At 64.8% G+C, this 57,457-nt stretch carries 56 protein-coding genes (2 of these 56 cut by a window edge); 45 read left to right on the top strand and 11 right to left on the bottom strand.

Annotated elements, in window-relative coordinates; genetic code table 11:
* The 6 genes from R4P57_RS11890 to R4P57_RS11865 form a co-directional block, all read left to right on the top strand.
* Positions 1–536: the 3' portion of a GntR family transcriptional regulator gene (locus R4P57_RS11890; RefSeq protein WP_230596347.1), read on the top strand. 178 nt of this gene lie to the left of the window's left edge; 536 of the gene's 714 nt are visible here — the last part of the coding sequence; its start codon lies beyond the left edge, outside the window; its stop codon occupies positions 534–536.
* Positions 537–759: 223 nt separating this feature from the next.
* The gene (locus tag R4P57_RS11885; protein WP_317803245.1) at positions 760–1,938 is read left to right on the top strand and encodes a Xaa-Pro peptidase family protein; all 1,179 of its coding nucleotides are present in this window, start codon (positions 760–762) and stop codon (positions 1,936–1,938) included.
* A 2-nt stretch (positions 1,939–1,940) separates the two neighbouring features.
* The gene (locus R4P57_RS11880; protein WP_317803049.1) at positions 1,941–3,233 is read left to right on the top strand and encodes a PLP-dependent aminotransferase family protein; all 1,293 of its coding nucleotides are present in this window, start codon (positions 1,941–1,943) and stop codon (positions 3,231–3,233) included.
* Positions 3,230–4,459 carry a M20 family metallopeptidase gene (locus R4P57_RS11875; RefSeq protein WP_317803048.1) on the top strand — a complete coding sequence of 410 codons (1,230 nt, stop codon included), beginning with the start codon at positions 3,230–3,232 and terminating at the stop codon, positions 4,457–4,459. The genes R4P57_RS11880 and R4P57_RS11875 overlap by 4 nt, the downstream gene beginning before the upstream one ends.
* A 114-nt stretch (positions 4,460–4,573) precedes the next feature.
* Positions 4,574–6,001: an MFS transporter gene (locus tag R4P57_RS11870; RefSeq protein WP_317803047.1), complete on the top strand. Its 1,428-nt coding sequence runs from the start codon at positions 4,574–4,576 to the stop codon at positions 5,999–6,001.
* A gap of 2 nt (positions 6,002–6,003) precedes the next feature.
* On the top strand, positions 6,004–6,963 hold the full coding sequence (locus R4P57_RS11865; RefSeq protein ID WP_317803046.1) for a D-2-hydroxyacid dehydrogenase: 960 nt from the start codon (positions 6,004–6,006) through the stop codon (positions 6,961–6,963).
* Between the two features lie 9 nt (positions 6,964–6,972).
* On the opposite strand, the gene R4P57_RS11860 is transcribed toward R4P57_RS11865, so the two are convergent.
* Positions 6,973–8,100: an NADH:flavin oxidoreductase/NADH oxidase gene (locus R4P57_RS11860; RefSeq protein WP_317803045.1), complete on the bottom strand. Its 1,128-nt coding sequence runs from the start codon at positions 8,098–8,100 to the stop codon at positions 6,973–6,975.
* A 113-nt stretch (positions 8,101–8,213) separates the two neighbouring features.
* On the opposite strand from R4P57_RS11860, the gene R4P57_RS11855 reads away from it, so the two are divergent.
* From R4P57_RS11855 to holA, 11 genes are all read left to right on the top strand, one after another.
* Positions 8,214–9,491, top strand: a complete 1,278-nt coding sequence (locus R4P57_RS11855) for a glutamate-5-semialdehyde dehydrogenase (protein ID WP_317803044.1) — start codon at positions 8,214–8,216, stop codon at positions 9,489–9,491.
* 45 nt (positions 9,492–9,536) lie between these two features.
* Positions 9,537–10,418 carry an AAA family ATPase gene (locus tag R4P57_RS11850; RefSeq protein ID WP_037193103.1) on the top strand — a complete coding sequence of 294 codons (882 nt, stop codon included), beginning with the start codon at positions 9,537–9,539 and terminating at the stop codon, positions 10,416–10,418.
* Position 10,419: 1 nt separating this feature from the next.
* Complete coding sequence (locus tag R4P57_RS11845) at positions 10,420–11,835, top strand: vWA domain-containing protein (RefSeq protein WP_317803043.1); 1,416 nt, start codon at positions 10,420–10,422, stop codon at positions 11,833–11,835.
* A gap of 107 nt (positions 11,836–11,942) precedes the next feature.
* Positions 11,943–12,656 (top strand): nicotinate-nucleotide adenylyltransferase, encoded by a 714-nt coding sequence (gene nadD, locus R4P57_RS11840; RefSeq protein WP_411742356.1) that lies wholly within the window; start codon positions 11,943–11,945, stop codon positions 12,654–12,656.
* Positions 12,653–13,042 (top strand): ribosome silencing factor, encoded by a 390-nt coding sequence (gene rsfS / locus R4P57_RS11835; RefSeq protein ID WP_317803042.1) that lies wholly within the window; start codon positions 12,653–12,655, stop codon positions 13,040–13,042. Before nadD ends, rsfS begins: the two co-directional genes overlap by 4 nt.
* Entirely contained in the window at positions 13,039–13,692 is a 654-nt protein-coding gene (locus R4P57_RS11830) for a histidine phosphatase family protein (RefSeq protein ID WP_317803041.1), read from the top strand. Before rsfS ends, R4P57_RS11830 begins: the two co-directional genes overlap by 4 nt.
* Positions 13,679–14,428 carry a diglucosylglycerate octanoyltransferase gene (gene octT, locus R4P57_RS11825; RefSeq protein ID WP_317803040.1) on the top strand — a complete coding sequence of 250 codons (750 nt, stop codon included), beginning with the start codon at positions 13,679–13,681 and terminating at the stop codon, positions 14,426–14,428. The genes R4P57_RS11830 and octT overlap by 14 nt, the downstream gene beginning before the upstream one ends.
* Positions 14,425–15,273 (top strand): DegV family protein, encoded by an 849-nt coding sequence (locus R4P57_RS11820; RefSeq protein WP_317803039.1) that lies wholly within the window; start codon positions 14,425–14,427, stop codon positions 15,271–15,273. Before octT ends, R4P57_RS11820 begins: the two co-directional genes overlap by 4 nt.
* Before the next feature lie 109 nt (positions 15,274–15,382).
* Complete coding sequence (locus R4P57_RS11815) at positions 15,383–16,267, top strand: ComEA family DNA-binding protein (RefSeq protein WP_317803038.1); 885 nt, start codon at positions 15,383–15,385, stop codon at positions 16,265–16,267.
* Complete coding sequence (locus R4P57_RS11810) at positions 16,264–17,856, top strand: ComEC/Rec2 family competence protein (RefSeq protein WP_317803037.1); 1,593 nt, start codon at positions 16,264–16,266, stop codon at positions 17,854–17,856. The genes R4P57_RS11815 and R4P57_RS11810 overlap by 4 nt, the downstream gene beginning before the upstream one ends.
* Positions 17,857–17,914: 58 nt before the next feature.
* A complete protein-coding gene (gene holA / locus R4P57_RS11805) occupies positions 17,915–18,883 on the top strand; it encodes a DNA polymerase III subunit delta (RefSeq protein ID WP_411742350.1) in 969 nt (322 codons plus the stop codon).
* Between the two features lie 82 nt (positions 18,884–18,965).
* Here the strand turns inward: holA and rpsT are convergent, their stop codons facing one another.
* On the bottom strand, positions 18,966–19,226 hold the full coding sequence (gene rpsT / locus R4P57_RS11800) for a 30S ribosomal protein S20 (RefSeq protein ID WP_027497522.1): 261 nt from the start codon (positions 19,224–19,226) through the stop codon (positions 18,966–18,968).
* A 215-nt stretch (positions 19,227–19,441) separates the two neighbouring features.
* Here rpsT and R4P57_RS11795 point away from each other — a divergent pair, with 215 nt between their 5' ends.
* Genes R4P57_RS11795 through R4P57_RS11785 form a run of 3 tightly spaced genes read left to right on the top strand, consistent with a single transcriptional unit; the run spans position 19,442 to position 22,959 of the window.
* Positions 19,442–21,145 carry a circularly permuted type 2 ATP-grasp protein gene (locus R4P57_RS11795; RefSeq protein WP_411742349.1) on the top strand — a complete coding sequence of 568 codons (1,704 nt, stop codon included), beginning with the start codon at positions 19,442–19,444 and terminating at the stop codon, positions 21,143–21,145.
* Positions 21,146–22,120, top strand: a complete 975-nt coding sequence (locus R4P57_RS11790) for an alpha-E domain-containing protein (RefSeq protein ID WP_032394562.1) — start codon at positions 21,146–21,148, stop codon at positions 22,118–22,120.
* 8 nt (positions 22,121–22,128) lie between these two features.
* Positions 22,129–22,959 carry a transglutaminase family protein gene (locus R4P57_RS11785; protein WP_317803242.1) on the top strand — a complete coding sequence of 277 codons (831 nt, stop codon included), beginning with the start codon at positions 22,129–22,131 and terminating at the stop codon, positions 22,957–22,959.
* A 49-nt stretch (positions 22,960–23,008) separates the two neighbouring features.
* On the opposite strand, the gene R4P57_RS11780 is transcribed toward R4P57_RS11785, so the two are convergent.
* Entirely contained in the window at positions 23,009–23,578 is a 570-nt protein-coding gene (locus R4P57_RS11780) for a type II toxin-antitoxin system PemK/MazF family toxin (RefSeq protein WP_317803036.1), read from the bottom strand.
* Between the two features lie 150 nt (positions 23,579–23,728).
* Between R4P57_RS11780 and lepA the strand changes: the two genes are divergently transcribed.
* Complete coding sequence (gene lepA / locus R4P57_RS11775; protein ID WP_411742355.1) at positions 23,729–25,576, top strand: translation elongation factor 4; 1,848 nt, start codon at positions 23,729–23,731, stop codon at positions 25,574–25,576.
* Between the two features lie 87 nt (positions 25,577–25,663).
* On the opposite strand, the gene R4P57_RS11770 is transcribed toward lepA, so the two are convergent.
* On the bottom strand, positions 25,664–26,983 hold the full coding sequence (locus R4P57_RS11770) for an HNH endonuclease signature motif containing protein (RefSeq protein WP_317803034.1): 1,320 nt from the start codon (positions 26,981–26,983) through the stop codon (positions 25,664–25,666).
* 165 nt (positions 26,984–27,148) lie between these two features.
* Between R4P57_RS11770 and R4P57_RS11765 the strand changes: the two genes are divergently transcribed.
* Positions 27,149–28,156, top strand: coding sequence for a nitronate monooxygenase (locus tag R4P57_RS11765; RefSeq protein WP_317803033.1), 1,008 nt, complete (start codon positions 27,149–27,151; stop codon positions 28,154–28,156).
* A gap of 10 nt (positions 28,157–28,166) precedes the next feature.
* Here the strand turns inward: R4P57_RS11765 and R4P57_RS11760 are convergent, their stop codons facing one another.
* On the bottom strand, positions 28,167–30,212 hold the full coding sequence (locus tag R4P57_RS11760; protein WP_317803032.1) for a glycoside hydrolase family 15 protein: 2,046 nt from the start codon (positions 30,210–30,212) through the stop codon (positions 28,167–28,169).
* Between the two features lie 93 nt (positions 30,213–30,305).
* Here R4P57_RS11760 and R4P57_RS11755 point away from each other — a divergent pair, with 93 nt between their 5' ends.
* The 6 genes from R4P57_RS11755 (at position 30,306) to R4P57_RS11735 (ending at position 34,744) form a co-directional block, all read left to right on the top strand.
* Positions 30,306–30,539, top strand: a complete 234-nt coding sequence (locus tag R4P57_RS11755) for a hypothetical protein (RefSeq protein WP_094612791.1) — start codon at positions 30,306–30,308, stop codon at positions 30,537–30,539.
* Positions 30,540–30,679: 140 nt separating this feature from the next.
* A complete protein-coding gene (locus R4P57_RS26815; RefSeq protein ID WP_310180897.1) occupies positions 30,680–30,769 on the top strand; it encodes an Ms4533A family Cys-rich leader peptide in 90 nt (29 codons plus the stop codon).
* Between the two features lie 200 nt (positions 30,770–30,969).
* Positions 30,970–31,992: a sulfate ABC transporter substrate-binding protein gene (locus R4P57_RS11750; protein ID WP_317803031.1), complete on the top strand. Its 1,023-nt coding sequence runs from the start codon at positions 30,970–30,972 to the stop codon at positions 31,990–31,992.
* 6 nt (positions 31,993–31,998) lie between these two features.
* On the top strand, positions 31,999–32,892 hold the full coding sequence (gene cysT / locus R4P57_RS11745; protein ID WP_317803030.1) for a sulfate ABC transporter permease subunit CysT: 894 nt from the start codon (positions 31,999–32,001) through the stop codon (positions 32,890–32,892).
* A complete protein-coding gene (cysW, locus tag R4P57_RS11740) occupies positions 32,889–33,692 on the top strand; it encodes a sulfate ABC transporter permease subunit CysW (protein WP_317803029.1) in 804 nt (267 codons plus the stop codon). The genes cysT and cysW overlap by 4 nt, the downstream gene beginning before the upstream one ends.
* The gene (locus R4P57_RS11735; RefSeq protein WP_317803028.1) at positions 33,689–34,744 is read left to right on the top strand and encodes a sulfate/molybdate ABC transporter ATP-binding protein; all 1,056 of its coding nucleotides are present in this window, start codon (positions 33,689–33,691) and stop codon (positions 34,742–34,744) included. Before cysW ends, R4P57_RS11735 begins: the two co-directional genes overlap by 4 nt.
* Here R4P57_RS11735 and R4P57_RS11730 read toward each other — a convergent pair.
* From R4P57_RS11730 to R4P57_RS11710, 5 genes are read right to left on the bottom strand one after another with little or no spacing between them, the layout of a single operon-like run.
* Positions 34,704–35,489, bottom strand: a complete 786-nt coding sequence (locus R4P57_RS11730; protein ID WP_317803027.1) for a sirohydrochlorin chelatase — start codon at positions 35,487–35,489, stop codon at positions 34,704–34,706. The two genes, R4P57_RS11735 and R4P57_RS11730, sit on opposite strands and share 41 nt — an antisense overlap.
* Positions 35,486–36,790 (bottom strand): sulfate adenylyltransferase subunit 1, encoded by a 1,305-nt coding sequence (locus tag R4P57_RS11725; RefSeq protein WP_094612786.1) that lies wholly within the window; start codon positions 36,788–36,790, stop codon positions 35,486–35,488. The genes R4P57_RS11730 and R4P57_RS11725 overlap by 4 nt, the downstream gene beginning before the upstream one ends.
* Positions 36,790–37,734 carry a sulfate adenylyltransferase subunit CysD gene (gene cysD, locus R4P57_RS11720; protein ID WP_037193075.1) on the bottom strand — a complete coding sequence of 315 codons (945 nt, stop codon included), beginning with the start codon at positions 37,732–37,734 and terminating at the stop codon, positions 36,790–36,792. Before cysD ends, R4P57_RS11725 begins: the two co-directional genes overlap by 1 nt.
* Positions 37,731–38,441, bottom strand: a complete 711-nt coding sequence (locus tag R4P57_RS11715) for a phosphoadenylyl-sulfate reductase (protein ID WP_317803026.1) — start codon at positions 38,439–38,441, stop codon at positions 37,731–37,733. The genes cysD and R4P57_RS11715 overlap by 4 nt, the downstream gene beginning before the upstream one ends.
* On the bottom strand, positions 38,438–40,156 hold the full coding sequence (locus R4P57_RS11710) for a nitrite/sulfite reductase (protein ID WP_317803025.1): 1,719 nt from the start codon (positions 40,154–40,156) through the stop codon (positions 38,438–38,440). The genes R4P57_RS11715 and R4P57_RS11710 overlap by 4 nt, the downstream gene beginning before the upstream one ends.
* Positions 40,157–40,513: 357 nt before the next feature.
* Between R4P57_RS11710 and hemW the strand changes: the two genes are divergently transcribed.
* Positions 40,514–41,725, top strand: a complete 1,212-nt coding sequence (gene hemW / locus R4P57_RS11705; protein ID WP_317803024.1) for a radical SAM family heme chaperone HemW — start codon at positions 40,514–40,516, stop codon at positions 41,723–41,725.
* A gap of 25 nt (positions 41,726–41,750) precedes the next feature.
* On the opposite strand, the gene R4P57_RS11700 is transcribed toward hemW, so the two are convergent.
* Entirely contained in the window at positions 41,751–42,056 is a 306-nt protein-coding gene (locus tag R4P57_RS11700) for a type II toxin-antitoxin system VapB family antitoxin (protein WP_032379172.1), read from the bottom strand.
* Between the two features lie 133 nt (positions 42,057–42,189).
* On the opposite strand from R4P57_RS11700, the gene hrcA reads away from it, so the two are divergent.
* From hrcA to R4P57_RS11620, 16 genes are all read left to right on the top strand, one after another.
* The gene (hrcA, locus tag R4P57_RS11695) at positions 42,190–43,233 is read left to right on the top strand and encodes a heat-inducible transcriptional repressor HrcA (protein WP_317803023.1); all 1,044 of its coding nucleotides are present in this window, start codon (positions 42,190–42,192) and stop codon (positions 43,231–43,233) included.
* Positions 43,234–43,331: 98 nt separating this feature from the next.
* Positions 43,332–44,489, top strand: coding sequence for a molecular chaperone DnaJ (gene dnaJ, locus R4P57_RS11690; protein WP_094612783.1), 1,158 nt, complete (start codon positions 43,332–43,334; stop codon positions 44,487–44,489).
* Positions 44,490–44,492: 3 nt separating this feature from the next.
* Positions 44,493–45,266, top strand: a complete 774-nt coding sequence (locus R4P57_RS11685) for a 16S rRNA (uracil(1498)-N(3))-methyltransferase (RefSeq protein ID WP_317803021.1) — start codon at positions 44,493–44,495, stop codon at positions 45,264–45,266.
* Positions 45,263–46,018 carry an alpha/beta hydrolase family protein gene (locus R4P57_RS11680; protein WP_317803020.1) on the top strand — a complete coding sequence of 252 codons (756 nt, stop codon included), beginning with the start codon at positions 45,263–45,265 and terminating at the stop codon, positions 46,016–46,018. The genes R4P57_RS11685 and R4P57_RS11680 overlap by 4 nt, the downstream gene beginning before the upstream one ends.
* Positions 46,019–46,111: 93 nt before the next feature.
* Positions 46,112–47,155: a PhoH family protein gene (locus R4P57_RS11675; protein WP_317803019.1), complete on the top strand. Its 1,044-nt coding sequence runs from the start codon at positions 46,112–46,114 to the stop codon at positions 47,153–47,155.
* Positions 47,156–47,198: 43 nt separating this feature from the next.
* Positions 47,199–47,741, top strand: a complete 543-nt coding sequence (ybeY, locus tag R4P57_RS11670) for an rRNA maturation RNase YbeY (protein WP_317803018.1) — start codon at positions 47,199–47,201, stop codon at positions 47,739–47,741.
* A gap of 40 nt (positions 47,742–47,781) precedes the next feature.
* A complete protein-coding gene (locus R4P57_RS11665; protein WP_317803017.1) occupies positions 47,782–49,104 on the top strand; it encodes a hemolysin family protein in 1,323 nt (440 codons plus the stop codon).
* Positions 49,105–49,121: 17 nt separating this feature from the next.
* Positions 49,122–50,036: a GTPase Era gene (gene era / locus R4P57_RS11660; protein WP_317803016.1), complete on the top strand. Its 915-nt coding sequence runs from the start codon at positions 49,122–49,124 to the stop codon at positions 50,034–50,036.
* Positions 50,037–50,168: 132 nt separating this feature from the next.
* Positions 50,169–50,894, top strand: coding sequence for a response regulator transcription factor (locus R4P57_RS11655; RefSeq protein WP_317803015.1), 726 nt, complete (start codon positions 50,169–50,171; stop codon positions 50,892–50,894).
* A gap of 351 nt (positions 50,895–51,245) precedes the next feature.
* A complete protein-coding gene (locus tag R4P57_RS11650) occupies positions 51,246–52,859 on the top strand; it encodes an ABC transporter substrate-binding protein (protein ID WP_317803014.1) in 1,614 nt (537 codons plus the stop codon).
* Complete coding sequence (locus tag R4P57_RS11645; RefSeq protein WP_317803013.1) at positions 52,856–53,815, top strand: ABC transporter permease; 960 nt, start codon at positions 52,856–52,858, stop codon at positions 53,813–53,815. Before R4P57_RS11650 ends, R4P57_RS11645 begins: the two co-directional genes overlap by 4 nt.
* Positions 53,812–54,753: an ABC transporter permease gene (locus tag R4P57_RS11640; protein WP_317803012.1), complete on the top strand. Its 942-nt coding sequence runs from the start codon at positions 53,812–53,814 to the stop codon at positions 54,751–54,753. The genes R4P57_RS11645 and R4P57_RS11640 overlap by 4 nt, the downstream gene beginning before the upstream one ends.
* Entirely contained in the window at positions 54,753–55,643 is an 891-nt protein-coding gene (locus R4P57_RS11635) for an ABC transporter ATP-binding protein (RefSeq protein WP_317803011.1), read from the top strand. Before R4P57_RS11640 ends, R4P57_RS11635 begins: the two co-directional genes overlap by 1 nt.
* A complete protein-coding gene (locus tag R4P57_RS11630; RefSeq protein ID WP_317803010.1) occupies positions 55,630–56,475 on the top strand; it encodes an ATP-binding cassette domain-containing protein in 846 nt (281 codons plus the stop codon). The genes R4P57_RS11635 and R4P57_RS11630 overlap by 14 nt, the downstream gene beginning before the upstream one ends.
* On the top strand, positions 56,472–56,663 hold the full coding sequence (locus tag R4P57_RS11625; RefSeq protein WP_317803009.1) for a hypothetical protein: 192 nt from the start codon (positions 56,472–56,474) through the stop codon (positions 56,661–56,663). The genes R4P57_RS11630 and R4P57_RS11625 overlap by 4 nt, the downstream gene beginning before the upstream one ends.
* Positions 56,653–57,457, top strand: partial view of an amidase gene (locus R4P57_RS11620; protein ID WP_317803008.1) — the 5' portion only. Its footprint extends 635 nt past the window's final position; only the first 805 of its 1,440 coding nucleotides appear in the window; it begins with the start codon at positions 56,653–56,655; its stop codon lies beyond the right edge, outside the window. Before R4P57_RS11625 ends, R4P57_RS11620 begins: the two co-directional genes overlap by 11 nt.

The following is a 57,457-nucleotide window of genomic DNA, read 5'->3' as shown; positions in this document are numbered from 1 at the left end:
GCCTCAATCAGGAGGGGCTGCTCGTCAGCTACCGGAATCGAGGCGTGTTCGTCGTCGAGCTGAGCAGTGAGGATGTCACCGAGATCTACGAATCCCGCGCGGCGATCGAGGTCGGTGCCGCGTGGACGCTGGTGCACGGTGATCGTGCGCGCTTGGTGTCGGCCGCCGATGAGCTCTCGGCCATCGTGATGCAGATGCAGCCGTTCATCGATCGGGCGGATTGGCGAGGTCTTGCCGAACGGGATCTGGCGTTTCACACCGCACTGGTCGCGGCGACGCGCAACAGCCGAATGTCGCGGATGTACGCCACGCTCGCGGCAGAGGCGCGAATCTGCATGGCCAACCTCGAAACGGCGTACTACCGGCCCGAGGCGTTGGTGGAGGAACATCAGCTGATCGTCGACCTGTTGCTCGGTTCGGATTGGGACGCACTGGAAAAGGGCGTACACGAGCACATGGACACCGCCATCCACGACCTGACCCGCGCCATGGACGAGGAGCAGGCCGAACACTCGGCATTGGCCACTCCGGGATAGTCGCGGGTCTGGCAACACAGCATTTACATCCGAAGTCTTGCGAACCTCTCACGACAGCGCCTAGCCTGATTGTCAACAATCTACTAAATCGACCACATTGAAGGGGGTGCCCGTGAACGACTCACCCGACGCCGCATACGTCACCGCACTCGGACCCGAAGAGACCGCAGGACGGGCCGCTCCCGGCCTGGCTCGGTACCCCGATGTTCCGAACAGCACGCCGATCACGTTCACCGACGAGGAATACGCCGCCCGGCTCGCTGCCGTCCGAGAGCGGATGGCAGCGCAGAACCTCACCGCGCTCATCGTCACCGATCCCGCGAACCTCTACTACCTGCTCGGGTACAACGCGCTCTCGTTCTACACCCCGCAGATGCTGTACGTGCCCCTCGACGGCGAGATGTACTTCTTCGCCCGCGAGATGGACGCCAACGGCGCGTTTCGCACGTCGTGGCTGCCGCAGGATCGGACGTTCGGCTACCCCGAGACGTTCGTGCAGCGCAAGGACACCCACCCATTCGTCTGGGTCGCCGCGAAGCTGCGTGAACTGGGACTGGTGAACAACTTCGAGCACGGCCAGGTCGGTCTGGAGATGGACTCGTACTACTTCAGTCCCAAGGCGTTCGAGGCTCTGGTCAAGTCGCTGCCCGAATACCGGTTCACCGACTCCTACGAGCTCATCAACTGGGTGCGAGTGGTCAAGTCGCCCGCGGAGATCGCGCTGATGCGCGGTGCCGCGACGGTCTGCGAGTCCGCGATGTCAGCTGCCTACCAATCGATCTCGGTCGGTGAGCGGCAGTGCGACGCGGCCGCAGCCATCATGAACGCGCAGGTACGCGGCACCGCGGAGTTCGGCGGCGACCATCCGGCCATCGTCCCGATGCTGCCCACCGGTGCCGGAGCCGACACCCCCCATCTGACCTGGTCGCACCAACCCTTCGTGCGGGGCGAAACCACCGTCGTCGAACTGGCCGGAGTGTTTCGGCGCTACCACATCCCGATGGCCCGCACGATCGTGCTCGGAAAGCCCAGCCCGCGTTTGGATTACCTCGCCAAGTCCACCGGGGAAGCATTGAACGACGTGCTCGCAACCGTGCGGGCAGGCGTCACCGCCACCGACCTGGCCCAGGTATGGAACACGAGCTTGGCCAAGCACGGACTGCACAAGCCGTCGCGCATCGGCTACTCGATCGGCATCGCCTACGCACCCGACTGGGGTGAGCGCACCGTGAGCCTGCGCACCGACGACGAAACAGTGCTCGCCGAGAACATGACCTTCCACATCATCGGCGGAATGTGGATGGATGACTACGGATACGAGGTATCCGAGGCCGTTCGCGTCACCGAGAACGGCCTCGAAACCTTCACCGCATACCCCCGAGAACTACTGACGAAGGAGTGAGCATGACCGCATCCACGAAGGGTCGTCCCGCAGGCTCCACTCCTGCCACACAGGGTCGTTCCGCAGGCTCCACTCCTGCCATCCCCTGGGCGCTGCGGACCGACAAACTGGTGGGATCGGTGATCGATTCGTCGACATCGCTCCTCGCTGCACAGAAACACGACATCGTTCGATTCGCAATGGGATCTCCTGCCGCCGAGACGGTTCCGGCCGCTGCGTTCACCGAGATCGCCGGCAGCGTGCTCACCGCGGACGCGTTCGATTACGGTGCCACCGAGGGCGATCCGGGCTTGATCGACGCGTTGCTCTCCTATCTCGATTCGGTGGGCGAACCCACGACCGAGGAGCGTGTGGTGATCACCTCCGGCGGAATGCAGGGTCTCGACATCGCATGCAAGCTGTTCATCGATCCGGGCGACCTGGTGATCGTCGAAAGTCCCACGTACACCAATGGAACCGCCACCGTGCTCAGCTACGGAGGCGACATTCTCGAGGCCCCGATGGACAGTGACGGCCTCATCGTCGAGGCGTTGCCCGAGCTCGTCGAGCGAGCGGGTCGAGTGCCGAAGATGATCTACGTGATTCCCAACTTCCAGAACCCGTCCGGGGTCACCCTGTCGCTCGAGCGGCGTCAGCTGCTCATCGAGCTGGCACACCGGTGGGGCTCGGTGATTCTCGACGACGATCCGTATGGCCTGCTCCGCTTCTCGGGTGATCCGATTCCCAGTTTCGGCACGCTCAGTCCGAACGACCCGTTGATCTTCTCGGTACGGACCTTTTCCAAGATGATCGCCCCCGGCCTGCGAGTGGGGTGGGTGGACGCCGCCCCCGAGGCGCGGCAGTTGATCGTCAACGCCAAACAGGCCATGGACACGTGCACCAACCTGCCCGGTCAGCGGATGGTGGCCGAGTACATCCGGCGCGGCCTGCTCGAGGAGCATCTTCGATCGTTGGCCTCGGTGTACCTGCCCCGCAAGGTCGCGATGCAGAACAGCATCGACAAGTACTTCGGCGAGTCGATGTCGACGACGGATCCCGAGGGAGGGTTCTTTCTCTGGGCGACGTTGCGCGGCAACGATGTCGATTTCTCGACGCAGGACCTGTTCGAGACGGCGCTGGCCGAGGGCGTTGCCTACATACCCGGGCCGGCGTTGTCGGTGGGTGGGAAGTTCCACGATTCGTTGCGGCTGTGCTTCGCCTCGTCGACGCCCGAACGTATCGACGAGGGAATCAGACGGCTGGCGGCAGCGGTGGAGAAGTCCAAGCACCTGCTCGCCTCCGATCCCACCCGATGACCGTCTCGACTTCCGAACGCGCTCTTCTCGGTTCGATCGACGAGCACGAGATCGTCTCTCTCACGGCGGCATTGATCGAGGCCGGCGGCGAGAACCCCGGCGACACGGAGGAGAAGACTGCGAAGGTGCTCGCCGAGCACTGTCGCGCACTGGGATTCGACGTTCGGACCGTCGAGGTGGCTCCGGGTCGGCCCAACGTCATCGTGTCCATCGGATCCGACGAGCGGCCGGGAGTTCTGTTCGTCGGCCACTCCGACGTGGTTCCGGCGGGGTCGGGCTGGACAACCGATCCCTTCTCCGCCGTGGTTCGAGACGGGCGGATCATCGGCCGTGGGGCGTGTGACATGAAAGGCGGCCTGGCCGCAGTGGTTGCCGCGATGACCGCAGTGCACCGTGCCGGTCTCGCGGACGAGTATCCGATGACGTTGGCGTGTCTGGTCGACGAGGAGGACACCGGTCTCGGTATCCGAGCGTTCGTCGCCGCGTCGTCGCAACGGAATTACAGCTGTTGCGTGGTAGCAGAGCCGACGGACCTGGTCACTATCGTCGGATGCCGAGGCGCGGCGAATCTCGAGATCGAGGTGCGTGGCCGATCCGCGCATGCGGGGCAGCCGCGCAACGGAGCGAACGCCATCTCTGCTGCAGCACGCATCATCGGAATCATCGAGGGCTCCCAGGCCGAGCTGGACGCGAACCCCGACCCCGAACTGGGCCCGGCCACCTGGAATGTGGGGACGATAACGGGAGGAACGGGCACCTCGATGGTCGCCGATCGGTGTGTCGTCACCGTCGACCGCCGTCTGTTACCCGGCGAAAGTGCCGCCGGAGTCGTCGGCGATCTGCGATCACGTATCGAATCTGCGGAACTCACCGGGTCCGGTATCGATGTCGACATCGGTATCGCGATGGAAATGCCGGGCTTTCTGACCAGCGTGAACAACGGATTGATCACTACCGCAGTGCAATCGGTTATCGACAACGGGTGTATGCCGAATGGCCGTTCCGCCGGCTCCACTTTTGCCGAATTCACTGACATCTGGACGGCATCGTGCGATGGTGGTTTTGTGGCACAGCAGATGGGAATACCCACCGTCGTGCTCGGTCCGGGGGAGATCGAAAAACAAGCACATCGGCCGGACGAGTCCGTCGCCGTGCGGCAATTGACAGACAGCGCAAGGGCGTACGCGTTGATCGCCACCAGAATTGCTGCACTACCAGGACTTTAGCGCTGCATGAGGGGGTTGGCCGAAACGTATGTTCTGCATCGCCGTAATGTCGAACGCTGCGAAGTACCACACCGACGCTCCACTTTGTCCACAAAAGCGAGAGGTATTTCGACCGTGACCGAAAAATCAGGGTCGGCAGCATCGCCGACCGGATATCCCCCGAGCACCGACACTCTGAGCCCGGACGAGACCAAGGTTCTGCATCGCGCCATCGGCGGATCCGCACTCGGTAACGCCGTGGAGTGGTTCGACTACGCGGTGTACGGCTATCTGGCCGTGTACATCGCCGCCAACTTCTTCCCGTCCGAGGACGGGGGAGCGAGCTTGCTGTCCACGTTCGCCGTGCTGGCCGCGTCGTTCATCATTCGTCCCATCGGCGGTATCGTGCTCGGCCCACTCGGCGACCGCATCGGTCGTCAGAAGGTCCTGGTACTGACCGTCTCGATGATGACGTTGGCCACGGCGACGATCGGTGTGCTGCCGACATTCGACACGATCGGCATCGCCGCACCGTTGCTGCTGCTCGTCTGCCGATTGGTCCAGGGCTTCTCCACCGGTGGTGAGTACGGCGGCGCAGCAGTGTTCATGGCCGAATACGCGCCCGACAAGCGCCGCGGATTCTTCGGATCGTTCCTCGAATTCGGCACTCTCGCAGGCACCGTGGGCGGTGCCACCCTGTGCACCCTGCTCAACGTCGGGCTCGGCGACGAGACGATGGAGGCCTGGGGCTGGCGAATCCCGTTCCTGGTGACGCTCCCGTTGGGCATCGTTGCGCTGTGGTTGCGGACCCGGCTCGAGGATTCTCCGGTGTTCGCCGAAGCGAAGGAAGACGGCGGCACGGTCGAAGAGGGCGCAGGTGGGGCAATCACCTCACTCAAGGCCACCATGACGTACTGGCAGCGGATCCTGATCCTGATGGGATTCGTGCTGTTGCTCAACATCGCGTACTACACGGTGCTGACGTTCTTGCCCTCGTATCTGAGCGACACGTTGGGGCACAGCACGACTCAGTCCAACTTCACCCTCGTGGCCATCATGATCATCATGATGGCGATCATCAACCCCATCGGGGCTCTGTCCGACCGGGTGGGCCGAAAGCCGTTACTGCTGGCGGCCTGCGTCGGGTACTTCGTGTTCAGCGTTCCGCTGTTCCTGCTGATCATCAACACCGGACTGATCGGCCAGAGCATCGGCCTGCTCGGTCTCGGAGTGTTGCTGGTCATCATGTGCTCGTGTGTGTCGTCGACCCTGCCCGCGCTGTTCCCCACTCAGGTGCGCTACGGAGCGTTCGCCATCGGATACAACGTCTCGACGGCGCTCTTCGGTGGTACGGCACCGTTGATTCTGACGTTCCTGATCGACCGAACGGGTTCCAACTTGATCCCGGGGTGGTACATGATGATCGCAGCTGCCATCGCGTTCGTTCCGATCCTGTTGATGCCCGAGACGGCAGGGCGATCACTGCGCGGAACCCAATGCCCCGGTGACAACGACGACGAGGTCGCTGCGTCCGGCGTCGAACTCGTCGGCTACAAGAAGTAGAAGTGGCACCGGTTCTCGTCGTTCTGCACGCCGGCGACCTTCCCGACGGACTCGAGTCCATCGCGGAGGTCGCCGACGTCCGGTACGCCACGGCCGACACCCTGGCCGATGCAGTCGACGGTGCCGACGCGTTGCTGCTGTGGGATTTCTTTTCTCCTGCAGTCGAATCCGCGTGGCCACGCTGCGGATCGCTGAAATGGATCCACATCGCCGCCGCAGGCGTCGACTCGTTGATGTTCGACGAGTTGGTGGAATCCGATGTGGTCGTGACCAATTCGCGGGGCGTGTTCGATCGACCGATCGCGGAGTTCGTGCTGGCCCAGATTCTGGCGTTCGCCAAGGACTCCGAACGCTCGCGCGCACTGCAGCATTCGAAGGTCTGGCAGCACCGCGAGACCGAGCGCATCGACGGTGCCCACGCGATGATCGTGGGTACCGGTGCGATCGGCCGCGCCATCGCGAGCTTGCTGACAGCGGTGGGAATGTCGATCTCGGGTGTGGGCCGGACGGCACGAGAGGGCGACCGCGATTTCGGCACCGTTCATTCCAGTGCTGATCTGGCGTCCGAGGTAGCTCAGGCCGACTACCTGGTGCTGGTCGCCCCGCTGACCGATCGGACGAGGGGAATGGTCGACGATTCGGTGCTGGCCGCGATGAAGCCCGGCTCACGCGTCGTGAACGTGGGCCGCGGGGAGTTGCTCGACACCGAAGCTCTGCTGGCACACCTGGCCACCGGGCACATCGCAGGTGCCGCGCTCGACGTGTTCGAGACCGAACCGCTCTCGGCCGACCATCCATTGTGGACGGCCGAGAACGTGATCGTCACACCGCACATGAGCGGCGATGCCTCCGGGTGGAAGCAACGGCTCGCAGAGTTGTTCGTGGACAACGCACTTCGGCATTTCCGAGGCGAACCGCTGCGCAATGTCGTGGACAAGAAACTCGGCTTCGTGCCGACCTGAGCGCAGGTGTCAGTAGGCCCGCTCGTACTGCGATGCCACGGCCGGGAGCATCTCGACGCCGAGTTCGCGGGCGGCGCGCCGTGGCCAGTACGGGTCACGCAGGAGTTCACGCGCCAGCAGCACGGCCGTTGCCTCGCCCTGTGAGACGATCTCCTCCGCCTGCTTGGGTTCGGTGATCATGCCGACCGCGGCGGCGGGCATCGCGGTCTCGTTCTGGATGCGCCGCGCGAACGGAACCTGGTAGCCCGGACCGACCGGAATGTGGGCCCTGGCGTTGCCTCCGGTCGAGGTGTCGACCAGATCCACTCCATGCTCGGTGAGGATCTGCGACAACGCGACAGTCTGATCCGACGTCCAGCTCGGGGCCTCCAATTCGGCTGTGTGCCCAGCGTTCTCGCTGTTCTCGGGTTCGTCGAGCCAATCCGTCGCCGACAGTCGTACGAAGACCGGCAGCTCTGCCGGCCACACCTCACGCACCGCGTCGACGACCTCGATCAGCAGACGCGTGCGACCCGCGAAGTCGCCGCCGTACGAGTCGGTACGGGTGTTGCTGGCAGGGGACAGGAACTGGTGCAGCAGGTAGCCGTGGGCACCGTGAATCTCGGCCACCTGGAACCCTGCCTTCAGTGCGCGCTGGGCAGCCGTACGGAAGTCGGCGACGATCTTCGCGATGTCCTCGGTCGTCGCCTCCCGCGGGGTGGCATAGTCACCGAACGCAACTGCGCTGGGGCCGACGGTCTCCCAGCTTCGGGGGTCCTCGGCAGGCAAGGACTTGCCACCCAGCCAGGGAGCAGCGGTCGATGCCTTGCGCCCCGCGTGAGCAAGCTGGATGCCCGGGACGGTTCCGAAGGACGAGATCTCGGCGACGATTTTCGCCAGTGCGTCGGCCTGGGTGTCGTTCCAGATGCCCAGGTCCGACGGGCTGATACGACCCTCGGGGCTCACTGCGGTGGCTTCGGTGATGATCAAACCGGCGCCGCCGATCGCCCGGCTCACCAGGTGGGTGCGATGCCAGTCGCCCGCGACGCCGACATTGTCACCCGCCTCGTCGGCCGAGTACTGGCACATCGGTGCCATCCACACCCGGTTCGGGAAGGTGACAGTGCGCAGGGTCAGAGGCTCGAACAGCACACTCACAAGTGGTTCCTCCGGTCTTCGGGCAGCGTCGACGGTCGGTCGACGATCTTTACGCTGTGCTGCAACGACGCGGCGATGCCGCTTCATTCCCGGCCCCTATTAGTGTGTAGTTCATGACAGCTTCCGTCTCGGCCGAACCGGTGACCACGACTGCCGACGAGCGAGAGAACGTGCACGCCGCAGCGCGCCGAGCGCGGACCGCATCACGCGCGCTCGCGCTGCTGACGACTGCAGAGAAGGACGCTGTGCTGCATGCCGCGGCCGACGCCGTCGTCGCTGCGGCGGAGTCGGTACTCGCCGCAAATGCCGCCGACATCGAGAACGCGCGAGCGGCCGGTACCGACGAGGGGCTGCTGGACCGTCTGCGGCTGACCGCGTCGCGCATCGACGGCATCGCGGCTGGGCTGCGGCAGGTGGCCGGACTACCCGATCCGATCGGCGAGATCATCCGCGGTTCGACGCTGCCCAACGGGCTGGAGATTCGGCAACTGAGAGTTCCGCTCGGCGTGGTGGGCATGGTCTACGAGGCTCGGCCCAACGTCACCGTCGACGCGTTCGGCCTCGCGTTCAAGTCCGGCAACGCGGTGCTGCTTCGCGGTTCGTCGTCGGCTGCACAGTCCAATGCGGCACTGGTCGAGGCACTGCAGGGAGCGTTGCGCGGTCACGGTCTGCCCGAGGCGGCGGTGCAACTTCTGGGGAGTGCCGACCGTGCCACGGTCACCCACCTCATTCAGGCGCGCGGGTTGGTGGACGTGGTGATCCCGCGCGGTGGAGCCGGTCTGATCGCTGCGGTCGTGCGCGACTCCACGGTCCCGACCATCGAGACCGGCGTCGGAAACTGCCACGTGTACATCCATGCCTCTGCCGATCCGGAGACGGCCGAGAAGATCGTGCTCAACGCCAAGACCCGTCGAGTCAGCGTCTGCAACGCCGCCGAGACCGTGTTGGTGGACTCTGCGATCGCCGAGACCATGGTTCCGCGGTTGCTCCAGGCTTTCCAGATGCACAACGTCACGGTGCACGGTGATCTGCCCGGGCTCGTGCCTGCGCACGACGAGGACTGGTCTCAGGAGTACCTCTCACTCGACATCGCGCTGAAGGTGGTGGGCGGCATCGACGAGGCGATCGAGCACATCGACCGATACGGCACCGGCCACACCGAGGCGATCGTCGCCGCCGACATCCGTGCCGCGCGCGAGTTCACCCAGCGGGTCGACGCGTCCGCGGTGATGGTCAACGCCTCCACTGCGTTCACCGACGGGGAGCAGTTCGGCTTCGGAGCCGAGATCGGCATCTCGACACAGAAGCTGCACGCGCGTGGACCCATGGGATTGCCCGAATTGACCTCGACCAAGTGGACCGTCTGGGGCGACGGACACGTCCGAGACTGACACCCCTCGCAGTACCGGCAAGACCCGATCATCAGGAGCTGTGACATGGATCGTGCCCTACCGACGACACCCCCGCTGTTCGCCAGCGTGGACGACGTCCAGAGGCGCCTGGCCGAGACGGGCTATCTGGCCGACAAGGCCACCGCCACCTCGGTATTTCTCGCCGATCGCCTCGGCAAGCCGCTGCTGATCGAAGGTCCGGCGGGAGTCGGCAAGACCGAGTTGGCCCGTGCCGTCGCGCAGACGACCGGGGCCGAACTGGTGCGGCTGCAGTGCTACGAGGGTGTCGACGAGGCCCGCGCGCTGTACGAGTGGAACCACGCCAAGCAGATCCTGCGCATCCAGTCCGGTACCGCTGCCGATTGGGATTCGACCAAACTGGATGTCTTCTCCGAGGAGTTCCTGCTGGCGCGGCCGCTGCTGCAGGCGATTCGCCGTACCGATCCCACGGTTCTACTCATCGACGAGACCGACAAGGCCGACGTCGAGATCGAAGGACTGCTGCTCGAGGTACTCAGCGACTTCGCGATCACCATTCCCGAACTCGGCACGATCGTGGCCGAGCGCACGCCGTTCGTGGTGCTCACCTCCAACGCCACCCGTGAACTGTCCGAGGCCCTGAAGCGTCGCTGCCTGTTCCTGCACCTGGACTTCCCCGACGCCGACCTCGAGCGCCGGATTCTCGCCAGCAGGGTTCCCGAACTGCCCGAGGCCATCGCCGAGCAGATGATCAAGACCGTGCGGGTACTGCGCGCGATGCAGCTCAAGAAGTTGCCCTCGGTGGCCGAGACCATCGACTGGGGACGCACTCTGTTGGCGCTCGGTATGGACACCCTCGACGACGATGCGGTGCGCTCCACACTCGGTGTGGTGCTCAAGCATCAGTCGGACCAGGTCCGCGCGGCAGCCGAACTCAGGCTCAACTGACGTGCAGGCCCCACACGGAATTCCCGGTCACCTCGTCGGTTTCGTCGACGCGCTGCGTCGGCGTGGAATTTCGGTTGGGCCGTCGGAGACGGTCGATGCCGGACGCGTCTTGTCGGTTCTCGACCTGCTCGATCGGGAGGCCGTGCGCGAGGGTCTTGCCTGTGCACTGCTGCGCCGTCCGACGCATCGCGGAGTGTTCGACGCCCTGTTCGACCTGTGGTTTCCGGTGGCATCGGGCACCAGGGACTCGGGGCAGATCGATACCGCGCTGCCCCGCACCGACGCCGGCGACGTCGACATCGATGCCCTCCGCGAGCTGTTGGTGGATCTGCTCTCGGACGATTCGGCCGAGGCCGCGGAGTTGACCCAGATGCTGGCGGCGCAGATGGTCGAGGAACTCGGACAGTACAAGTCCTCCAACGGGCCGTCGTTCTCTGCATATCAGGCCCTGCGCGACGTTGCGCCCGAAACGTTGCTGCGCAAGATTCTCGACGGATTGCTCGGGCGCAGCGACGAGGCACCCGATCGACCCACCGACGACTACGAGTCCGAGGTTGCCAAACGCACAGCCGCGCAACGTATCGCAGACCTTCGCAAGATGGTCGAGAGCGAGACGAGGCGTCGATCGGCAGAAAAGCTGGGCCGTGAGCGGGTAGCGAGCTACGGGGTGCCCAAGCTCGCGGAGGAAGTGGATTTCCTGCGGGCCTCGGATACGGAGATGGCGGCGCTGCGTCGCAACGTCACCCCTATCGCCCGGCTGTTGGCATCGCGACTTGCGCTGCGTCGCAGCCGAAGCAGGCACGGCTCCATCGATCTGCGTCGTACGTTGCGCAAGTCGATGTCCACCGGCGGTATCCCGATCGATCTGGTCGAGCGCAAGCCTCGGCGAGCACGCCCCGAACTGGTTGTGCTGTGCGATGTCTCGGGCTCGGTGGCAGGATTCAGTAATTTCACTCTGCTGTTGGTGCATGCACTGCGAGAGCAGTTCTCGCGCGTACGCATATTCGCGTTCATCGACTCCACCGACGAGGTGACACGATTCTTCGATTCCGGTTCCGATCTCGGAGCCGCGATGAGTCGCATCATCCGCGAGTCCGATCTCGTGACGTACGACGGGCACTCGGACTACGGCCATGCACTGACGACGTTCGACGAGAAGTACGCGCACGCGGTCACCAGTCGCAGTTCGGTGCTGATTCTCGGTGACGCCCGCACCAACTACCGCGAACCGAAGCTGCCGGCGTTGGCGCACATAGTGTCGGTGGCCAAGCATGCCTACTGGCTCAATCCCGAACCGAAATCGCAGTGGGGTTCCGGCGATTCGGCTGCCAAGGTGTACTCCGACGTGATCGCCATGCACGAGTGCCGATCAGCTCAGCAGCTCGCCACCGTGGTCTCGCGTTTGCTGCCGGTGTGAGGCGTGTGACGGCTAGCGGCACCCCGGACGTAGAATCGTCGGTTGTGCAGCGCGAATCCGACCCCGGCGACAACACCGGTAGACAGTCCGTCCGCCGTTTGGGCGTGATGGGCGGCACCTTCGACCCGATTCATCACGGGCACCTCGTCGCAGCCAGCGAAGTGGCGAACAAATTCGGTCTGGACGAGGTCATCTTCGTCCCCACCGGAAACCCGTGGCAGAAGGAAGGAAAGTCGGTCAGCCCGGCAGAGGATCGCTACCTGATGACCGTCATCGCGACGGCGTCCAATCCGCGTTTCTCTGTCAGCCGGGTGGACGTCGATCGGGAGAAGTCGACCTACACCGTCGACACCCTGCGCGATCTGCGATCGCAGCATCCCAATGCCGAGCTGTACTTCATCACCGGGGCGGACGCGCTCGAGTCGATCCTCACGTGGCAGAACTGGGAGGAGCTGTTCGAGCTCGCCAAGTTCGTCGGTGTCTCGCGTCCCGGGTTCGAGCTCGGCGTCGAACATCTCGCCAACCACCTTCGATCGTTGCCCGCGGACACTCTCACATTGATGGAAATCCCTGCACTCGCGATATCGTCGACGGACTGTCGACTTCGAGCCGGTGAGAATCGGCCGGTCTGGTACCTCGTACCGGATGGCGTCGTGCAATACATCTCGAAGAGGAATCTCTACAGACCACGAGGCGCTCAGCGTCTCGACGGATCCGTCACCATGTCGGAACCAGCGCCCCAGAAGAAGCAACCGGCAGGGTCGGTCACCAGCGCAGTGACCGCGAACCCGAGCCATACGAGTGGGAGTACACCGAAGTGACTGCAACAGCCGAAGCCGCCGAGATGGCGCGGATCGCCGCGCTCGCAGCCGACGACAAACTGGCCGTCGACGTGGTGATTCTCGACGTCTCCGATCAGCTCTACATCACCGATTGCTTCGTCATCGCCTCCGCGCCCAACGAGCGTCAGGTCAACGCGATCGTCGAAAACATCGAGGATCAGCTCCGTGAGGCCGGACACAAGCCGGTCCGCCGCGAGGGCACCAGAGAAGGCCGTTGGGCGCTGCTGGACTACTCCGACATCGTCGTGCACGTCCAGCACAACGAGGAGCGCAACTTCTATGCACTCGAGCGGTTGTGGAAGGACTGCCCGACTATCGAGGTTCCCGGTCTCGGACAGCATCCGGCTCCGGAATCGGAGCAATGATCAGACGGCTCATCCTGCTTCGGCACGGTCAGACGGAATACAACGCCACCGACCGCATGCAGGGTCAGCTCGACACCGATCTGTCCGAGCTCGGCCGCGGCCAGGCGAAGACGGCCGCCGCCGAGCTGGCGACGCGTGAGCCGATCAGGATCGTCTCCTCGGATCTGCGGCGAGCGCTGGACACCGCGAACGCGCTCGGAGATGCAGCCGGTGTGGCGGTGTCGGTGGACGAACGTCTGCGCGAGACTCACCTCGGTCAGTGGCAGGGACTCACCCACACCGAGGTCGACGACATCGCCCCCGGTGCACGACCGGCTTGGCGCGCCGACGCCACGATCGCCCCACCCGGTGGAGAGAGCCGCATCGACGTCGCCCGACGCAGCGTGCCGCTGGTTCGTGAACTCGCGGCAGGCGTCCCCGAGTGGGGTGCCGACGGCAACGAGCGACCGCTCGTCCTCGTCGCACACGGAGGTCTGATCGCGGCACTGACTGCCGCGCTGCTCGATCTGCCGACCGATCGCTGGCCCGTGCTCGGAGGCCTCGCGAACACCAGCTGGGTTCAGCTCGGTGCGCACGGACCCGGCGAGAACCCGTCCTGGCGCCTGGACGTGTGGAACGCCTCGGCGCGGGTGGCCAGTGACGTCCTCTGAGACGGCGGCGCAGCCAGCGCTGCTCGTGCTCGCGGACTCGTTGAGCTACTACGGACCCGAGGGCGGACTGCCCGTCGACGACCCGCGACTCTGGCCCAATCTGGTTGCAGCGGAACTGGGTTGGACAGTGGAGTTGGTTGCGCGCATCGGCTGGACGAGTCGTGACGCGTGGTGGGCACTGACCCAGGATCCGCGAGTGTGGGCAGCCATTCCCCGTGCCGGTGCCGTCGTGCTCGGAATCGGCGGCATGGATTCACTCCCGTCACCGTTGCCGACTGCGCTCCGGGAGCAGATCAGATACGTCCGACCGCCTGCCCTTCGGCGGGTGGTTCGCGCGGGATACCAAGCGGTACAACCTGTTCTGTCGCATCTCGGTTGGCCCGTGGCGCTACCGCCGCGGCTCAGCGTCGAGTATCTGGAACAGACCCGCGCGGCATTGGCGTACGTGCGTCCGGAACTTCCCGTCATCGGTACCTATCCGTCGGTGCACCGCTGCGATGCCTACGGCAAAGTGCACTCGGGTCGCGAACCCGCCGTACGCGCACTGCGCGCATGGAGCGCGGACAGGAACGTCCCCATGGTCGACCTCGCCGACGCCGTACGACCGAACATCGAGTCCGAGAACGCGAACCCCGACGGCATCCACTGGGGATGGGACGCCCACATCGCGGTCGCCGAGGCGATGCTGAAGGTGCTGCGACCCGTCGCCGCCGGATCGGTGACCGAATCGCCATGACCGTCGCCGTCGTCACCGACTCCTCGTCCTGCCTGCCGGCCACACTCGCCGCCGAGCGAGGGATCGCGCTGGTGCCACTGCACGTGCTGGTCGACGGAATCGACCATCGCGAAGGCGTGGACGAGATTCCCGAGCAGTCCACCTCGGGCACGCCGGTGACCACCGCGGGGGCCTCTCCGGGTGAGCTGACCGAGGTCTATGCCGCGGCCCTCGAACGCAGTCGGGGTGCCGGTGTGGTGGCACTGCATATCTCTCGGGGACTGTCGAGCACGTGGGAAGCTGCGCGCCAGGCCGCAGATCACGTGGGCTCGGCCGTCCGAGTCGTCGACTCCGCCTCGGCCGGAATGGGGCTGGGCTTCGCGGTGCTGGCTGCGGCCGCCACGGCCGCCGGGGGAGCAGAACTGGACGAGGTGTACCACGACGCCGTCGCCGCGTCGACGACCTCGAGATGCTTCATCGTCGTCGATCGACTCGACCACCTCAGACGTGGAGGCCGCATCGGCGCCGCCGCGGCCTTGCTCGGCACTGCGCTGGCCATGAAGCCGGTACTGCACATCAGCGACGGCAAACTCGTGCTGCGGGAGAAGACGCGGACCTCGTCCAAGGCGTTGCACAAGCTGGTCGATGCCGCCGTCGCCGCCGCGACCGAGGTCGGTGACGAATCGGGGGTTGCGCTCGCGGTGCACCACATGCAGTGCCCGGAGCGGGCCGAGGACGTAGCCGCGATGCTGACCTCCCGAATTCCGCACTCGACCAGCATCGATGTGTACCCCTTCGGTGCCGTTCTCGGCACTCATGTCGGCCCAGGCGCGGTCGGTGTCGTCGTGGCTCCTGGACGCCGATAGCCGGGTCGAGCCCCCGGTTCATCCACAGCCTCCGGGTTCGTACACAGGGCAATCGGCGACCTGCGTTCGCCGATGAGCGAACCGATCGCGCGAACTAGCGTCCTCGTGTATGGGCGGCAACGACGATCGGGCGCACACGGTGGCGCGATTGAACTCCGTGCGCAGACAACACGATTCCGCCCGCGATCGCGTCGTGCCCGAGGACCCGCGACCTGACGCCGGGTCAACCGAACCGGATTGGTTGCTGCCGGAAGCGCAACGAGCAGGCACCCCGTGGTCGGCCCTGCTGCCATCGCGGTGGCGATCTGCCCGCGTGGACCCGGGGAAGCAGGGGGCAGTGGCGATGGTGGCGGCCGGGGTCTTCGTCGTCCTGGTCGCGGGATTCGCGGTGCTTCGAGACGCACCGACTCCGGCTCCTGCACCACCGCTCGCCGTGGTCGCGACCGACACGGTGGATACCGATGGCACGGTGGATACCGGTGACGCGGTCGATCCTGTGCCGAGTGCCGAGGCCGAACTCGTGGTGAGCGTCGTCGGGCTCGTGACGCGCCCCGGATTGGTTCGGCTGCAACCGGGTTCGCGAGTCGCCGACGCGCTGGCCGCAGCAGGCGGCGCAGTCGAGGGTGCCGATCTGCTGGCGCTCAACATGGCCGCGCGAGTCGCCGACGGTGATCAGATCGTCGTCGGAGTCGTGCCGCCGGAGGCAGCTCCACCGGTCAGCAGTACGACATCCGGGATCGGCACACCGACAGACGGTAGCGGCGGCGCACCGGCCGGTGTCGGAGGTTCCACGCCCGGCGGGACGGTGGACCTCAACGCCGCGACCGTCGCAGAACTGGACGCGTTACCCGGGGTCGGGCCGGTCACCGCGACCTCGATCGTGAGTTGGCGGGAGACCAACGGCCGCTTCGCAACCGTGGATCAGCTGTCCGAGGTGGACGGCATCGGGCCCGGCAGACTGGAAAAGATCCGCGACCTGGTGCACGTCGGATGAGCACCGATGCCGCGTCGACCGGTGCGCCGCAGACCGAGGATCCTCTGCCGTTCGATGTGCGCCTGGTTCCGGCCGCTGCGGTGTGCTGGTCGATCACCGCGATCGGAATTCTCGGAGGCCCCGGTGCTGCCGTGGCTGCTACCGCGTCGGCGGTTGTGGTGGTGCTGCTCGTCGCAGTAGCACTGCACAGGTTCTCGATTCGGCGCGCCTTGCCGGGTTCGAGTCGGTTCGGTGCGGCCGCGGTGATCGTGCTGGCGCTGTGCTTCGGTGGAGCGATCTGGCTTCAGATGCGCTCGATAGCAGAGCATCCCGTGGCTGCGGCGGCCGAGAACCGGGCGTGGATCACCGCGTCGGTGCAGCTGGAGGAGGACCCGCGACGTCTGATGGCTCCCGGCCCCGCGATGGTGATGCTGAAGGCAGCGTTGACTCGAGTCGACGTGGGCGGCGAGGCGCTGTATCTCGGTGGACGGGTGTCGATCATCGCACCGGAGTCGAGCTGGGCGGGTCTGTTGCCGGACCAGCAGATCACCGTTCGGGGCAGGCTCGGTGAGCCGATCAGACCGGACATGACCGTGGCCGTGATCCGCACTTCGGGTCCGCCCGTCACCGTGAACGAGCCCGGGACGATTTCTGCTGCGGCCGGCACCTTCCGGTCGAATTTGGCTGCGGTAGCGCAGAATTCGATGCCACCGGATCGTGCAGGTCTGCTACCCGGTCTCGTGGTCGGAGATGTGTCACGATTGGACGAGACGGTCACCGAGAACTTCCGGGCAGCCGGCCTCACACATTTGACCGCAGTCTCCGGCGCGAACTTTTCGATCGTGATCGGAGCGGTTCTGTTGGTGTTGCGGGGTATCGGAATCGGCCCCCGCGCAACGGTCGCCGTGGCGTTCGTCGTACTCGTGGCCTTCGTGATCGTGGCCCGGCCATCACCGAGTGTGGTGCGGGCTGCAGTGATGGGGTCGATCGGTTTGGTGGCGTTGGTCACCGGCAGGCGTAGGCAGGCGGTGCCTGCGCTGTGCGGCGCGGTGTTGGGTCTGCTCGCGTGGTGGCCGAGGCTGGCGGTGGATGTCGGATTCGTACTGTCGGTGTTCGCCACCGCCGGGCTCGTGCTCATCGCTCCGATCTGGGCCGACTGGCTTCGGGCCCGCGGCTGGCCCGGGGCGGCAGCGGAGGTGGTGGCGGTCGCCGCGGCAGCACACGCGGTGACGGCACCGGTGGTCGCGGCCATGGCCGGAACGTTCAGCGTGGTGGGCGTCGCAGCGAATGTGTTGGTGGCACCTGTCGTCGCGCCGATCACGGTGGTGGGCATCGTGACGGCCGTGATCGCCACCGTCAGCACGTCACTCGCCGAGCTGACGGCGCAGCTGGCGTCGGCTCCGCTGTGGTGGTTGATCGCGGTGGCAGAGGAGGCTGCGTCGGTGCCGGTAGCGGGCATCGTGGTCCCCGACGGCGTCGGGGGTGCAGCACTGGCAGCGTTCTCGACGGCCGCGCTGGTGGCGGCGTTGCGTTTCACTGTGTTTCGGTGGCTGGCCGCGGCTGTGGCGATAGCGGCACTCGCGATGTGGACGGCGCAAATTCTGTGGTGACCGCTCGGACTTCGAGCGGATGCTCGCAGTGTCGGTCGCACATGGCACGATCATGGTCGTGACTTCGAGTGTGGCTCCTCTGCATCTGGTTCTCGGTGACGAGGAACTTCTGATGGATCGCGCGGTAGCCGCGATCGTGGCTCAGGTGCGTGCGAATGCTGCGATTCCGGGGGAGGACCTGCCGGTCACGCGGTTGCGCACCGGTGATGTCAGCGCCCCGGAGCTCGCCGAGCTGCTGAGCCCGTCACTGTTCGCCGAGGACCGTGTTCTCGTGCTCGAGGCCGCGGCCGAGGCCGGTAAGGACGCTGCTGCGCTGGTACTGGACGCCGCTACCGATCCGCCCGAGGGTGCTGTGGTGGTGGTCATGCACTCCGGCGGCGGCAGGGCCAAGGCGATGGTCGGTGCCCTACAGAAATGCGGGGCGCAGGTGCACGAGTGCGCCAAGCTCACCAAGCCCGCCGAACGCATCGACTTCGTGCGCGGAGAGTTCCGTACCGCCGACGTCCGGGTGAGCGGCGAAGTGATCGAGGCGGTCGTCGAGTCCGTGGGCAACGAACTTCGCGAATTGGCTTCGGCCTGTTCGCAGTTGGTCTCCGATACCGGGGGCAAGGTCGACCTCGCCGCGGTGCGTCGGTACTACTCCGGCAAGGCCGAGGTCTCGGGATTCGACGTCGCAGACAAGGCGGTGATCGGTGACCGGGCCGGCGCTCTCGAGGCTCTGCGCTGGGCGATGCACCGGGGCGTGGCGCACGTGTTGCTCGCCGACGCGTTGGCAGATGCCGTCCGAACCATCGCGCTGGTGGGTTCGGCAGGACGCGGGGACCCGTTCCGCATGGCAGGGGAGTTGGGTATGCCGCCGTGGAAGATCAAGAAGGCGCAGGGCCAGGCGCGCGGGTGGAACGGCCGATCCATAGCCCAGGCGCTGCGCGTGGTGGCGCAACTGAACGCCGACGTCAAAGGTCAAGCAGCGGATGCGGACTACGCGGTGGAGAGAGCGGTCGCGGAGGTCGCATCACTGGGTAGGTAGCAATCGACAGATTGCAGAGCGCACGAAAAAACCCGCTGCATCCTCGTCGGATGCGGCGGGCTCGATCGAGCTCAGTGATGTATCAGAGCTTGTTGACTGCGAGAGCCAGTGCCGACTTCTTGTTGGCTGCCTGGTTCTTGTGGATGACGCCCTTGCTGGCTGCCTTGTCGAGCTTGCGGCCTGCATCGAGAAGAATCTCGGAAGCCTTGTCCTTGTCGCCCGCAGCCTGTGCCTCGCGGAACGAGCGGATGACGGTGCGAAGGGAGGACTTCACCGACTGGTTGCGCAGGCGTGCACGCTCGTTGGTGAGAATCCGCTTCTTCTGGGACTTGATATTGGCCACGCGTAAAATCCTTGTCGTCTTCGTCGGTATTCCGGTCAGGGCGATCCATGCTGGAATGCCCGAAGTCTGCTGCTGAGCGTTGGAGCCCTGCGCCGAAGATCGAGAATACCAGTACTGCTGGGCAGAACCCAATTCGGTGTCTCACCCGAACACCGTTTCAAGAAATTAACGCTTCCACCGCGCCTAACTCCTGTCTCTGTAGCAACATGGCCAGAATGAGTCCGCGATCGGCAACGCCTGCCACCACCAAGGCCAAAGCGACCAAAACCAAGTCAGCGGATCGTGTCGAACCCGAAGCCGACGGAGTGTTCGGAGGGTATTCCGACGTCGGAAAGTACAGTCTCGCCTTCGACGAGATGTTCGACGCGGACGGGCGCACCCGAACTCCGTACAAGGGGATCCACACCGCACTCGCCCCGGCGAACGCGGTGGACCTGGACGCGAGATCCGACGCCCTGGGACGAGCCTTCATCGACCAGGGCATCACGTTCTCCCTGTCCGGTCAGGAGCGCCCCTTCCCTCTCGACCAGGTTCCCCGCGTCATCGCAGCAGGGGAATGGTCACGACTCGAGCGCGGCATCAAACAGCGTGTCAAAGCCCTCGAGATGTTCCTCGCCGACATCTACGGCGATCAGGAAATCTTGCGCGACGGCGTGGTACCCAAGCGGCTGGTGACCTCCTGCGAGCATTTCCACCGCGAAGCGGTCGGCATCACGCCGCCCAACGGTGTGCGCATCCACGTCGCCGGCATCGACCTCGTCCGTGACGCCCAAGGCACCTTCCGAGTGCTCGAGGACAACCTGCGGTCGCCGTCGGGCGTGTCCTACGTGATGGAGAACCGGCGCACCATGGCCCGGGTGTTCCCCGACCTGTTCGCCAGCCACCGCGTCCGCGCCGTCGGCGATTACGCCTCGCACCTGCTGCGAGCACTGCGCGCATCGGCCGCCCTCAACGAGGCCGACCCCACCGTGGTGGTTCTCACTCCTGGCGTCGCCAACTCGGCGTACTTCGAGCACTCGCTGCTCGCTCGGCTGATGGGCGTCGAGCTCGTCGAAGGACGCGACCTGTTCTGCCGAGACAACATCGTCTACATGCGCACCACCGAGGGCGAGCGTCAGGTCGACGTCATCTACCGACGTATCGACGACGACTATCTCGACCCCATGCAGTTCCGTCCCGACTCGGTGCTGGGAGTGGCAGGTCTGGTCAACGCCGCCCGCGCAGGCAACGTCGTCATCTCGAGTGCCGTCGGAAACGGCGTCGGCGACGACAAGCTCGTCTACACCTACGTTCCGACGATCATCGATTACTACATGGGCGAGAAGCCCCTGTTGGCCAACGTCGACACGTTCCGGTGCTGGCTCGACGACGAGTGCGAGGAAGTCCTCGACCGCATCGACGAACTGGTCATCAAGCCGGTGGAAGGCTCGGGCGGCTACGGCATCGTTTTCGGACCCGACGCCTCGCCGAAGGAACTCGCCACCATCAGCAAGAAGGTCCGCGCAGATCCGCGTGGCTGGATCGCCCAACCCGTCGTGCAGCTCTCGACGGTGCCGACCAAGATCGGCGATCGATTGGTACCCCGCCACGTCGACTTGCGGCCGTTCGCTGTCAACGACGGTGACGACGTCTGGGTGCTGCCCGGCGGCCTGACCCGGGTCGCGTTGCCGGAGGGATCCCTGGTGGTCAACTCGAGCCAGGGCGGTGGCAGCAAGGACACCTGGGTGTTGGCCACCCGAACCTCTCAGGAGGAGCAAGAACTTGCGGGCGAGGAGATCGTCAGCGTTCCGCCGGAGTCACCGATGGCCGAACAAGGCCCGGAGCTGACGATGGACCAGCAGATGAATCAGCAGCAGCAGCAGCAGCAGCAACAACAACAGCAGGCAACGAACTCGGACTCGAACGGCGGTGGACAGTAAATGCTCGCGCGCAACGCAGAGTCGCTCTACTGGATCGGACGGTACGTCGAGAGAGCGGACGACACGGCCCGCATTCTCGACGTCACCGTCCACCAGCTTCTCGAAGACGCCACGGTCGATCCCGATCACACTTCGCGAGTGTTGTTGCGAGTGCTCGGGTTCAAGCACGAGCCCGACGTCTCGCTCGACGTGTGGTCGCTCACCGAGGTCGTCGCCTTCAGCCGAGACGGATTGGGTTCGATCGTGGACTCACTGTCGAGCGCCCGTGAGAACGCCCGTGGTGCGCGCGAAGTCACGTCCAGTGAGATGTGGGAGTGCTTGAACACCACGTACAACGGGCTGAACGAGCGCATCAGGGCGTCCAAGCGCACCGGCCCGGCCGAGTTCTTCAGCTACATCGAGGAGCGCGCCGCGATGTTCGCCGGTCTCGCGGACTCCACCCTCAGCCACGACGACGGCTATCGCTTCCTCCTGCTCGGTCGCTCGGTCGAGCGCATCGACATGATCGTTCGGTTGTTGCTCTCGCGAGCCGGTGACCGGCCGTCGTCGCCGGCTTGGGTCACTGTGCTTCGCTCCGCCGGTGCCCACGACACCTACCTGCGCACCTATCGCGGCGCGCTCGACGCCCAGCGAGTTCTCGAATTCATGTTGTTGGACAGGCTCTTTCCGCGATCGGTGTTCTACGCACTCAACGAGGCGGAACGTTCGCTCGATCAGCTCGACCATCAGCCCAACAGTCGAGTCGGTGCGCGCGCCGAAGCGCAGCGCCTACTGGGTCGCGCTCGTAGCGAACTCGAATTCCTCCGTCCCGGTGAAATTCTCGACGACCTGCAGGAGCGCCTGCTCTCTCTGCAGGAAACTTGCCGTGAACTCGGTGATGCGATCTCCAAGCAGTATTTCCACGCTGCTCCGTGGGTTGCGTGGACGGACGCCGGCTCCGGAACATTCGAAGATCAATTGGAAGGTGAACTGTGAGCTGGCGTATGCGTGTCGTGCACACCACGGGCTATCAGTACGACGCACCGGTGACGTCGTCGTACAACGAGGCTCGGTTGACGCCGCGAAGTGACAATCGGCAGAACGTGATTCTGAACCGAGTCGAGACCAACCCGGTGACGCGTTCCTATCGCTACACCGACTACTGGGGCACCGCGGTGACGGCGTTCGACCTGCACGCACCGCACACCGAGCTCGAGGTCACCGGATCATCGGTGGTCGAGACCGATCCCTTCGTCTACCCGGACGAGAACGCCTCCTGGGAGGAACTCGCGAGCGAGCCGGTCATCGACCGCTTCAACGAGGTCCTCGACAACACCGAGTACGTGCCGAAGAACAGGCAACTCGCGTCGGTGGCGAAGAAGCTGTCGAAGGGCCTACCGCCGCAGGAATCGGTGGTGGAGATCTCCAACTGGGTCAACCAGGAGATGTCCTACGTGCCGGGAACCACAGGCGTGCACACCTCGGCCGTGGAAGCCTGGTCGGAGAAGAAGGGCGTCTGTCAGGACTACGCCCACCTGACGCTGCTGATGCTGCGCAGCGTCGGCATCCCCAGCCGGTACGTCTCGGGCTACCTGCACCCGAAGAAGCAGGCTGCGATCGGTGCGACGGTGGAGGGCCAGAGCCACGCGTGGATCGAGGCCTGGACCGGTGCGTGGTGGGGCTACGACCCGACCAACGCCATCGCCGTCAACGAGCAGCACGTCTCGGTCGGACTCGGCCGCGACTACGCCGACGTGCCACCGCTCAAGGGCATCTTCTCCGGCGGCGGTTCGACGGCTCTCGACGTGGTCGTGGAAATCACCCGATTGGCTTGAGCCTGGTGCGCGTTGTGCGCCCTTCCACGGGGCGCACAACGCGCGCACATCAGTTCCAGCCGAAGTCGCGGCGCAATCTGTTTGCTACGGAATCGAATTGGGGCTTGCTCAAAATCGCGCCCTCGCGGCGGATGCCGTCCTCGGGCACGTCGAGAACTCGATCCAGGCGAATCCAGCTCGGTCGGCCCTCGGCGTCCCATGAACCGGACCCGATCGACTGCCAGTCACGGTCTCCGTCGCGGCTGCTCTGGCTCGACAACATCAGGCCGAGCAGATCGTTGCCCTCGCGTCCGATGACCAGAACCGGCCGGTCCTTGCCCTGGCTGGCATCTTCCTCGTAGGTGACCCAGGTCCAGACGATTTCGCCGGGGTCGGCCTTGCCGTCCAGGTCGGGGGAGTACTCGATGGTGCGGGCTCGTTGCGCCGTAGGCCTGGTCTGCGATGCCACGGGTCGGCCCGGACGAGGAGTCGGGGCGGACGTGCGCGTGGCAGTCCCGCTGATCGCGTCCTTGCCCTTCTGCAGGGCACCGGATTTCTGCAATTGACGCAGTAGCCGAGGGCCCTCGCGCATCGCGATCTTGCCCAGTTCCTTGCCGAATCTGCTCCAGTTGCCAGCCATGCGGCGAGTGTAGCGATGCAGACGCTGCTGCTCATCGCCCGAACCGCGGCGACGTCAACACCCGAGTCGGACAGCCGGGGACGGCGCACCGTTCTCGGCGTGGGACGATAGGGAAACCCGTTCGCTCATTTCGAACACGCCAGCCGAAGGATACGAGTGCCCAGCTTCGCCGACACGACGTTCACCGATCCGTCCAGGATCAGGAACTTCTGCATCATCGCCCACATCGACCACGGCAAGTCGACGCTGGCCGACCGGATGTTGCAGCTCACGGGCGTCGTCGACGATCGGTCGATGCGCGCTCAGTACCTGGACCGGATGGATATCGAGCGCGAGCGCGGCATCACCATCAAGGCGCAGAACGTCCGGCTCCCGTGGGTCGTCGACGGCGACGAATTCGTCCTGCACCTCATAGACACGCCCGGCCACGTCGACTTCACCTACGAGGTGTCGCGTGCACTCGAGGCCTGCGAAGGTGCGGTGCTGCTCGTCGACGCCGCACAGGGCATCGAGGCGCAGACACTCGCGAACCTGTACCTCGCTCTCGACAAAGAGCTCACCATCATCCCGGTCCTCAACAAGATCGACCTGCCCGCTGCCGACCCGGACCGCTACGCCGCCGAGATCGCCCACATCATCGGGTGCGAGGCCGACGACGTTCTGCGCGTGTCCGGCAAGACGGGTGTGGGCGTCGAGGAATTGCTCAACGAGGTCGTCAAGTTGGTTCCGGCCCCGGTCGGCAATCCGGACGGGCCTGCCCGCGCGATGATCTTCGACTCGGTGTACGACACCTACCGCGGCGTAGTCACCTACGTCCGCGTCGTCGACGGTGCACTGAATCCGCGCGAGAAGGTCACGATGATGTCGACCGGCTCGACGCACGAGCTGCTCGAGGTCGGCATCGTCTCACCCGATCCGAAGGCGACCAAGGGCCTCGGCGTCGGCGAAGTGGGATACCTCATCACCGGTGTGAAGGACGTCCGCCAGTCCAAGGTCGGCGATACCGTCACCACCTTCCGCAAGGGCGCAACCGAGCCGCTGACCGGCTACCGCGAACCCCGTCCGATGGTGTACTCGGGCCTCTACCCGCTCGACGGTTCGGATTACCCCGACCTGCGTGACGCCCTGGAGAAGCTGCAGCTCAACGATGCTGCACTGACGTACGAGCCGGAAACGTCGGTGGCGCTCGGCTTCGGCTTCCGCTGCGGCTTCCTCGGGCTGCTGCACATGGAGATCACCCGCGAGCGGCTCGAGCGAGAGTTCAACCTGGACCTGATCTCGACCTCGCCGAACGTCGTCTACCGCGTCGAGATGGAAGACGGTGCCGAGCACATCGTCACCAACCCGTCGTACTGGCCCGACGGCAAAGCGCGCGAAGTGTTCGAGCCGATGGTCAAATGCACCATCATCTCGCCCAGCGAGTTCATCGGTTCGATCATGGAACTGTGCCAGGGACGACGCGGAGAACTCGGCGGCATGGACTACCTGTCGGAAACCCGAGTGGAGCTGCGCTACACCATTCCGATGGCCGAGATCATCTTCGACTTCTTCGACATCCTGAAGTCCCGTACCCGCGGATACGCCAGCCTCGACTACGAGGAGATCGGCGAGCAGGCCGGTGCGCTGGTCAAGGTCGACATCCTGCTGCAGGGGGAGGCCGTCGACGCGTTCTCGGCGATCGTGCACAAGGACGCTGCCGCGGCCTACGGCAACAAGATGACGACCAAGCTCAAGGAACTCATTCCGCGGCAGCAGTTCGAGGTGCCGATCCAGGCCGCCATCGGATCGCGCATCATCGCCCGCGAGAACATCCGCGCGATCCGCAAGGACGTTCTGGCCAAGTGCTACGGCGGCGACATCAGCCGTAAGCGCAAGCTGCTCGAGAAGCAGAAAGAGGGCAAGAAGCGGATGAAGACGATCGGTCGCGTCGAGGTGCCACAGGAAGCCTTCGTCGCCGCGTTGTCCTCGGAATCCTCCTCGGACAAGCCGAAGAAGTAGTACGGAACTTCACCGACGCTCTGCCGCTCCAACCTCGTCCAGCCCCGCACCGGTGTTTCGGTGCGGGGCTGGAGTTTTTGTTGGGGCTCAGGCGATGTGGGGGCCTGCTCGGGCGTGGGATGGCCTGGGTTGTCGATAGGGGTTGACGGTTGCCGGTGGGATGAACCAGGGGTGGCCATCGGTGCCGATGAACACTTCCCAGTCCGAGTGGTGCATGAGGCGGTGGTGGAATCCGCAGAGCAGGACGAGGTTGTTCATGTCGGTGGGGCCGCCGTCGCCCCAGTGCCAGATGTGGTGTCCTTCGGTCCAGGCGGCGGGTTTTCCGCAGCCGGGGAATGCGCATGCGTGATCGCGGGCGGTGAGGGCTTTGCGTTGTTTGGCGGTGACGGTGCGGGCGGTGCGAGCGAGGTTCAACGGGTTGCCGTTCTCGTCCATGACGATGGCAGTGAGGACACAGTCGCAGGCCAACTGGCGGGAGGTGTTGCGGGAGAGCGGTCCCATCCAGGGGAGCCATCCGACGGTGGTGCCGTCGCCGAGCAGGTCCCTGTATGCGCCGCGATCCGTGGAGGGGTGGTTGTCATCATCGGATTCGTCTGCAGTGCGAGTGTTCTCGTCGTCGGTGATGTCGTCGGCGTCGGCACTGTCGCGGAGGTCGGTGAGATCGCGGAGGCTGATGTGCAGGTTCAGGTGGGGTCGTTCACCGCCTTCGGTGGGGCGGTTACTGGAGGCGAGGTATTGGTCGAGGATGTGTCCGAAGGCGTCGGCTCGGCGCCTGGCGGGGCTGCGGTCGTCTTGGGTGCCGTCGGCGGCGGGGCGGGGTTCGGTCAGGGGTGAGAGTGCGGTGAGGAGTTTTTCTCCGGTGATCGCATCGAAGTCTCCTTTGAGTACCAACCGGCCGTTCAAGGTCTTGGAGGCGAAGAATTCGTTGCGGTCGGTGTCCTCTGGAGGTGGTTTGTTGCCGCCGAATCTGTCGTTGAGTTTGGTGATCGCTTCGCGGATGCGGCCGGTGCGTGCTTGGGGTCCGGTCGCGGCGGTGATCATGGCTTTACGGGCGATGTCCTGCCCGGCTTGCGGCAGGTTCTTCGGGGGTGTTTCGGCGAAAGTGAGGATCAGGGCTGCGTGGTCGATGGTCATCACGCCGGTGTTGACGGCGTCGGCGATGTCGGGGAAGTTCTTCATGCCGCGGCCGAGGGTGACGATCTTGTTCGCCCTGCTGGGAGAGAGCAGGGTGGTGGAGGTCAGCCAGCCGGCGGGACCGGGGAAGCCCAGCTTCTCCCGGGAGACGCGGGTGTCGATCTCGCCGACGAGGGCGATCCGCCGGGCTTCCAACAGCTGGATTTTGTGGGAGACCGCAGCAGCGTCGGCGAGGAGTTCATTCTCGCTCAGTTGCCAGATCGCTGCGGTCATGGGACCAAGTGTATCGAACGTGCGTTCGATTGGCAACGTTAGTGCAATCGAAAACTATTGCCCTGCTTAACTATTCGCGAAAAAGAACTCGTCGGTGGCGTGTGGTAGCGGCCGCAGGTCGGGTACGACGGACGAGGCCGCGGCGGGCGAGTACATTTCGAACCTGTGACGACGCCGATTCTGAAGCAGTTGCGTGTTCCCGTTGTCGGTGCGCCGATGGCAGGCGGCCCGAGTACTCCCGAACTCGCCCGCGCGGTGTCGGAGGCGGGTGGGCTCGGCATGATCGCCGGTGCGCTGTTGACGCCCGAAGCCTTTGCGGCGCAGATCGACTCGGTGCGCGGTCTGCTGTTCGGCGTCAATCTCTTCCTGCCGGAGGAGCCATCGGGTGCGGATGTGGAGTCCTATGCCGAGCACCTGGCGTCCTGGTTCGAGCGTTTCGACGCAGAGCCGGGAGAGCTGGTGCGACGTGACGACTTCTACGCCGAGAAGTTCGCCTGGCTGCTCGCGCACCCGGTACCGCTGGTGTCGAGTACGTTCGCGACGTTCGACGCAGACGAGGTTGCCCAGTTGCACGCCGTGGGAACCGAGGTGTGGGCCACCGTCGCCACCGCGTCGGACGCATCGGTGGCCACCGCAAACGGTGTGGACGCGCTCGTGGTGCAGGGACCCGAAGCGGGCGGTCATCGAGGCACCTTCGACGGCTCGGCCCCCGACGAGCCGCTGACCGAACTGCTGATCGCAGTGCGCGAGATATCGGATCTACCGCGAATCGCCGCGGGCGGCCTGATGGATGGCAACGACATTGCGCCACTGCTGGATTCGGGCGCCGCGCACGCCGCGCAGCTCGGTACGGCGTTTCTGAACACACCCGAGGCCGGCACCAAGCCGGTGCACCGAGAGCAACTGACGGTCGCTCCTGACACTGCGGTGACCAAGGCGTTCTCCGGCCGCCCTGCGCGAGGGCTGGTGAACGAGTTCATGCGTGAGAACTCCGAAGCGGCACCGCTGGCGTATCCCGATCTGCACTACCTGACCGCGCCGATGCGGGCGAAGGCCGCGGCGGCAGGCGATCCGTCGGGACTGTCGATGTGGGCCGGTACCGGCTATCGCCGCGTGCAGGCGAAGCCCGCGGCCGAGCTGATCACCGAATGGGCGAGGCAGCTCGGCCGCTGAACCTTTCCGTTCAGGGGTTGGCGTGCGCCGGCTGGAAGTGCCCCGACACCTGAGCTTCCTCGGCGCGGATGACGTGAACCACCGCGTTGATGAGTGCGAGGTGGGTGAAAGCCTGCGGGAAGTTGCCGAGGTGACGGCCGGTGCGGTGGTCGATTTCCTCGGCGTAGAGCTTGAGTGGGCTCGCGTACCCCAACAGACGCTCGCAGAGGTGCTTGGCGCGAGGGAGCTCGCCGATCTCGACCAGCGCCGATACGAGCCAGAAGGAGCAGATCGTGAACGTCCCTTCCTCGCCCGCCAGACCGTCGTCGGTGGTGTCGGTTCGGTAGCGCAGGACCAGGCCGTCCTCGGTCAGCTCGTCGGCGATGGCGAGCACCGTCGCACGGATGCGTTCGTCCTCGGCAGGCAGGAATCGAAGCAGCGGTGCTAGCAGCAGTGACGCATCCAGCGACGGGTCACCGTAGCGCTGAGTGAGGACACCCCGAGAATCGGTGCCGTTCTCGAGAATGTCCGCCTTGATCTCGTCGGCGATCTCGTTCCACTTGGCCGAATACTCCTTCTCGCCATGGATGTCGGCTAGCTTGGCGCCGCGGTCGAGCGCAACCCAGCACATGAGCTTCGAGGAGGTGAAGTGCTGCGGTTCACCGCGCACCTCCCAGATGCCGCGATCGGGCTTGCGCCAGTTGGCGATCGCCTCCTCCACCTGTCGTTTGAGCAGGGGCCACAGGAATTCGGGGACATGCTCGCGCGACTTGACATGCAGATACACCGAGTCGAGCATCGTGCCCCAGATGTCGTGCTGCTCTTGGTCGTAGGCTCCGTTGCCGATACGCACCGGACGTGCGCCGTCGTATCCGGACAGGTGCGGCAGCTCGCTCTCGTCGAGCGTCTTTTCGCCGCCGATGCCGTACATGACCTGTAGCGGATTGACCTCGCCGTTCGCCGTAGTCGCCACATCGGACATGAACGCGAAGAAGTCGTTGGCCTCACGGTCGAGTCCGAGTGTGTAGAGGCCCCACAGTGCGAACGTCGAGTCACGTACCCACGTGTAGCGATAGTCCCAGTTGCGTTCTCCACCAGGAGTTTCCGGAAGTGAGGTGGTCGACGCCGCCAGCAGCGCACCGGTGGGGGAGTAGGTCAGACCCTTGAGTGTCAGAGCACTGCGCTGCAGGTAGCCCCGCCACGGGTGATCGGGGAACCGGCCGATCGTGATCCACTGCCGCCAGCATTCGGACGTGCGCCACATCTTGTCCGCGGCTTCCTCGAACGTTTGCGGCGCAGGCAGATCCGACCACGACAGAGCGACGAACACGTTGTCGCCCTCCGTCATTCGGGTGCGGGCGCGGGCTTCGCGTCCTTCGATGCCGATGCGGAGGTTGGTGGTCAGCTTCAACGTGGGCTGATCACCGCCCGCGCTAGCCTCGCAGGTGGCGGTGGTTTCCTCGTACACCTTGCCGGTGTACTCCCACTTCGCAGGCGCGCGGTGGTAGTCGAAGGCCGGCTCGCAGCTCATCTCGAGTTCGACTGTGCCGCTGACGCACTTGATGGTGCGCAGCAGGATGTGTTCGGCGTCCCAGTCGCTCGGTGCGCGCTTGTGGGTGCGAGAGCGTTGATCGGTGTTGTGCCACGGTCCCATGACGAGTGCGTCGCGGACCACGAGCCAACCGGTTTCGGTCTGCCACGTCGTTTCGACGATCAGGCCACCGGGCAGATACCGCCGTGCCGCGGGCACCGATTGACCGTACGGCCCGACACGGAAATGGCCCGCGCTGCGATCGAGAATCGCTCCGAAGATGCTGGGGGAGTCCGGACGAGGCACGCACATCCACTCGACCGATCCGTTTCGAGCGATCAGGCAGGTCGTCTCGCAGTCCGAGAGGAACGCGTAGTCGTCGATCGGCGGAAAGGCACTTCGATAGGACGTCAGGGTAGACACCGGTGCGTCGGTGCTGCCCAACGCTCCCTGAACCTCGACCCCGCCCAAGCCTGGATGCCCCGACCCCATGGGGGGCTCGTCGGCCACCGGGGGCACTGGCGAAACATCTTCGTATGCCGTCATGGCGTAATCATCGACCGATACCCGGCATGCGTCCACTGCTGGTCGTCGGTCGGCGTGGCGTGAGAGAGGAACGAGCTGGTTTAAGCTGCGAGGGTGGAATCGATCGCACGCTGGTGGGACGGCGTCGAACTGTGGGTGACGGGTTTGCCGTTCGTGCCACAGTCGGTAGTCGTGCTGCTGGTCATCGTGCCTACCGCGTTCCTGCTGGCACGCGTGTTCGATCGCGTGCTCGCGGTGGTTCTGCACCTGCTCGGGCGTGATGCACGGGCTGCTCGCGACGCGGAGCTGACGGGTGCGGCCACCACTACGACGAAGGATGGACAGTAATGCCACGGTCTCGGGTCACGCTGGCGCTCATCGCGCTCTTGGTGCTGGTTGTCATCGCATGGTTGCTCACGCGGTAGCGACCACGCAGCACCTGTCTGCCCAATTAGAGTCCGTCCAGATCCTCTGCTAGATTTCTGACCGTGTCTTCTGCCGCCGAGTACCGCGTCCGCCATCAGTTGGCGTTGATTGCTGTCGGCATGCTTGCAGTCGCCGATATCGACTGTTGTTGATTCTTTCCTTCGTCGAATCGGTTCCGTCGATCCGTTGCCCACGCGCCTACTTCTCGCGGTCGGGCGGTTCACGACGTACTTTCTGCCGCTCACGGTGATCTCGCGATGACACGCGGCCACGGTGCTCCGGTTCGACTTCGGGAATGTCGACTCTGCCCAGCTCGCACTCACTGCACACCATCATGAAAGGCCTTTTCTCGATGAGGCATAGCTCTCGCTACCTGCTGACCACGTTCGCGGCCGTGGGAACCCTTCTACTCACCGCATGCGGCGGTGGATCGAGTGACGTCGTCGGCGGTGAGCCGGACACCGCCAGCGGTCCCGCATTGACTCTCGTAGGTTACGCCGTGCCCAAGAACGGTTGGGACGCAATCGGTCCGGCGTTCGCAGCCACCGAAGACGGCGAGGGCACGGCGATCAATGCCGACTACGGCGCATCGGGCAATCAGTCTCGCAAGGTGGCCGACGGCGCACCCGCCGATATCGTCAACTTCTCGGTCGAACCCGACATCACCCGTCTGGTGCAGGCAGGCAAGGTCGACGAGGACTGGAATCAGAATGCTTACGGCGGAGTGCCGTTCGGCTCGGTGGTGACCATCGTCGTACGCGAGGGCAACCCCAAGAACATCCGTACCTGGGACGATTTGATCAAGCCCGACGTTCAGGTCATCAGCCCCAGCCCGCTCAGCTCGGGCTCGGCCAAGTGGAACCTGCTCGCCCCCTACGCGGCGAAGAGCAACGGCGGCCAGGACAAGCAGGCCGGTCTCGACTTCGTTCGCACACTCGTCGCCGATCACTTCCCGGTTCAGCCCGAATCCGGCCGCGCCGCAACCGAAGCCTTCCTGCAGGGCCAGGGCGATGCGTTGCTCAGCTACGAGAACGAAGCACTCCTGATCGAAGAACAGGGACAGAACGTGGAGCACGTCGACGTTCCCGTCACCTTCCGTATCGACAATCCCGTGGCTGTGATCAACGACAGCGCCAATCTCGATCGCGCCAATGCGCTGAACGATTTCATCTACACCGACGAGGGCCAGAAGATCTGGGCGGAAGCGGGCTTCCGACCGACGAACCCGGACATCGCGTCGGAGTACTCCGACAAGTTCTTCACCCCCGAAAAGCTTTACACCGTCGATGATCTCGGTGGCTGGACCCAGGTGGACGCCGATCTGTTCGGCGACAACGGTGCGATCACGACGATCTATCAGGAAAGTACTCGGTAGAGATCGATGTCATCTTCGACCACCGAATCCGCAGCTGCGGGTTCGACCGTCTCGCCCGGCACGAGACCACGGTTTCGTGCCGGGCGGGAGGGCCGAAAGTTCAGGGGTCCGGGATCCGTGGGGCCGCTCGGTCTCGGAGTCGCCGTGCTGTGGCTCAGCGTTATCGTGCTGCTTCCGTTGGCAGCGTTGACGGTTCAGTCGTTCGACGACGGTCTGGCCGGCTTCTGGGATGCGGTCACCGTGCCGCGTGCATTGGCCACGTTCAAGGTCACACTCCTGGTCTCTGTTGCGGCGGCGGTGATCAATCTTTTCCTGGGCACCCTCATCGCGTGGGTCCTGGTGCGGGACGAGTTCCCGGGTAAGCGATTCGTCAACGCCCTGATCGATCTGCCGTTCGCGTTGCCGACCATCGTGGCCAGCCTGGTGTTGCTGTCTCTCTACGGACCGGCCAGTCCGATCGGGTTGGTGTTCAACGCAACCAAGCCTGCGGTCATCGTCGCGCTGCTGTTCGTCACGTTGCCGTTCGTGGTGCGTGCGGTGCAACCGGTGCTGATCGAGCTGGACAAGGACGTCGAGGAAGCCGCCGCGTCGCTCGGCGCGAACAACTGGACCATCTTCCGGCGCATCGTTCTGCCGGTTCTGTTACCTGCCGTGCTGTCGGGCGGCGGCCTTGCGTTCGCCCGCGCGATCGGCGAGTTCGGGTCGGTGGTGCTCATCGGTGGCAACATCCCGAACGACACCCAGGTGGCGTCGCAGTACATCCGAGAACTCATCGAATACGACCGGCCGACCGATGCCGCGGCGATCTCCGTGGTGCTGCTGGCGATCGCGTTCGCGGTGCTGTTCGTACTGCGCGTGGTGGGCAATCGCCTGGCCCGACGTGAGGAGCAGATCTCGTGAAGATCGGGCTGCCCGTCAAGTTGACGCTGCGCACCATCGCGCTCGTGTACCTCGCTGTTCTGGTGCTGTTCCCACTCGGGGCAATTCTGTATCGCACCTTCGAGGACGGCGTGGTCACGTTCTTCGAGCAGATCACCACGCCTGCAGCCCAATCGGCCTTGCAGTTGTCTTTGCTGATCGTCGCGATAGTGGTTCCGATCAACATCGTATTCGGCGTCATCACTGCCTTGGCGCTCGTGCGGGGACGGTTCCGCGGCAAGGGCGTACTCGAAGCCGTTGTCGATCTGCCGTTCGCCGTGTCGCCGATCATCACCGGCGTCGCGCTGATCCTGCTGTGGGGAGCCAACGGCTGGTTCGGTGGCGTCGAAAGCCTCGGCTTCAAGGTCATTTTCGCGCTCCCCGGCATGGTCATCGCCACGATCTTCGTCACCCTCCCGTTCGTCGTGCGCGAGGTCGAACCGGTGCTGTACGAAATCGGTGAGGAGCAGGAGGAGGCGGCCTCGACGCTGGGCGCGTCGTCGTGGCAGACGTTCTGGCGCATCACGCTGCCGGCGATCCGATGGGGCCTGACCTACGGCGTCGTACTCACCGTCGCGCGCTCGCTCGGCGAGTTCGGTGCCGTCATCATGGTCTCGACCAACCTGCCCGGCATCTCCCAGACGCTGACGCTGCTGGTCAATTCACGATACGAGGACTTCAATCAACAGGGCGCGTACGCCGCGTCCACACTGCTCATGGCGATCGCCGTCATCGTGCTGCTGTTGATGACTGCCCTCGACAAGAAGAGGACGAAACAATGACCGAGACATCCCCCGAGATCGAGATCTCCGTCGTTGGCGGCAACAAGCATTACGGCGACTTCGCCGCGCTCGACAATGTCAGCATCGACATTCCCAAGGGATCGTTGACGGCGCTCCTCGGGCCCAGTGGCTCGGGCAAGTCGACTCTGCTGCGCTCCATCGCCGGGCTCGAACAACTCGATTCCGGCCGGGTGGTGCTCGCAGGCCAGGACGTCACGTGGGTCAGCCCGCAGCGCCGTGAGATCGGATTCGTCTTCCAGCACTACGCTGCGTTCAAGCACCTCACCGTGCGCGACAACGTTGCTTTCGGCCTGCAGATTCGCAAGCGGCCCAAGGCCGAGATCGCCAAGAAGGTCGACGAGCTGCTCGAAATCGTCGGGCTGGCCGGCTTCCAGAGCCGCTACCCGGCGCAGCTGTCCGGTGGACAGCGCCAGCGCATGGCGTTGGCTCGCGCCCTCGCCGTCGACCCGCAGGTGCTGCTGCTCGACGAGCCCTTCGGTGCCCTCGATGCGAAGGTGCGTGCCGATCTCCGTACGTGGCTGCGTCGACTGCACGACGAGGTCCACGTCACGACTGTGCTGGTGACGCATGATCAGGAGGAAGCGCTCGACGTTGCGGATAGGATCGCGGTGCTCAACAAGGGCCGCATCGAGCAGGTCGGCAGCCCGGAGGACCTGTACGACCGTCCGGCCAACAACTTCGTGATGTCGTTCCTGGGCCAGGTCGCGAAACTGAACGGACTTCTGGTGCGCCCGCACGATATTCGCGTCGGGCGCGATCCGTCGTTGGCGCAGGCTCAGGCCAGCGGGACGGCCGAATCGGCAGGTGTGACGCGGGCCGTCGTCGAGCGGGTGGTGCACCTCGGATTCGAGGTGAAGGTCGAATTGAAGAATGCGGCCACCGGTGAACTGTTCGCGGCGCAGATCACCCGCGGTGACAGTGAGGCTCTCGGTCTTCGCGAGGGCGAGACGGTGTACGCGCGAGCGACTCGGGTGCCGAAAATTGCAGACGCTAGCGATGCCGACGCGATTGCTGGTGCACCGGCTCGCTGAGCCGGTCCGGTGTCGCAACGGCTCGTGCGACTGCGGAGTCGTAGCGCCGCGACACCAGATCTGCCAGCGCCGGATGTGCTCCGATGACCTTGGCATGCACCACGTTCGGTAGGCCTGCCACCGAAGCTTCTATCCTGTCGGTGAGCAGTCCCGGGGCCAGGAACCAGGGTGCAACGACGATGCGGCCGGCTCCCAATGCGCGCAGCTGTGCGATTGCATCGGTGGGGGACGGGGAGACCGATGTCGCGAAGCAGGTCACGGCGCCGGCCCAGCCAGTTCCGGCGAGCAGTTTCTGCGCGATCACTCGGGTGCGCTGATTCGCCGGTGCCACCGAGGATCCGACGGCTGCCAGGGCGATGCCCACCGTCGAGTCGGACACTGCGACACCGGTATCGGCGATGCGGTCGCGGACTGCCTCGAGGAGGAGTCGGTCGTCTCCCAGAACGTCGGCCTGCTCGATCGATACGTGCGGGTGTCGCGTCCTCGCTGCGTGCAACAGCTCTGGCAGATCGACTTTCGCGTGAAAGGCTCTGCCCAGCAAAATCGGAACGGCGACGATGCGCTCGTGTCCCGCACCGGCGAGGTCGTCGACCACCTGATCGACGCCGGGCTCGGAAAGATCGAGAAACGCGACGCGGACGTCCAGATCCGGCCGCCGCCGACGCAGAGCGTCGACGGCGCAGTGAATCGTGGCGCTCGAGCGCGGGTCACGGCTGCCGTGGGCAACCGCGATCAGTGCGCTCACGCCGGAACTGCCGACCCCAGCTCGACGGCAGCCAGAGCGTTGCCCACGAGTCCGGCAGCCAACGTGTTGCCACCGGCCGGATCGATCAGCAGGAAGCTGCCCGTGTGCCGGTTGACGGCGTAGTCGTCTGCCACGATGGGCTCGGCGACGCGCACGGAAATTCGGCCGATTTCGTTGAGCTCCAACGACTCCGGGCCTTCTTGCGCGGTGAGCTCCTGCTCGTCGAACCGTTCGATCAGTGTCCCGACGATGGCCTGGGTGGTGCGAGTGCCGTGCTTGAGCAACAGGCGAGCGCCCGGGCGAAGCGGCTTCTCGGCGAGCCAGCACACAGTGGCCTCGAAGTCGCCGATCGGCTCGGGTGCGTCCTGCGGGGAGGCGATGGTGTCGCCGCGGGAGACGTCGACATCGTCGGCGAGGACGAGGGTGACGCTGCGTCCGGCATGAGCCGTACGCAATTCGCCGTCGGCGGTGTCGATGCGCTCGACTGTCGTTCGGGTGCCGGAGGGCAGGATGACGACCTCGTCGCCGACGTCGACGGAGCCCGCCGCGACCTGGCCGGCATATCCGCGATAGTCCGGGAATTCCGCTGTGCGGGGCCGGATCACGTACTGCACGGGGAATCGCAGACCGACCCGGTGCGGTTCGGCGTCGACCGGGACCGACTCGAGGTGCTCGATGAGGGTGGGACCGTCGTAGTACGGGGTCTTGTCGGACTTCACCGCGACGTTGTCGCCGTGCAGTGCGGACACCGGGATCTCGATGACGTCCTCGCTGGACCAGCCGAGGGAGGAGGTCAGCGAGTTGAACTCGGCCGAGATCTCGGCGAACACTGTTGCGGGGTCCTCGACCAGATCGATCTTGTTGACCGCGAGTACCAGGCGCGGAACGCCGAGCAGAGCGAGAACCGCTGCGTGCCTGCGGGTCTGAGTGATGACACCCTTGCGGGCGTCGACCAGCAGGATGACGAGCTGAGCCGTCGACGCACCGGAGACGGTGTTGCGGGTGTACTGCACGTGGCCGGGGGTGTCGGCCAGCACGAACGAGCGGTGCGGCGTCGCGAAGTAGCGGTATGCGACGTCGATGGTGATGCCCTGTTCACGCTCGGCGCGTAGGCCGTCGACCAGCAGGGACAGGTCCGGTGTGGCCAGTCCCTTGTCCACCGAAGCCCGAGTGACGGCATCGATCTGGTCTGCCAGAACGGATTTGGTGTCGTACAACAGCCGTCCGACGAGGGTGGACTTGCCGTCGTCGACGCTACCTGCGGTGGCGAGGCGAAGAAGCTGCGTTCCTGTGCTGCTCATCAGAAGTATCCTTCTCGTTTGCGATCTTCCATGGCAGCCTCGGAGACGCGGTCGTCGCCGCGGGTGGCTCCGCGTTCGGTCAGTCGTGACGCCGCTACCTCGGCGAGGATTGCCTGGTTGTCGGCGGCCTCGGACAGCACGGCACCGGTGGTGGATCCGTCGCCGACGGTGCGGTATCGCACCGAGAGGGTCTGCAGCTCTTCGTTCTCTGCCGGTCCGCCCCACACTCCGGGCGTCATCCACATGCCGTCGCGCTGGTAGACGGGGCGCTGGTGGGCGTAGTAGATGCTCGCCAGTTCCACGTCGTCGCGGGCGATGTAGCGCCAGATGTCGAGTTCGGTGAAGTTGCTGAGCGGGAACACCCGCACCTGCTCGCCGGGGGAATGCTTGCCGTTGTACAGGTTCCACAGTTCGGGGCGCTGCTTCTTGGGCTCCCACTGGCCGAACGCGTTGCGCAGCGAGAAGATTCGCTCCTTCGCACGGGCGCGTTCCTCGTCGCGTCGGGCACCGCCGAAGACGGCGTCGAACCGATTCTCGGAGATCGCGTCGAGGAGGGGCACGGTCTGCAGCGGGTTGCGGATGCCGTCGGGGCGCTCGGTGAGGCGTCCGTCGGCGAGGTACTCCTCGACGCTGGCCACGTGCAGGCGCAGGTTGTACTTGGCGACCACGTGATCGCGGAAGTCCAGCACCTCCTGCAGGTTGTGTCCTGTATCGACGTGGAGCAGCGCGAACGGCAGGGGAGCAGGCCAGAACGCCTTGATCGCCAGGTGCAGCAGAACTGTCGAGTCCTTGCCGCCGGAGAACAGGATGACGGGGCGCTCGAACTCGCCCGCCACCTCGCGGAAGATGTGGATGGCCTCGGATTCGAGTGCGTCGAGGGTGTCGAACCGATCTGCATCGAGATGGGTTCGACCGACGGTGGCCGAGGTGAGGTCGAGTGTCATGAGGCGTGCAACCCACATTCGGTCTTGGCCTTGCCGGCCCAACGACCGCTACGCGGGTCGGCTCCGGGGGCGGGTTTGACGGTGCACGGTGCGCACCCGATGGACGGATAGCCCTCGTCGACGAGGGGATTGACCAGAATCGAATGTTCGTCGATGTAGGCCTGCATCTGCTCGTCGGACCACGGTGCGATCGGGTTGATCTTGACCAGGCCGAAGGCGTCGTCGAACGAAATGAGCGGGGCGTTGGCACGGGTGGGTGCTTCGACCCGCCGGATGCCGGTGACCCAGGCGCTGTAGTTCGCCAGTTCCTTCTTCAGCGGTGCGACCTTGCGCATCGCGCAGCAGCGGTTGGGCTCGCGTGCGAACAGGTCCTTACCGTCGATCGAATCCTGTTCTGCGACAGTCTTCTCGGCGCGAGCGTTGACGACGTGCACGCCGTAGACCGCCTCGACGGCGTCGCGCGTACCGATGGTCTCGGCGAAGTGGTAGCCGGTGTCGAGGAACAACACGTCCACGCCGGGATGGACCTGTGCAGCGAGGTGAACGAGAACCCCGTCCTGCATGTTGGACGCCACGATGAAGTCGTTACCGAAGTTGTCCTCGGTCCACTGCAGCAGCTCCAGTGGGCTCGCACCGTCGAGTTCGCGGGCACCGCGCTCGGCGATGTCCTTCGATTCCTCTACCGTCAAATTCAGCCTGGTACTCATCGCAAATCCGCCTCGTCTGCTCGCACGGCCCATTGAGCGAACCGTTCGCCGTCCTCGCGGTGCTTGTCGAAATTGCGCACCACTCTGTCGATGTAATCTCCCAGCTCGGAGCTGTTGACCTTGTGCTGGCGCAACTTTCGGCCGAACGCACTGTCGAGTCCGAGGCTGCCTCCGAGATGAACCTGGAAACCCTCGATCTGATTCCCGGCTCCGTCGTCGACCAGAAGGCCCTTGAAGCCGATGTCGGCGATCTGCGACCGTGCGCACGAGTTGGGGCAGCCGTTGATGTTGATCGTGATCGGCACGTCGAGCTTGCTGTTGATGTCTGACAGGCGCTCTTCGAGTTCCGGTACGAGAACCTGTGAACGCTTGCGGGTTTCGGCGAACGAGAGCTTGCAGAACTCGATGCCGCTGCACGCCATCAGGTTCTTGCGCCAGTGCGAGGGTCGGGCAGGTAAGCCCAACGCATCGAGATCGGAGATCAGCTGCTCGAGCGTCTCGTCCGGAACGTCGAGGACGATCAGCTTCTGGTACGGCGTGAATCGCACGCGATCCGACCCGGCCTTCTCGGCAGCGTCGGCGACGGCGGCGAGGATGGTGCCGGAGACGCGGCCCGCGATGGGTGCCACGCCGACGGCGTTGAGGCCGTTCTTGAGCTTCTGGATCCCGACGTGATCGCGGGGCCGAGCGGGCTTCTCGGGAGCCGGGCCGTCGATGAGCTTGCGGTGCAGGTACTCGTCCTCGAGGACCTGACGGAACTTCTCGATGCCCCAGTCCTTGATGAGGAACTTCAGGCGCGCCTTGGTGCGAAGCCGGCGGTAGCCGTAGTCACGGAAGATCGAGACAACGCTTTCCCACACGTCGGGAACGTCCTCGAGCGGAACCCAGACGCCGACTCGCTGCGCGAGCATGGGGTTGGTGGACAGGCCGCCGCCGACCCACAGGTCGAGTCCGGGCCCGTGCTCGGGATGTACGACGCCGACGAATGCGCAGTCGTTGATCTCGTGCACCACGTCCTGCAGGCCCGAGATCGCCGTCTTGAACTTGCGCGGCAGATTGGAGTACTCGGGCTTGCCGATGTAGCGCTCGACGATCTCGTCGATGGCGGAGGTGGGGTCGAGAATTTCGTCGACGGCCTCGCCCGCGAGCGGGGAACCGAGCACCACACGTGGGCAGTCGCCGCACGCCTCGGTGGTCTTCAGACCGACCGCTTCGATTCGACGCCAGATCTCGGGGACGTTCTCGACCTCGACCCAGTGGAACTGCACGTTCTCCCGATCGGAGAGGTCGGCGGTGTCGCGACCGAACTCCTGGGAGATGCCGGCGAGGACGCGCAGCTGCTCCAGGTTCAGTGCGCCCGCGTCGCAGCGGATGCGCATCATGAAGTACTTGGCCTCGAGCAGGTCGATGTTGTCGTCACCGGTGAACGTGCCGTCGTAGCCCTGTTCACGCTGGGTGTAGAGGCCCCACCAGCGGAAGCGGCCACGGAGATCGCCCTTGTCGATGCTGTCGAACCCCTGCTTGGAGTAGATGTTCTCGATGCGGGCTCGCACGTTGAGCGGGTTGTCGTCCTTCTTGGACTGCTCGTTGGCGTTCAGTGGCTCCCGGTACCCCAGTGCCCACTGCCCCTCGGCTCGACGCTTGGTCGGCCGCGGCGTGCGCTCCCGTGGTGTAGCGGAGGCAGCGTCGGTGGTCGCGTCGCTGGTCGACGACATGCATTGCTCCTGCATCTTTGTGCTGGCCGGAACCCGGGAGGAAAGCGCAGACAATTGCGCTCTCGACGACAGCGGGAAGCCGGTGGATCGAATGGACGTGCTCGAAGGAGGGCTGGTCAGCAGCCGGTCGTGTGTCGACACGACGCGCTGCAGACACGGCCGAGATCGACATGGCGGCGCGCCACGAGTCGAATTCCTGAGTCGGTCACGGGAACCATTGTGCCACGTCATCGGGGCGACGGACGACCGCGGCGGCTATTTACCCAGATTTCGGGGTAAATAGGCTGGCAGGGCCGTCGCAGCGATGGTGGCGAACGGTGGGCTGGAGCGATCGCGAACTCTGGGACACTGGAGGGCGTGAATACCGTCGTACCTGTCCCGTCCACCTTCGAGCTGCCGGTCGAAGCATTCGACGGGGTGGGGGACCGCGCGTTCGGGATCTACGTGCACGTTCCGTTCTGCGCCACGCGGTGTGGGTACTGCGACTTCAACACCTACACGGCGGGAGAACTGGGCACATCGGCGTCGCCGCAGTCCTGGTTGGAGGGCCTGCGCCGTGAGTTGGACACCGCCGCGGAGCTGATCCAGGCCGGCACGGGTTGCGTTCCGACGGCAGACACCGTGTTCGTCGGCGGCGGCACGCCGTCACTGCTCGGGGGCGACGGTCTGGCCGACGTCCTGGGTGCGGTGCGGTCCAGTTTCGGCCTGACCGACGGCGGCGAGGTGACCACGGAATCCAACCCGGAATCGACGTCGCCGGAATTCTTCGACCGGCTCCGCGACTCGGGCTTCACCCGCATCTCGCTCGGAATGCAGTCCGCCGCACCACATGTGCTGGCCGTGCTCGATCGCACGCACACGCCGGGTCGCGCGGTCGCCGCGGCCAAGGAAGCTCGTGCGGCAGGATTCGAGCACGTCAATCTCGACCTCATCTACGGCACCCCGGGCGAACGCGACGGTGACCTGGATCAGTCCCTCGCCGCTGTGCTCGACGCCGGTGTCGACCACGTCTCGGCCTACGCACTGATCGTCGAGGACGGCACCGCCATGGCCCGTAAGGTCCGCCGCGGTGAGCTGCCGGCACCCGATGACGACGTGCTGGCGAGCCGATACGAACGCATCGACACGGCATTGAACGCCGCAGGCATGTCCTGGTACGAGGTGTCGAACTGGGCCACCGACGCCGCAGCGCAATGCCGCCACAACATCGGCTACTGGGACGGCGGCGACTGGTGGGGCGCGGGACCCGGTGCGCACAGTCACATCGGCGGCACGCGGTTCTGGAACGTCAAGCACCCGGCCGCGTACGCCGATCGCCTCGCCGCGGGACACCTACCGGTCATGGGCAGCGAACTTCTCAGCGCAGAGGATCGACATCTGGAAGAGCTGATGTTGACCGTGCGGCTCCGCTCGGGGGTGCCGACGACTCTGCTGGGGCCGGCCGAGCGGGCCGCTGCCGAGCAGACCGTCGCGGACGGGTTGATGGTGCAGCGCGGGGAACGACTCGTGCTCACCGACCGGGGCCGATTGCTCGCCGACGCGGTGGTGCGCACCATCGCAGCAGCCTGAACGATCCGTCTCAGGCTCCGGGCTTTCAGGCACTCAGGGCGTCGTAGTCGAACACCCTGGCGTGCAACACCGTTCGATTGCGCAGAGCCGCACGCACGGCGCGATGCAGGCCGTCCTCGAGATAGATGACACCACGGAACTGCACCGCGTGGGGGAACAGATCGCCGTAGAAGGTGGAGTCCTCGGACAGCAACCTGTCCAGTTCGAGCACCTTGGTAGTGGTGACGATCTCGTCCAGACGGAGCTGGCGTGGCGGGATTCTCGACCAGTCTCTGATGGACAGACCGTGCTCGGGGTACGGCTTTCCGTCACGTACACCTTTGAAGATCATCGCGAGCCCGTGGCCGCTGGATCGAATCGAAAGACAGTTTCCACTCGGACCACAGTAAGGCCTTGCACGAGCATGCGTTCGCCGGCTACTAGACTCGAGCGACGATTGGAAACGAGAACGGAGGTGGGCACCGATGTCGAGCACCGACGACAGGCGGTTCGAGGTTCTACGAGCGATCGTGGCGGACTACGTGTCCACCCAGGAACCCGTCGGTTCACGTGCCCTGGTCGAGCGCCACAACCTGGGAGTGTCCAGTGCAACGGTGCGCAACGACATGGCCGTGCTCGAGGCCGAGGGCTACATCGCCCAGCCGCACACCAGTTCCGGTCGGGTGCCGACCGACAAGGGCTATCGGCAGTTCGTCGATCGGATAGCGGACGTCAAGCCGCTCTCCGCGGCCGAACGCCGCGCCATCCTGGAGTTCCTCGAGAACGGCGTCGACCTGGACGACGTGTTGCGACGCGGCGTCCGGTTGCTGGCTCAGTTGACCCGTCAGGTCGCCGTGGTGCAGTACCCCACGCTGTCGGCGTCCTCGGTTCGCCACCTGGAAGTGGTGGCGCTCACTCCGGCCCGGCTGCTGCTGGTGCTCATCACCGACTCCGGGCGAGTCGATCAGCGCATCGTCGAACTCGGTGACGTGATCGACGACGAGAATCTGGCTCGACTGCGGCGTCTTCTCGGTAGTGCGCTGGAGGGCAAGCGGCTGGCGGCGGCGTCGGCTGCGGTGGCCGAACTCGCTGAGAACGCTCCGCCCGCGCTGCGCGACGCGATGATTCGATCGGCAACGGTGCTGGTGGAATCGCTCGTCGAGCACCCCGAGGAACGCCTGGTTCTCGGCGGGACGGCGAACCTGACGCGCAACGCCGCGGATTTTGCCGGCGACGCGGGGTTTCCCGGATCGCTCAGGGCGGTACTCGAGGCGTTGGAAGAGCAAGTGGTCGTCCTCAAGCTCCTCGCCGTGACACAGGACACCCGCACCGTCACGGTGCGGATCGGCGAGGAGACGCAGGTCGCGGAGATGCGCGGGACATCGGTGATTTCCACCGGGTACGGGTCGGCTGGCATGGTCCTCGGAGGAATGGGTGTTCTCGGGCCGACCCGAATGGACTACCCAGGAACAATTGCGTCGGTCGCCGCGGTTGCCAGGTACATCGGAGAGGTCCTGGCCGAGCGCTGAGACGAGTGAGAACCGATCGAATGCTTGCCGCGGGGGCACGGGTGGCAGGCACACAGCTTCATCGAACGAGATTCATCTTCTAGGACGAAAGAGACGACGTGGCACGGGATTATTACGGGACTTTGGGCGTCGGCCAGCAGGCGACGGACCAGGAGATCAAGCGCGCCTACCGCAAGCTGGCGCGAGAGCTGCACCCGGACGTCAACCCGGACGAGGCTGCGCAGGCTCGGTTCAAGGACATCTCCACCGCATACGAGGTGCTCTCCGATCCGGAGAAGCGTCGCATCGTCGACCTCGGCGGCGACCCGCTGCAGCAGGGCGGCGGAGGCGGCGGTGGGGGATTCGGCGGAGCCGGATTCGGCGGCGGCCTGGGAGATGTGTTCGAGGCCTTCTTCGGCGGCGGCGCGGGCGGATCACAGCGCGGGCCCAAGGGCCGCGTGCAGCCGGGAGCGGACTCGCTGCTGCGCACCAAGCTCACCCTCGACGAGTGCGCCACGGGCGTGACCAAGCACATCACCGTCGACACGGCGATTCTCTGCGACCTGTGCACGGGCTCGGGCACCAACGGCGACTCCAAGCCGGTTCGCTGCGACACCTGCGGCGGCGCCGGTGAAGTGCAGTCGGTGCAGCGCTCGTTCCTCGGCCAGGTCATGACCAGCCGCCCGTGCCCCACCTGCCGCGGTGCAGGCGAGACCATCCCCGACCCCTGCCGCAAGTGTGGCGGCGACGGTCGCGTCCGGTCGCGTCGCGACATCTCGGTCAAGGTGCCGGTCGGCGTGAGCAACGGCATGCGGATCCGACTGGCCTCTCAGGGCGAGGTCGGTCCAGGAGGTGGACCCGCGGGAGACCTGTACGTGGAGATCGTCGAACAGCAGCACGAGGTGTTCGTGCGCGACGGTGACGATTTGCACTGCACGGTCCGCGTCCCGATGGTCGACGCCGCACTCGGCACCTCGGTCAACATCGACGCCATCATCGACGGGCCAACCGAGATCTCGATCGAGCAAGGCACACAACCGAATTCGACGACGGTGCTGCGTGGCCACGGTATGCCCAAGCTGCGGTCCGGCATTCGCGGCGATCTGCACGCGCACCTCGAGGTCATCGTGCCGACCAAGCTCGACAGTAAGCAGACCCATCTGCTCGAACAGCTCAGGTCGATGCGCGACCGCGACTCGGCGGAGGTCGTCACCACCGGTTCGGCGCACAGCGGCGGACTGTTCTCGCGGTTGCGGGAAGCATTCAGCGGTCGCTGATCGATGGCCCCCACGGTCTTCTACCTCTCGCCCCTGCCGAACGTCGGCGAGCTCGCGGTGCTCGACGGCAAGGAAGGGCACCACGCCGCGACGGTACGACGCATCCGCGTCGGCGAGCGGGTGCTACTCGGTGACGGTGCAGGCGGCGTGGCCGACGCGATCGTCGCCGCAGCGGAGAAGAACCGACTGGAACTGACCGTGCAGTCGCGCAGCGAGATGCCGCGTCCCACTCCGGTCGTGACGCTCGTGCAGGCATTGCCGAAGGCGGACCGATCGGAACTCGCCGTCGAGCTGGCCACCGAGGCAGGCGTCGATGCTGTCGTGCCATGGCAGTCCGCGCGATGCGTCGCACGGTGGGAGGGCCCGAAGGCATCCAAGGGCGTCGCGAAGTGGCGTAGCACCGCGGCGGAAGCAGCCAAGCAGTCGCGTCGGGCATTCATCCCCGAGGTCTCCGAGCTACATGATTCGCGGGAGGTCAACGCCTTCGTGCGCGGCGTCGTGGAGCGCGGCGGAATCGTCGCCGTGCTGCACGAGGCAGCCACCTCGGCGTTCCGGGACCTGCCGTTCGACTCGGTTCCCGAGGTCGCGATCGTCGTCGGACCCGAGGGCGGGCTCGACGACAGGGAGATCACCGCCCTGACCGAGGCGGGCGCGACCCCGGTGGTGCTGGGGCCGACGGTGCTGCGGACCTCGACGGCAGGAGCTGTGGCTCTCGGCGCGCTGGGCGTCCTGACCTCGCGGTGGGCCCAACTACCGCCCGACTTCCAGAACGCATGAGCGCGCGGATCAAGATCGAGTACGGCGATCACCCGGAGCAGTTCGGCCACCTCTATCTGCCGGCCGAGCCGATGGATCACCGGACGCCGGTGGTCGTGGTGGTGCACGGTGGTTTCTGGAGCGGACAGTACGGGTCCAATCTGGGCACCCAGTTCGCCCGCGCCGTTGCGGGAGCCGGTGCGGTGGCGTGGAACATCGAATATCGACGCGTCGGCGCAGGCGGGCATTGGACGCAGATGCAGTCCGATGTGACCGCGGCACTCGACGTGGTCGCCGGGGAACTGCAGCAGCACGCCCCGGTCGGTGTCGACGACGTACGCGTCATCGGGCACTCGGCAGGAGGGCACCTGGCAGTGTGGCTCGGCGGCGAGACCGGCACGAAGGTCCGCCCGTCGCGCATCGTCTCGCAGGCCGGCGTTCTCGATCTCGAACCTCGAGGTGCGTCGACACGCACCAACCCGGCGGTCGAGGCGCTGTTGCAGGCCCGGTACGAGGACGATCCCGACCTGTACCGCTCGGCCTCACCCGCGGCCCGCGCGCCCATCGGCATCCCGACGATCGCCCTGCACGGATCAGAGGACATCCAGGTCCCGGCGGCGCAGAGCGAACGGTACGTCGCGCTGGCGCGCGCAGCCGGAGACGACGCGCGGCTGACGATCGTGCCGGGGGAAGACCACTTCGCTTTCCTGAATCCCGATTCCCGGTGCTGGGCGCTCTCGCTCGACGCCGTGATCGGTGCCACCAGCGAGTAATGGGAATGCGCATCGTTGTTGCGGCGTTAAACTCGATCCATACCAAGTGCACGTCAGACAAGCCGACACCAGAGAGCAGGCCATAGCCACCACGTGAGTGAACACAGCGAATTTCCCGCCGAGCGTGACGTTCGGTCCACCTTGGAACTCGCCCCCGAAGCAGTGATGCCACTGCTGGGACAGTCCGACGAGAACCTGCGGGCGCTCGAGCAGATGCTGACGGCAGATATCCACGTACGAGGAAACGCCGTGACGCTCACCGGAAAAGTGGCCGATGTGGCGCTGGCCGAACGGGTGATTTCCGAACTGGCCGCGCTGGCCAAGCGCGCTCAGCCACTGACTCCCGATGCGGTGCGCCGATCGATCGCCATGCTCACCGAGGGCGTCGCCGATTCGCCGGCCGAGGTGCTGAGTCTGGACATCCTCTCGCGCCGCGGCAAGACGATCCGGCCCAAGACGCTGAACCAGAAGCGGTACGTGGATGCGATCGACGCCAACACCATCGTGTTCGGTATCGGCCCCGCAGGCACAGGCAAGACCTACCTGGCAATGGCGAAGGCCGTGCAGGCATTGCAGACCAAGCAGGTCAGCCGCATCATCCTGACGCGTCCGGCAGTCGAGGCGGGGGAGCGGCTGGGATTCCTGCCCGGAACGCTGCACGAGAAGATCGACCCGTACCTGCGGCCGTTGCACGATGCGTTGCACGACATGATGGACGACGAAGCGATTCCCAAGCTGATGCAGGCAGGCGTCATCGAAGTCGCCCCGCTCGCCTACATGCGTGGCCGCACGCTCAACGACGCATTCATCATTCTCGACGAGGCACAGAACACCACCGCCGAGCAGATGAAGATGTTTTTGACGCGACTCGGATTCGGGTCGAAGATCGTCGTCACCGGCGACGTGACCCAGGTCGACCTTCCGGGTGGCGCGCGATCCGGGCTGCGTGCGGCGTCGGAGATCCTCACCGACGTCGACGACATCCACTTCGCGCAGCTCACCAGCAGCGACGTGGTGCGACACCGATTGGTCTCGGAGATCGTCGACGCGTACGAGCGGTTCGAGTCGGCATCGGAAGGCGTGATTCCCAACCGCGCGCAACGCCGGACCGGTGGACCGCGTTCGGCGAGAAGATGATTCAGGTAGACAGAGCAGCAACGAGAGCGTGGGTAGTGGCTAGATGAGTATCGAAGTGTCCAACGAGTCGGGGATGGACATCTCCGAACCCGAGCTGGTCTCGGTCGCACGGTTCGCGATCGCCGGCATGGACGTGCATCCCGCCGCGGAACTGTCGATGGTGCTGGTGGATTCGGCCACGATGGCAGATCTGCACATGCGGTGGATGGATCTGCCCGGCCCCACCGACGTGATGTCGTTTCCGATGGACGAGCTCGAGCCGGGCGGTCGTCCCGATGCGCCCGAGCCCGGACCGGCGATGCTCGGCGACATCGTGCTGTGCCCGTCGTTCGCCGCGGATCAGGCTGCTGCAGCAGGGCATTCGCTCGAGCACGAGCTGGCGTTGCTGACCGTGCACGGTGTACTGCACCTGCTCGGCTACGACCACGCGGAGCCGGACGAAGAGAAGGAAATGTTCGAGCTGCAGAACCGGCTGCTGGCCGAGTGGTACGAAGACGCCAGGCGCGCGGAGCAGGCCGCCGAACAGGCCGCCCGCGATGCCCGGCTCCTCGGCAAGGCCGGTCTCGTCGACGGACTCGATCGATGATCTGCGTCGTCGAACAGGTGGAAGTGTGGGGTCCTAGGGCGTGAGCAGTGCTGTTGCGCTCATCGTGTTCGCTGTCCTTCTCGTGCCTCTCGGGGGCCTGTTCGCTGCCGTCGATTCTGCGCTGAACACGGTCTCGCGGGCGCGAATCGAGGACATGGTCAAGGACGAGCGCCCCGGTGCCACCGGCCTCGTCGTGGTGGTCGGAGACCGCCCGCGGTACGTCAATCTGATGGTGCTGCTGCGCATTCTGTGCGAAATCGGCGGCACAGTGTTGCTCGCGGGTGGCCTGACGCAGTTGATCGACTCCACCACGGCATTGGTGATCAGCGCGGTGGCCATGGTGTTGGTCAGTTACGTCGTGATCGGTGTCGGTCCTCGAACCCTCGGTCGGCAGAACGCGTACTCGATCGCGTTGGCGGCCGCGTTGCCGTTGCGTGCACTCGGGTGGCTTCTCGGACCGATCAGCAGACTGCTCATCCTCATCGGTAACGCGATCACTCCTGGTAAGGGATTTCGCAACGGCCCCTTCGCCTCCGAGATCGAACTCCGAGAACTGGTGGACATGGCCCGCGAGCGCGGCGTCGTGGCCGACGACGAACGGCGGATGATCCAATCGGTGTTCGAGCTGGGTGACACCTCCGCCCGTGAGGTCATGGTCCCGCGCCCCGAGATGGTGTGGATCGAGTCCGACAAATCAGCAGGACAGGCCACCTCGTTGGCCGTGCGCAGCGGCCACTCGCGCATCCCGGTGATCGGCGAGAACGTGGACGACGTCGTGGGTGTCGTCTACCTCAAAGATCTTGTGCAACAGACGTATTACTCCACCGACGGCGGTCGCGGAGTGCAAGTGTCCGAACTGATGCGTCCGGCCGTCTTCGTTCCCGACTCAAAGGCACTCGACAGTCTGCTCGCCGAGATGCAGCGCGATCGCAACCACATGGCCCTGCTCGTCGACGAGTACGGGGGCATCGCAGGGCTGGTGACCATCGAGGACGTGATCGAGGAAATCGTCGGCGAGATCGCCGACGAATACGACTCCGACGAGGTTGCGCCCATCGAGGAACTCGACGACGGACGGTATCGACTGTCCTCGCGGGTGCCGCTCGAGGACCTCGGCGAGATCTTCGGCATCGACATCGAATCCGAGGAAGTCGACACCGTCGGCGGACTCCTCGGGTACGAACTCGGCCGAGTACCGTTGCCCGGTTCGCAGGTGATCACCCACGGACTCCTGCTGCGCGGAGAAGGTGGAGCCGACCCCAAGGGCCGCGTCCGCATCGCCACGGTCCTGGTCGAGAAGCTCGAACCCGACGAAGAAACCACCGAGGACGACGACTCGTCGGACGTCACTCGTCAACACTGAAATCTGGAGGTGCTCTTGTGTCCGAGCAGAACAACGGTGAGTTCCGATCCGGATTCGTCTGTTTCGTAGGCCGACCCAACACCGGCAAATCCACGCTGACCAATGCGTTGGTGGGATCGAAGATCGCCATCACGTCCTCGCGTCCCCAAACGACGCGGCACACCATTCGCGGCATCGTGCACCGGGAGCACGCCCAGCTGATCCTGGTCGACACCCCGGGCCTGCACCGACCGAGAACGCTACTGGGTCAACGCCTCAACGACCTGGTGCAGGACACCTACTCCGAGGTCGACGTCATCGGACTCTGCATCCCCGCGGACGAGAAGATCGGGCCCGGCGACCGGTGGATCCTCGAACAGGTGCGGCACATCGCGCCCAAGACGACGCTCATCGGAATCGTGACCAAGATCGACAAGGTCAAGAAGGAACGCGTCGTACAGCAGCTGATGTCGCTGTCGAAGCTGCTAGGTGAAAATTCGCACGTCATCCCGGTGTCGGCCGAATCGGGCGAGCAGATCGAGAAGCTCGTCGACCTGTTGGCCTCTGAGCTCCCCCCGGGCCCGGCGTTCTACCCCGACGGCGAGCTGACCGACGAGCCCGAGGAAATCCTCATGGCCGAACTCATCCGTGAGGCCGCGCTCGAAGGCGTCCGCGACGAGCTGCCTCACTCGCTGGCCGTCGTCATCGACGAGATCACCCCCCGGGAGGGACACGACAACATGCTCGATGTCCACGCCATCATGTACGTGGAGCGATCGAGCCAGAAGGCGATCATCATCGGCAAGGGCGGTTCGCGACTCAAAGAGGTCGGCACGGCGTCGCGACTGCAGATCGAGAAGCTGCTCGGCACCCGGATCTACCTGGACCTGCACGTCAAAATCGCAAAGGACTGGCAGACCGACCCGAAGCAGATGGGCAAGCTCGGCTTCTGACGTCACTGTGATCGCACATCCGTGAGCGCGGTTGCAACCTCGGTTTAACACGATCGAAAGCGTCGTGCTGTTCACTGGAGTTCGTCCTCGACCTGCCGTGCGCAGGAGAACTCCAGCGGAAGGACGTGATTCATGTCTTTCGATATTGCGTCCATGGCGGCGGATCTGTCGTCACCGGTGGCAAAGCGCCGAATGGACGGCGCGATCGATTTCCTGAGATTCGAGGGCAAGTGCGACGGTTTTCTGTTCGCCTACAAGGATGACGTCGCAGGTAGATTCGTCACCGTTGGACAGCGTGGATACGGAGACACCGTTGCTGATTTCCTGACCGGCAGCATCGATACGCGACCCGAATTCGAGAAGCAGTTCTCGAACCACGAGTTCATCTTCGATTGGACCGAGGTTCCGGGGTTCGCCACTTCCTACAGCGGGAGCAAAGTGCTGCGGCCTCACGGCTTCAATAACGGCGTGCTGATGTTGTTGCACGACAACGCCGGAGAGATCATCGGGATGTGCCACGGAAACGTGGAGAAGCAGAACTTCCCCGGCACCGGCAAAGAACTGCTCGAACGGATGCGGCCGGCATTCACCGGGTACGCGCTCGACCGTCGTTCCGCAGCGCGCTTTCGGCTCACTCATCGTGAGTTGCAGATTTTGGACTGTGTCCGACGAGGGATGTCCAACTCCGAGATCGGCGAGCAACTTTTTCTGTCGCCGCGCACTGTCACCACTCACGTAGAGAAGATCCTGCGCAAACTTGGCGTTCCCAATCGTGTCCTCGCTGCGGTGTACGCCACGGAACTAGGTCTGGGTTCCGACGATCGGTCCGTCGACTCGCAGCGTGCCGCCCTGCGCTGATCCGCAACACTGCGCAACTCGCATCGCCATGACGGCGTCGGTGACACCGACGCCGTTTTTCGTGTAGTCGATCGACTCCGCCGCGTAACAGCATCGAAATATGTTGTGCTGCAACAGGTAAATTCAGTGACTCAGCGCATGAAGGATACGTATTTCGACGTATATGAACTGCGCACTCCATTGTTTACCGTTGATCATCCGCACAGTTCGAAGTCGCACTACGCGGAATCCTCGACTCGTGCTCCGCTCCAGGGGCCCGACAACGCGTCCTTCCAGACGGGTCAATCCTCAGATCGAAGGAACATCTCCCATGAAAATGGCTGTCAGAACGGCCACCGCATGATGCCGCGCATGTCGAACCGGCGACGTCCGAGAGCGATCGTCGCCGCTGTCGCAGTGCTTGCCCTGAGCGCGCTCTCGGCGTGCAGTGCCAGCAGTGCCGCAGACGTAGAGACCGGCAATACGTTCGTGGTGGCAATCGAGTCCGAGGCCGACGTTCTCGATCCCCAAGTAGCCGGCGGGTGGGTCAGCTGGCGAATCAACCAACAGATTTTCGAGCCGCTGGTGACCGAAGATCTGCGAACACCGTCTTCGGAGGCGGCTGTACCCGCTCTCGAGCCTGGCTTGGCCGACTCCTGGGACGTGTCGGAGGACGGACTCACCTACACGTTCCACATTCGTGAGGGCGTCACGTTCCACGACGGAACGTTGCTCGATGCCGAGGCAGTCGAATACAACTTCCGGCGCATGTGGGACAAGACGGCTCCGCAATATTCAGCCAAGGCGGCGGGTCAGACGAACTTCATCTGGCAGAACACGGCCGATGTCCAGGCCGTCGACCAGTACACGCTCGTCGTGACCGAGTCCCAACCGTTCTCGCCCTTTCTTCGCATGCTCGCGCAGGGCGGAAACGGCTCGACGGCGATCATGAGCCCGGCGTCGATCGAGACCTACGGCGACGACGTCGGCGACCACCCCGTGGGTACCGGGCCGTTCGTCTTCGACGAGAGGATTCGTGGTGAGCGAATCAGCCTGGTACGCAACGACGACTACTGGGGCACGAAGCCCTCGATCTCGGGCGTGGTGTTCCGGCCCCTGCCGGACGCGTCGGCGCGGGTGGCTGCGCTGCGCAGCGGCGATGTCGACATGATCGCGGTACCGAGCCCGGACAGTATCGACAACTTGGTGAGCGAGGGCTACCAGCTGTCGGAGGGTACACCGCCGCACGTGTGGTACCTCTCGTTCAACATGCAGGACCCGAACATGGCGATCAAAGAGGTACGTCAAGCAATCAACCTGGCTGTCGATCGGGACGGAATGGCAGACGATCTCCTTCGCGGAAGTGTCAACCCCGCCTACGGTGTTCAAGCGCCGGCCAACGGCGCGTACGTCGAGCGGACCGACGCCTACACGCGGGATATCGCGAAGGCGAAGGAGTTGCTGGCTTCGGTCGGACTGCAGGACGGCTTCGAGACGACCCTCATCACCTCTGTGGACGGCTCGGGTCAGATCATTCCGACGCAGATGGCGGAATATCTGCAGCAGAATCTCGCCGAGATCGGAATCGACATGGAAATCCAGACGCAGGAATGGATTTCGTATCTCGGTACGTGGGCGCAGGGCATGAAGCCCGGTGTCGGTATGGCCCAGATGTCGTGGGGTATGACGACGCCGTACTGGCTGTACATCGTCACGTCCTCGAAGTTGCAGTCTCCCAACGGAGTAAACGTGGGGTACTACTCCAACCCCCAACTCGACGCGGTGATGGATCAAGCCATCCGAGCGACCGACGAGGACGTCGCCAACGACTTCTGGCGCCAAGCAAACGACATCGTGACCGAGGATGCAGCGCTGGCTCCGGTGGTGAACGACAAGGCCCCCTATGTGTTGGCCCCGTACGTATCCGGATTCGTCTCGCCCAGCGAGGAATGGTACGACCTGAAAGAAGTGAGGCTCGAACAATGATGCGTACGGTGGCACATCGCCTGCTGTCCACGATCCTGGTTCTGTTCGGAGTCAGCCTGATCGTCTTCATGCTGCTGCAGTTGGTTCCCGGAGATCCGGCGCTGACCATTCTCGGATCCGGTGCTACTGCAGAGTCGGTCGCTGCGGTGCGCACCGAGCTCGGCCTCGATCGCTCGCTACCGATTCAATACTTCGACTACATGGGCGGCTTGCTGCAGGGTGATTTCGGTCGCTCGTTGACGGTGAACAAACCGGTGTCGGAGATCATGGTGCCTCGGCTGTGGAACACGATCATCCTCACGTTCGCCGCTCTGGTGCTGTGCGTGATCATCGGCGTTCCGCTCGGAATTGCGGCGGCCCGCAAGCAGAACAGTGTGTTCGATCGAATCGCCATGTTCGCTGCGCTCGCCGGAGCGAGTGTGCCCGTCTACTGGTTCGGGCTCGTGTTGATCGGCTTCTTCTCGATACGTCTCGGGGTGTTCCCCACCTCGGGCATGTACAACAGTCGAAGCCCAGGAGGTCTGGGGGACATGCTCACCCACCTGGTGCTACCGGCGGTCGCGGCGGCTCTGGTGCCGCTGGCAGTAGTCGCCCGCATGTCACGCTCGGTGATGGTGGATGTGTTGCAGCAGGACTACATTCGCACGCTCAGGGCGTCGGGATTGTCGGAACAGTCGGTGCTGTGGCGACACGGACTGCGCAATGCGCTGCCGCCGATCGTCACCGTCATCGGTCTGCAGGTCGGCTACCTGCTCGGCGGCGTGGTCTTCGTCGAAGTCGTATTCGGGTGGCCGGGCCTGGGGCAACAGCTCTACACGTCGATCACACAGCGAGACATTCCCGTCGTGCAAGCCGGGGTGCTGTTCATCGCGCTGGCATTCGTCGTCATCAATCTCGTCGCCGACACGGCGGTCGGGCTTCTCGATCCGCGCTCACGGAAGAAGGTCTCGGCATGAACGCATCCGTCAGCATCGATGCTCGGTCCGGTCGCAGAGTGTCTCGACGACCTTCGACGGCTCCGTCGACCACGGAAGCGGCGACTCCGGCCTCGGCCTGGAGGCTCGGCTTACGCGCCTTCGGCCGGGACAGGATCGCGGTAGCGTCAGCGGTGTTCCTGCTGCTGGTGGTACTTGCGTCGATCTGTGCGCCGTTGCTGACCCCGTACAGCCCGACCATGGGTGATCCGGTGAACAGACTCGCCGGGATCGGCACCGAAGGGCATCCACTCGGCCTGGACGGGCAAGGGCGGGACATTCTTTCCCGGCTGCTCTACGGCGGGCGCAACTCCCTCGTCGTGGCAGTGGTGCCGGTACTGGTGGTCTTCCCGATCGCGTTGATGATCGGGCTGTTCGCCGGCTACAAGCGAAGCAGGGCAGGCGAATTGCTGATGCGCATTCTCGACGTCCTGTTCGCCTTTCCACTCGTGCTGCTGGCGATTGCGCTGTCGGCAGTTCTCGGTGCCGGACTCGCCAACGTGATGCTGTCCATCGGAATCACCCTGGTGCCGTACATGGCGCGGGTGGCATACACCGCGACAGTGCAGGAATCGGGCAAGGAATACATCGAGGCAGCGCGGGCCTACGGCGCAAACGTCGGTCATCTGATGTTCCGAGAGCTTGCTCCCAACGTCGTGGCCAACCTCACCGTGTACGCAACCACGTTGTGCGGCTTGATGATCGTCGTCGCTGCCGGACTGAGCTTCCTCGGTGTCGGCGTCGTACCGCCCACAGCGGACTGGGGAATCATGACCTCCGACGGCTCCAGCGTGCTCCTCGAAGGCATCTATCACATCGCCACCATCCCGGGCATCGTCATCCTTCTCGTTGCCCTGTCGTTCAACCTCGTCGGCGACGGAATCCGCGACGCCCTCGATCCGAGAAAGCAGACGAGCTGATGACCGCATTGTTGAGAATCGAAGACCTGAGCGTCGATTTCCATACCGACGGTGGCGTGGTGCACGCGGTCGAGAACGTCGACCTTTCGGTCGAACCGGGGGAGATCCGAGGGCTGGTCGGCGAGTCGGGATCAGGCAAGAGCGTCACCTCGCTCAGCGTCCTCGGTCTTCTCGGATCCGGGCGCGCCCGAATCAGCCGCGGACGCATTTTCTTTCGTGGGGAGAACCTGCTGGAGAAGGACCAGCGAGGCATGCGCAAGATTCGCGGTGGTCACATCGGACTGGTGTCGCAGAATGCCCTCAGCGCGCTCGACCCGTCGTTCGCGATCGGTGCTCAACTGGTCGAGGTCATTCGCTTGCATCAGAACGTCGATGCAAAGACCGCGCGTAGAACGGCGCTGGAAGCGCTCGAACTCGTGGCACTGCCGGATGCGGTGAGAAGAATGAAGGCGTATCCGCACGAACTCAGCGGTGGACAACGCCAGAGAGTCGTCATCGCGATAGCGCTGGCTTGCCGGCCCGAACTGCTGCTGGCGGACGAGCCGACAACGGCACTCGATGCCACAGTGCAGAAGCAGATCCTCGATCTGCTGCTGGACATCAACCGCGAGCTCGGCACCGCGATACTGATCGTCACCCACGACTTCGGCGTCGTCGCCCATGTGTGCTCCGAGGTCACCGTCATGCGGCACGGGCGAATCGTCGAAACCGGCACGCGCGCAGATATTCTCGAGCGGCCACAGCACCCTTACACCCAGGGGCTGATGAACGCGGTTCCCAAATTGCGCTTGTCGGCAGCCGAACGAGCGATCCCGCGCTCGAGCCGCCGGTTGTTCGAGTTCTCACACGATTCGATCTCCGAAGGGGGAAAGAGCAATGTCTCAGCGTGACCGATCGAAGGCATCGACCATCTCGTCGGCCGGCAAACTACCCCTGGTCTCGGTCCGTGATCTGCGTAAGGTCTATCGGGTTCGAGGCGATGGACGATCCATGGCGGATTTCGTGGCGGTCGACGATGTCAGTTTCGACATCGGGCGGGGTGAAACGTTCGGATTGATCGGAGAATCCGGCTCGGGCAAGACGACGACCGGTCGCATGGTGCTCGCCCTCGAAGCGGCGACGTCCGGTTCGGTTCTGTTCGACGGCAACGACATCGCGGCACTCAGCTCGCTGGACATGCGTCGCTACCGCAAGAACATGCAGATCGTCTTCCAGGATTCGGGCTCCGCGTTCAACCCGCGACGTAGCGTCGGATCCCAGGTCGGCTATGCGCTCGAACGCTTTGCCCTCGCGGCCAAGAGAGATATCCGGCCCTTGGTGCTCGAGATGTTCGATCGAGTGGGTATGGAACCGTCCCACTACGACCGCTACATTCACGAATTCTCGGGCGGCCAGCGGCAACGTCTCGGTATCGCGCGCGCTCTGATCACCGATCCCGACTTCATCGTTCTCGACGAGCCGACCGCAGCTCTGGACGTTTCGGTCCAGGCCCAAATACTCAACCTGCTCAAGGACCTACAAGCCGAACGCGGACTGACGCTGCTTCTCATCACGCACAATCTGGCGCTGGTGGAGCACATGTGCGATCGCGCCGGCGTGTTGGCTCGCGGAAAGCTGGTCGAATCCGGGCCCGTGGACGAGCTGCTGACCGATCCACGCACCGATATCACCCGCACCCTCGTCGATGCAGTACTCGAGCCGACGCTCGGACTGACACGATGATCGAACAGCGCTGGGCAGCAGCAGCATTGGAATCACGCTCGGTATCTGCCGCGATCGTCGGCGGAACTCTGGCCGACGCCGCAGCGTCGGCGGCGATCGAGTCGGCACACCGTCTCGCGTCCGCATTGACCGTCGACACACCGATTCCACTGCAGTTGACCATGAACAAGAGCTGTGATGACTGCTGACAGTACCCGCCGCGAGTTCGACCCACTCACCGCCTCGATCGCAGATATTCACCGCCGAGTCGAGTCCGGTGCTCTTGACCCGGTTGCCGTTGTCGATGCATACCTCGCCCGGATCGACGAGGTGGACGACGACCTCGAGTCGTTCGTCGTGGTGAACACCGCGCAGGCCAGGACAGTAGCCGAGCGCCAACGTGATTCGATTCGCCGCGGAGAACCAGGAGGCCCGTTGCGAGGCGTGCCCTTCGCCGTCAAGGATCTCTACGACGTAGACGGTCTCCCCACGCGATCGGGCTCTCTCGCGTCATCGGATGCTCCGGCGCAGCGAGATTCCGAGACCGTTGCACGTCTCCGGGCGGCCGATGCCATCCTGCTCGGCAAGACCACAACGCACGAGTACGCGTACGGGGTCAACACACCGCCGACACGTAACCCGTGGGCGCTCGATCGAGTGCCTGGAGGGTCGAGCGGCGGATCGGGTGCTGCCGTTGCAGCGCGGCTCGTCCCCGCCGCGATGGGAACCGATACCGGTGGGTCCATACGGATACCGGCTGCACTGTGCGGAGTCACCGGAATGAAGGCCACGTACGGCCGGATCAGCAAGCGTGGAGTGACGGTACTGAGCTGGACGCTCGACCATGCAGGCCCGTTGACGACGACGGTCGCCGACTGCGCGTCGATGCTCGGTGTGCTGGCGGGACACGACCCTGGCGACCCGTACAGCGCTGCGGTCGAAGTTCCGGACTACACCGCACTGCTCGACCGAGGGGTGAAGGGCCTGCGTCTCGGGGTCAGCG

The sequence above is a fragment of the Rhodococcus sp. IEGM 1330 genome (assembly GCF_033142445.1).
Lineage (GTDB): Bacteria > Actinomycetota > Actinomycetes > Mycobacteriales > Mycobacteriaceae > Rhodococcoides.
Note: the sequence above shows the minus strand (reverse complement) of the source record. Positions and strands in the feature narration are given on the sequence as shown.

What these genes read in the sequence shown, in the direction of transcription:
- R4P57_RS11880 (WP_317803049.1), top strand. Translation starts at nt 1,941, where the DNA reads ATGACCGCATCCACGAAGGGTCGTCCCGCAGGCTCCACTCCTGCCACA.
- R4P57_RS11875 (WP_317803048.1), top strand. Translation starts at nt 3,230, where the DNA reads ATGACCGTCTCGACTTCCGAACGCGCTCTTCTCGGTTCGATCGACGAG.
- R4P57_RS11855 (WP_317803044.1), top strand. Translation starts at nt 8,214, where the DNA reads ATGACAGCTTCCGTCTCGGCCGAACCGGTGACCACGACTGCCGACGAG.
- R4P57_RS11850 (WP_037193103.1), top strand. Translation starts at nt 9,537, where the DNA reads ATGGATCGTGCCCTACCGACGACACCCCCGCTGTTCGCCAGCGTGGAC.
- nadD (WP_411742356.1), top strand. Translation starts at nt 11,943, where the DNA reads ATGGGCGGCACCTTCGACCCGATTCATCACGGGCACCTCGTCGCAGCC.
- R4P57_RS11830 (WP_317803041.1), top strand. Translation starts at nt 13,039, where the DNA reads ATGATCAGACGGCTCATCCTGCTTCGGCACGGTCAGACGGAATACAAC.
- R4P57_RS11820 (WP_317803039.1), top strand. Translation starts at nt 14,425, where the DNA reads ATGACCGTCGCCGTCGTCACCGACTCCTCGTCCTGCCTGCCGGCCACA.
- R4P57_RS11815 (WP_317803038.1), top strand. Translation starts at nt 15,383, where the DNA reads ATGGGCGGCAACGACGATCGGGCGCACACGGTGGCGCGATTGAACTCC.
- R4P57_RS11810 (WP_317803037.1), top strand. Translation starts at nt 16,264, where the DNA reads ATGAGCACCGATGCCGCGTCGACCGGTGCGCCGCAGACCGAGGATCCT.
- R4P57_RS11795 (WP_411742349.1), top strand. Translation starts at nt 19,442, where the DNA reads ATGAGTCCGCGATCGGCAACGCCTGCCACCACCAAGGCCAAAGCGACC.
- R4P57_RS11790 (WP_032394562.1), top strand. Translation starts at nt 21,146, where the DNA reads ATGCTCGCGCGCAACGCAGAGTCGCTCTACTGGATCGGACGGTACGTC.
- R4P57_RS11785 (WP_317803242.1), top strand. Translation starts at nt 22,129, where the DNA reads ATGCGTGTCGTGCACACCACGGGCTATCAGTACGACGCACCGGTGACG.
- R4P57_RS11780 (WP_317803036.1), bottom strand. Translation starts at nt 23,578, where the DNA reads ATGGCTGGCAACTGGAGCAGATTCGGCAAGGAACTGGGCAAGATCGCG.
- R4P57_RS11770 (WP_317803034.1), bottom strand. Translation starts at nt 26,983, where the DNA reads ATGACCGCAGCGATCTGGCAACTGAGCGAGAATGAACTCCTCGCCGAC.
- R4P57_RS11760 (WP_317803032.1), bottom strand. Translation starts at nt 30,212, where the DNA reads ATGACGGCATACGAAGATGTTTCGCCAGTGCCCCCGGTGGCCGACGAG.
- R4P57_RS11750 (WP_317803031.1), top strand. Translation starts at nt 30,970, where the DNA reads ATGAGGCATAGCTCTCGCTACCTGCTGACCACGTTCGCGGCCGTGGGA.
- cysT (WP_317803030.1), top strand. Translation starts at nt 31,999, where the DNA reads ATGTCATCTTCGACCACCGAATCCGCAGCTGCGGGTTCGACCGTCTCG.
- R4P57_RS11735 (WP_317803028.1), top strand. Translation starts at nt 33,689, where the DNA reads ATGACCGAGACATCCCCCGAGATCGAGATCTCCGTCGTTGGCGGCAAC.
- R4P57_RS11725 (WP_094612786.1), bottom strand. Translation starts at nt 36,790, where the DNA reads ATGAGCAGCACAGGAACGCAGCTTCTTCGCCTCGCCACCGCAGGTAGC.
- cysD (WP_037193075.1), bottom strand. Translation starts at nt 37,734, where the DNA reads ATGACACTCGACCTCACCTCGGCCACCGTCGGTCGAACCCATCTCGAT.
- R4P57_RS11715 (WP_317803026.1), bottom strand. Translation starts at nt 38,441, where the DNA reads ATGAGTACCAGGCTGAATTTGACGGTAGAGGAATCGAAGGACATCGCC.
- R4P57_RS11710 (WP_317803025.1), bottom strand. Translation starts at nt 40,156, where the DNA reads ATGTCGTCGACCAGCGACGCGACCACCGACGCTGCCTCCGCTACACCA.
- R4P57_RS11700 (WP_032379172.1), bottom strand. Translation starts at nt 42,056, where the DNA reads ATGATCTTCAAAGGTGTACGTGACGGAAAGCCGTACCCCGAGCACGGT.
- hrcA (WP_317803023.1), top strand. Translation starts at nt 42,190, where the DNA reads ATGTCGAGCACCGACGACAGGCGGTTCGAGGTTCTACGAGCGATCGTG.
- R4P57_RS11685 (WP_317803021.1), top strand. Translation starts at nt 44,493, where the DNA reads ATGGCCCCCACGGTCTTCTACCTCTCGCCCCTGCCGAACGTCGGCGAG.
- R4P57_RS11680 (WP_317803020.1), top strand. Translation starts at nt 45,263, where the DNA reads ATGAGCGCGCGGATCAAGATCGAGTACGGCGATCACCCGGAGCAGTTC.
- ybeY (WP_317803018.1), top strand. Translation starts at nt 47,199, where the DNA reads ATGAGTATCGAAGTGTCCAACGAGTCGGGGATGGACATCTCCGAACCC.
- R4P57_RS11655 (WP_317803015.1), top strand. Translation starts at nt 50,169, where the DNA reads ATGTCTTTCGATATTGCGTCCATGGCGGCGGATCTGTCGTCACCGGTG.
- R4P57_RS11650 (WP_317803014.1), top strand. Translation starts at nt 51,246, where the DNA reads ATGTCGAACCGGCGACGTCCGAGAGCGATCGTCGCCGCTGTCGCAGTG.
- R4P57_RS11645 (WP_317803013.1), top strand. Translation starts at nt 52,856, where the DNA reads ATGATGCGTACGGTGGCACATCGCCTGCTGTCCACGATCCTGGTTCTG.
- R4P57_RS11640 (WP_317803012.1), top strand. Translation starts at nt 53,812, where the DNA reads ATGAACGCATCCGTCAGCATCGATGCTCGGTCCGGTCGCAGAGTGTCT.
- R4P57_RS11635 (WP_317803011.1), top strand. Translation starts at nt 54,753, where the DNA reads ATGACCGCATTGTTGAGAATCGAAGACCTGAGCGTCGATTTCCATACC.
- R4P57_RS11630 (WP_317803010.1), top strand. Translation starts at nt 55,630, where the DNA reads ATGTCTCAGCGTGACCGATCGAAGGCATCGACCATCTCGTCGGCCGGC.
- R4P57_RS11625 (WP_317803009.1), top strand. Translation starts at nt 56,472, where the DNA reads ATGATCGAACAGCGCTGGGCAGCAGCAGCATTGGAATCACGCTCGGTA.